At 62.5% G+C, this 57671-nt stretch carries 49 protein-coding genes (2 of these 49 running past the window's edge); 23 read left to right on the forward strand and 26 right to left on the reverse strand.

Annotated features, from left to right (window positions below):
- Positions 1 to 232, reverse strand: partial view of a sulfoacetaldehyde acetyltransferase gene (xsc, locus tag JF545_RS13380; protein WP_242520864.1) — the 5' end (the start) only. 1589 nt of this gene lie to the left of the window's left edge; only the first 232 of its 1821 coding nucleotides appear in the window; the start codon lies at positions 230 to 232; its stop codon lies off the left edge, out of view.
- A gap of 228 nt (positions 233 to 460) precedes the next feature.
- Between xsc and JF545_RS13385 the strand changes: the two genes are divergently transcribed.
- Entirely contained in the window at positions 461 to 1303 is an 843-nt protein-coding gene (locus JF545_RS13385; RefSeq protein WP_206942826.1) for an IclR family transcriptional regulator, read from the forward strand.
- Between the two features lie 84 nt (positions 1304 to 1387).
- Here JF545_RS13385 and JF545_RS13390 read toward each other — a convergent pair whose 3' ends face one another.
- Positions 1388 to 2362, reverse strand: coding sequence for a hypothetical protein (locus JF545_RS13390; RefSeq protein WP_206942828.1), 975 nt, complete (start codon positions 2360 to 2362; stop codon positions 1388 to 1390).
- A gap of 547 nt (positions 2363 to 2909) precedes the next feature.
- On the opposite strand from JF545_RS13390, the gene JF545_RS13395 reads away from it, so the two are divergent.
- A complete protein-coding gene (locus tag JF545_RS13395) occupies positions 2910 to 4037 on the forward strand; it encodes an aminotransferase class V-fold PLP-dependent enzyme (protein ID WP_206942829.1) in 1128 nt (375 codons plus the stop codon).
- 212 nt (positions 4038 to 4249) lie between these two features.
- On the opposite strand, the gene JF545_RS13400 is transcribed toward JF545_RS13395, so the two are convergent.
- From JF545_RS13400 to JF545_RS13430, 7 genes are all read right to left on the reverse strand, one after another.
- Positions 4250 to 4855 carry a Yip1 family protein gene (locus JF545_RS13400; protein WP_206942832.1) on the reverse strand — a complete coding sequence of 202 codons (606 nt, stop codon included), beginning with the start codon at positions 4853 to 4855 and terminating at the stop codon, positions 4250 to 4252.
- Between the two features lie 260 nt (positions 4856 to 5115).
- Entirely contained in the window at positions 5116 to 6075 is a 960-nt protein-coding gene (cyoE, locus tag JF545_RS13405; protein ID WP_206942833.1) for a heme o synthase, read from the reverse strand.
- Entirely contained in the window at positions 6033 to 6359 is a 327-nt protein-coding gene (gene cyoD / locus JF545_RS13410; protein ID WP_206942834.1) for a cytochrome o ubiquinol oxidase subunit IV, read from the reverse strand. Before cyoD ends, cyoE begins: the two co-directional genes overlap by 43 nt.
- Position 6360: 1 nt before the next feature.
- The gene (gene cyoC, locus JF545_RS13415; RefSeq protein ID WP_206942836.1) at positions 6361 to 6990 is read right to left on the reverse strand and encodes a cytochrome o ubiquinol oxidase subunit III; all 630 of its coding nucleotides are present in this window, start codon (positions 6988 to 6990) and stop codon (positions 6361 to 6363) included.
- Positions 6991 to 6992: 2 nt separating this feature from the next.
- Positions 6993 to 8975: a cytochrome o ubiquinol oxidase subunit I gene (cyoB, locus tag JF545_RS13420; protein ID WP_206942838.1), complete on the reverse strand. Its 1983-nt coding sequence runs from the start codon at positions 8973 to 8975 to the stop codon at positions 6993 to 6995.
- A gap of 3 nt (positions 8976 to 8978) precedes the next feature.
- Positions 8979 to 9968 (reverse strand): ubiquinol oxidase subunit II, encoded by a 990-nt coding sequence (gene cyoA, locus JF545_RS13425; protein WP_206942840.1) that lies wholly within the window; start codon positions 9966 to 9968, stop codon positions 8979 to 8981.
- A 916-nt stretch (positions 9969 to 10884) separates the two neighbouring features.
- A complete protein-coding gene (locus tag JF545_RS13430) occupies positions 10885 to 11652 on the reverse strand; it encodes a DeoR/GlpR family DNA-binding transcription regulator (RefSeq protein WP_206942842.1) in 768 nt (255 codons plus the stop codon).
- 443 nt (positions 11653 to 12095) lie between these two features.
- Between JF545_RS13430 and JF545_RS13435 the strand changes: the two genes are divergently transcribed.
- From JF545_RS13435 to cdd, 6 genes are all read left to right on the forward strand, one after another.
- Positions 12096 to 13361, forward strand: a complete 1266-nt coding sequence (locus JF545_RS13435) for a NupC/NupG family nucleoside CNT transporter (RefSeq protein ID WP_206942844.1) — start codon at positions 12096 to 12098, stop codon at positions 13359 to 13361.
- A gap of 78 nt (positions 13362 to 13439) precedes the next feature.
- The gene (gene deoC / locus JF545_RS13440) at positions 13440 to 14228 is read left to right on the forward strand and encodes a deoxyribose-phosphate aldolase (protein WP_206942846.1); all 789 of its coding nucleotides are present in this window, start codon (positions 13440 to 13442) and stop codon (positions 14226 to 14228) included.
- The gene (gene deoA, locus JF545_RS13445) at positions 14228 to 15568 is read left to right on the forward strand and encodes a thymidine phosphorylase (protein ID WP_206942848.1); all 1341 of its coding nucleotides are present in this window, start codon (positions 14228 to 14230) and stop codon (positions 15566 to 15568) included. The genes deoC and deoA overlap by 1 nt, the downstream gene beginning before the upstream one ends.
- Positions 15565 to 16797: a phosphopentomutase gene (locus tag JF545_RS13450; protein ID WP_206942850.1), complete on the forward strand. Its 1233-nt coding sequence runs from the start codon at positions 15565 to 15567 to the stop codon at positions 16795 to 16797. The genes deoA and JF545_RS13450 overlap by 4 nt, the downstream gene beginning before the upstream one ends.
- A 95-nt stretch (positions 16798 to 16892) precedes the next feature.
- Positions 16893 to 17636 carry a purine-nucleoside phosphorylase gene (deoD, locus tag JF545_RS13455; RefSeq protein WP_206942852.1) on the forward strand — a complete coding sequence of 248 codons (744 nt, stop codon included), beginning with the start codon at positions 16893 to 16895 and terminating at the stop codon, positions 17634 to 17636.
- Positions 17633 to 18073, forward strand: coding sequence for a cytidine deaminase (cdd, locus tag JF545_RS13460; RefSeq protein ID WP_206942854.1), 441 nt, complete (start codon positions 17633 to 17635; stop codon positions 18071 to 18073). The genes deoD and cdd overlap by 4 nt, the downstream gene beginning before the upstream one ends.
- 298 nt (positions 18074 to 18371) lie before the next feature.
- Here cdd and JF545_RS13465 read toward each other — a convergent pair whose 3' ends face one another.
- Together JF545_RS13465 and JF545_RS13470 are read right to left on the reverse strand one after the other, a co-directional pair.
- Entirely contained in the window at positions 18372 to 18647 is a 276-nt protein-coding gene (locus JF545_RS13465) for a glutaredoxin family protein (protein ID WP_206942856.1), read from the reverse strand.
- A 367-nt stretch (positions 18648 to 19014) separates the two neighbouring features.
- Entirely contained in the window at positions 19015 to 21381 is a 2367-nt protein-coding gene (locus JF545_RS13470) for a mechanosensitive ion channel domain-containing protein (RefSeq protein WP_206942858.1), read from the reverse strand.
- A 105-nt stretch (positions 21382 to 21486) separates the two neighbouring features.
- Here JF545_RS13470 and JF545_RS13475 point away from each other — a divergent pair, with 105 nt between their 5' ends.
- On the forward strand, positions 21487 to 22476 hold the full coding sequence (locus tag JF545_RS13475; RefSeq protein ID WP_206942860.1) for an amidoligase family protein: 990 nt from the start codon (positions 21487 to 21489) through the stop codon (positions 22474 to 22476).
- Positions 22469 to 23212, forward strand: coding sequence for a gamma-glutamyl-gamma-aminobutyrate hydrolase family protein (locus JF545_RS13480; RefSeq protein WP_206942862.1), 744 nt, complete (start codon positions 22469 to 22471; stop codon positions 23210 to 23212). Before JF545_RS13475 ends, JF545_RS13480 begins: the two co-directional genes overlap by 8 nt.
- A 163-nt stretch (positions 23213 to 23375) precedes the next feature.
- Here JF545_RS13480 and JF545_RS13485 read toward each other — a convergent pair whose 3' ends face one another.
- A complete protein-coding gene (locus tag JF545_RS13485) occupies positions 23376 to 23804 on the reverse strand; it encodes an OsmC family protein (RefSeq protein ID WP_206942863.1) in 429 nt (142 codons plus the stop codon).
- A 281-nt stretch (positions 23805 to 24085) separates the two neighbouring features.
- Here JF545_RS13485 and JF545_RS13490 point away from each other — a divergent pair, with 281 nt between their 5' ends.
- Positions 24086 to 24958, forward strand: coding sequence for an aldo/keto reductase (locus JF545_RS13490; RefSeq protein WP_206942865.1), 873 nt, complete (start codon positions 24086 to 24088; stop codon positions 24956 to 24958).
- Positions 24959 to 25116: 158 nt separating this feature from the next.
- Here the strand turns inward: JF545_RS13490 and JF545_RS13495 are convergent, their stop codons facing one another.
- Both JF545_RS13495 and nfi read right to left on the reverse strand, forming a co-directional pair.
- Positions 25117 to 25677 (reverse strand): DUF1415 domain-containing protein, encoded by a 561-nt coding sequence (locus tag JF545_RS13495; protein ID WP_206942867.1) that lies wholly within the window; start codon positions 25675 to 25677, stop codon positions 25117 to 25119.
- Between the two features lie 34 nt (positions 25678 to 25711).
- On the reverse strand, positions 25712 to 26392 hold the full coding sequence (gene nfi / locus JF545_RS13500) for a deoxyribonuclease V (protein ID WP_206942869.1): 681 nt from the start codon (positions 26390 to 26392) through the stop codon (positions 25712 to 25714).
- 125 nt (positions 26393 to 26517) lie between these two features.
- Between nfi and JF545_RS13505 the strand changes: the two genes are divergently transcribed.
- The 4 genes from JF545_RS13505 (at position 26518) to JF545_RS13520 (ending at position 33134) form a co-directional block, all read left to right on the forward strand.
- Positions 26518 to 27798: an exonuclease SbcCD subunit D C-terminal domain-containing protein gene (locus JF545_RS13505; protein WP_206942871.1), complete on the forward strand. Its 1281-nt coding sequence runs from the start codon at positions 26518 to 26520 to the stop codon at positions 27796 to 27798.
- A complete protein-coding gene (locus JF545_RS13510; RefSeq protein WP_206942874.1) occupies positions 27795 to 31097 on the forward strand; it encodes an AAA family ATPase in 3303 nt (1100 codons plus the stop codon). Before JF545_RS13505 ends, JF545_RS13510 begins: the two co-directional genes overlap by 4 nt.
- Before the next feature lie 118 nt (positions 31098 to 31215).
- Complete coding sequence (argE, locus tag JF545_RS13515; protein ID WP_206942876.1) at positions 31216 to 32388, forward strand: acetylornithine deacetylase; 1173 nt, start codon at positions 31216 to 31218, stop codon at positions 32386 to 32388.
- A complete protein-coding gene (locus JF545_RS13520) occupies positions 32385 to 33134 on the forward strand; it encodes a glutamine amidotransferase (RefSeq protein WP_206942878.1) in 750 nt (249 codons plus the stop codon). The genes argE and JF545_RS13520 overlap by 4 nt, the downstream gene beginning before the upstream one ends.
- A gap of 232 nt (positions 33135 to 33366) precedes the next feature.
- On the opposite strand, the gene JF545_RS13525 is transcribed toward JF545_RS13520, so the two are convergent.
- Positions 33367 to 35118 (reverse strand): DEAD/DEAH box helicase, encoded by a 1752-nt coding sequence (locus JF545_RS13525; RefSeq protein WP_206942880.1) that lies wholly within the window; start codon positions 35116 to 35118, stop codon positions 33367 to 33369.
- A gap of 444 nt (positions 35119 to 35562) precedes the next feature.
- On the opposite strand from JF545_RS13525, the gene JF545_RS13530 reads away from it, so the two are divergent.
- A complete protein-coding gene (locus JF545_RS13530; protein ID WP_206942882.1) occupies positions 35563 to 36018 on the forward strand; it encodes a YaiI/YqxD family protein in 456 nt (151 codons plus the stop codon).
- A gap of 20 nt (positions 36019 to 36038) precedes the next feature.
- Here the strand turns inward: JF545_RS13530 and JF545_RS13535 are convergent, their stop codons facing one another.
- Both JF545_RS13535 and JF545_RS13540 read right to left on the reverse strand, forming a co-directional pair.
- Positions 36039 to 37043, reverse strand: coding sequence for a glutathione S-transferase family protein (locus JF545_RS13535; RefSeq protein ID WP_206943177.1), 1005 nt, complete (start codon positions 37041 to 37043; stop codon positions 36039 to 36041).
- Positions 37044 to 37115: 72 nt separating this feature from the next.
- On the reverse strand, positions 37116 to 38051 hold the full coding sequence (locus JF545_RS13540) for a LysR family transcriptional regulator (RefSeq protein WP_206942884.1): 936 nt from the start codon (positions 38049 to 38051) through the stop codon (positions 37116 to 37118).
- Positions 38052 to 38535: 484 nt separating this feature from the next.
- Between JF545_RS13540 and JF545_RS13545 the strand changes: the two genes are divergently transcribed.
- Positions 38536 to 40302: a peptidoglycan DD-metalloendopeptidase family protein gene (locus tag JF545_RS13545; protein ID WP_206942886.1), complete on the forward strand. Its 1767-nt coding sequence runs from the start codon at positions 38536 to 38538 to the stop codon at positions 40300 to 40302.
- 149 nt (positions 40303 to 40451) lie between these two features.
- Here the strand turns inward: JF545_RS13545 and JF545_RS13550 are convergent, their stop codons facing one another.
- Complete coding sequence (locus JF545_RS13550) at positions 40452 to 41111, reverse strand: MOSC domain-containing protein (RefSeq protein WP_206942888.1); 660 nt, start codon at positions 41109 to 41111, stop codon at positions 40452 to 40454.
- Between the two features lie 97 nt (positions 41112 to 41208).
- Complete coding sequence (locus JF545_RS13555; protein ID WP_206942890.1) at positions 41209 to 41961, reverse strand: GntR family transcriptional regulator; 753 nt, start codon at positions 41959 to 41961, stop codon at positions 41209 to 41211.
- A 286-nt stretch (positions 41962 to 42247) separates the two neighbouring features.
- Here JF545_RS13555 and JF545_RS13560 point away from each other — a divergent pair, with 286 nt between their 5' ends.
- The 6 genes from JF545_RS13560 (at position 42248) to JF545_RS13585 (ending at position 49531) form a co-directional block, all read left to right on the forward strand.
- Positions 42248 to 43540, forward strand: coding sequence for an NAD(P)/FAD-dependent oxidoreductase (locus tag JF545_RS13560; RefSeq protein ID WP_206942892.1), 1293 nt, complete (start codon positions 42248 to 42250; stop codon positions 43538 to 43540).
- 83 nt (positions 43541 to 43623) lie between these two features.
- Positions 43624 to 45000 (forward strand): Na+/H+ antiporter NhaC family protein, encoded by a 1377-nt coding sequence (locus tag JF545_RS13565; protein ID WP_206942894.1) that lies wholly within the window; start codon positions 43624 to 43626, stop codon positions 44998 to 45000.
- Positions 44997 to 46397: an FAD-dependent oxidoreductase gene (locus tag JF545_RS13570; protein ID WP_206942895.1), complete on the forward strand. Its 1401-nt coding sequence runs from the start codon at positions 44997 to 44999 to the stop codon at positions 46395 to 46397. The genes JF545_RS13565 and JF545_RS13570 overlap by 4 nt, the downstream gene beginning before the upstream one ends.
- Before the next feature lie 18 nt (positions 46398 to 46415).
- Positions 46416 to 47447, forward strand: a complete 1032-nt coding sequence (locus tag JF545_RS13575; RefSeq protein WP_206942897.1) for a histone deacetylase family protein — start codon at positions 46416 to 46418, stop codon at positions 47445 to 47447.
- 467 nt (positions 47448 to 47914) lie between these two features.
- Positions 47915 to 49279, forward strand: a complete 1365-nt coding sequence (locus tag JF545_RS13580; RefSeq protein WP_206942899.1) for an APC family permease — start codon at positions 47915 to 47917, stop codon at positions 49277 to 49279.
- Between the two features lie 87 nt (positions 49280 to 49366).
- On the forward strand, positions 49367 to 49531 hold the full coding sequence (locus JF545_RS13585; protein ID WP_206942901.1) for a hypothetical protein: 165 nt from the start codon (positions 49367 to 49369) through the stop codon (positions 49529 to 49531).
- Positions 49532 to 49580: 49 nt separating this feature from the next.
- Here JF545_RS13585 and JF545_RS13590 read toward each other — a convergent pair whose 3' ends face one another.
- From JF545_RS13590 to JF545_RS13620, 7 genes are all read right to left on the reverse strand, one after another.
- Positions 49581 to 50198 (reverse strand): hypothetical protein, encoded by a 618-nt coding sequence (locus JF545_RS13590; RefSeq protein ID WP_206942902.1) that lies wholly within the window; start codon positions 50196 to 50198, stop codon positions 49581 to 49583.
- Positions 50199 to 50515: 317 nt separating this feature from the next.
- The gene (locus tag JF545_RS13595) at positions 50516 to 52855 is read right to left on the reverse strand and encodes a glucose/quinate/shikimate family membrane-bound PQQ-dependent dehydrogenase (protein WP_206942905.1); all 2340 of its coding nucleotides are present in this window, start codon (positions 52853 to 52855) and stop codon (positions 50516 to 50518) included.
- A gap of 237 nt (positions 52856 to 53092) precedes the next feature.
- Positions 53093 to 53446 (reverse strand): metalloregulator ArsR/SmtB family transcription factor, encoded by a 354-nt coding sequence (locus JF545_RS13600; protein WP_206942908.1) that lies wholly within the window; start codon positions 53444 to 53446, stop codon positions 53093 to 53095.
- A gap of 201 nt (positions 53447 to 53647) precedes the next feature.
- The gene (arsJ, locus tag JF545_RS13605) at positions 53648 to 54892 is read right to left on the reverse strand and encodes an organoarsenical effux MFS transporter ArsJ (RefSeq protein WP_206942909.1); all 1245 of its coding nucleotides are present in this window, start codon (positions 54890 to 54892) and stop codon (positions 53648 to 53650) included.
- On the reverse strand, positions 54885 to 55901 hold the full coding sequence (locus JF545_RS13610; protein ID WP_206942911.1) for an ArsJ-associated glyceraldehyde-3-phosphate dehydrogenase: 1017 nt from the start codon (positions 55899 to 55901) through the stop codon (positions 54885 to 54887). The genes arsJ and JF545_RS13610 overlap by 8 nt, the downstream gene beginning before the upstream one ends.
- A gap of 138 nt (positions 55902 to 56039) precedes the next feature.
- Entirely contained in the window at positions 56040 to 56495 is a 456-nt protein-coding gene (locus JF545_RS13615) for an arsenate reductase ArsC (RefSeq protein ID WP_206942913.1), read from the reverse strand.
- Positions 56496 to 56774: 279 nt separating this feature from the next.
- Positions 56775 to 57671: the 3' portion of an ABC transporter ATP-binding protein gene (locus tag JF545_RS13620; RefSeq protein WP_206942916.1), read on the reverse strand. Its footprint extends 564 nt past the window's final position; only the last 897 of its 1461 coding nucleotides appear in the window; its start codon lies off the right edge, out of view; it ends in the stop codon at positions 56775 to 56777.

Below are 57671 nucleotides of genomic sequence, written 5' to 3' on the forward strand. Positions count from 1 at the left end.
CGCGAGCATAGCCGTCAGCCATATGGGCGGCACCCTGCTCGTGCACCACCGGAACCAGACGGATCCCGGCCGGGGCAAAGATATCCATGGCGTCCATGAAGGCCGAGCCCATGATGCCGAACATGTCGGTCACGTCGTTGGCAACGAGGGTTTCGACGAAGGCTTCCGAGGGCGTCATCTTCTGCTTGCCCTTCACAACCTGGCGGTTTTGGGTGTTGTCGTTGTGACTCATGGAGCTCCTCCAGGGAACAGAATGGGTGCTGGCGGCCTTGGCGGCCTGTGTCTTGGCTCGAGGCTCTGGATAGCCAAATCAAGCTTTTCGATACGATAAGTTCCGTTTTCTAGAACTTGAGGCAAAGGTAGCCGCCGAGTGGTGAGGAGTCAACACGAATTTCAAAAAACGGTACGAATTGCGTTCTTTTCAGAAACAGATAAACTTCACGGCATAGGGAGGCCAGCCATGACCACACTCGGCGTCGACACGCGCATCATTGAAGGCGATACCCCGGCTCAGCGCCTGCTGGCACTGCTCGAGGTCATCGCGGAAAAAGACCAGTACTTCACTCTGCAAAGCCTGGTAGATGAAACAGGTCTGCCCAAGCCGACGCTGCATCGCATGCTTCAGCAGCTGGAGAACTCCGGCATGTTGCAGCGGGAGGCAGACAACCGTCACTACAGCAAGGGCTCTCGCCTACGCCGTCTGGCCGAAACGCTGCTGCTGAACGACACGGTCCAGGGGGCTCGCCACGGGGTGCTGGCCGAGCTGGTAAGGGAGGTGGGAGAAAGCTGTAACATCACCGCCTTGTCCGGCAGCGAGGTGCTCTACCTGGATCGCGTCGAGACCTCTGCACCGCTGCGTTTCTACCTGCATCCAGGTTCACGAGTGCCGGCCCACTGCTCTGCCAGCGGCAAGCTGTTTCTGGCCCAGATGGGCGCATCCCAGCGACGGCGTCTGCTGGCCGATGCCACCCTAGAGGCCTTCACCCGTAACACCCTGACGGACATCGATGCCATCGAAGCCGAAATCGAACAGGTCAAGCGTGACGGCTACGCCTTCGATGATGAGGAGTTTCTTCCAGGTCTGCTGTGCATCGCGGTGCTTGCCCCGAACCCGGCCGGGGTCTCCAATGTGGGATTGGCCATTCAGGCCCCGGTCATGCGTATGGACCGCCAGCGTGCTCTGGACTGCCTTCCCGCCCTGGAGCGCGCCGCCGCCGCCATTGCCCGCATCAATCAGGGCGCCTTGCCGGAGTCGGACGCCACCGGCGAGGACACCACAGAGCACCGACAACCGATAGCCTGATGGTGAGCGAAGTCGGCTTTGGACAAGCCCGCCAGCAAGACGCTGGACACCCTAGATGGTGCCCAGCGTTGTGGGGCTAAGGCGTCAGTTGAAGAAGAAACTGACACAGCGAACAAAGCTGCTGCCGCCGCCGGTCACGCAGCGATGGCGAATCCAGCGATCGCGCTTGGACAAGCCTTCGTAACGGGTCCACTGCCAGTACCCTGAAGCAAGATGCCAGGTATGCAAGTGCCTCCAGTTGCCGAAGGCATTCTTGTAATAGTGCAGGGTGGCTGCCGGTCCGTGGCATGCGCTGGTGACGCCGACAGAGTTGCGGCGCTTGTGATTGGAAGTCCAGCGATCCCGGTGATAGTAATGGGCAGCGGGATCGCACCACCACCAGGTATTACTGGGAAACGACACCGTTTCGCAGTTGTGGTTGCGAAACAGGTCATAGCCATCCCCGGGCACGCAGTAGGCCTGCCCGGGGCCGCCCCCCGAGGAGGGGCCGGCCCGGGCGATGTCCGGCGCAATCCCCAGTTCATCCAGGTCCACCTCGATGGCGTCCTCGACCCTCTCCACCGTGCGATGCTTGAACGCCTTGCGCTCTACCGCAGGATTCAGCTCCAGCAGCATGTCGGGTACCGGGGCATCCTTGGGGGCAAGTCGCAGATAAAGTTCCAGGGCCGTCACGTCCCTCTCGGCAGCGAAGGTCGCGCCGGTGGCACGGTCGAGCTGTCCCAGCTCGCGCATGCCTACTTCAGGTTCCTTGCTGTCACCGCGCACCCCGACAAACTCGATGGTGTTGCCGTTACTCAGCTCGACACGAGCCAGCGGCATGACGTCGGGTGATGCGCCGACCAGCGGCGCTCCGTCAGGTCCCAGCCCTGCGGCCGCCAGATCTTCAGGCGGCGTTGCTCCCTGCAGGCCCTGTTCGCCCGACGATGTCTGCTCGCCCATCTTGGCCAGCAGCCTTGTCGCCTGCTCAGGGTTTCGCCGTCCCCACTCCACCCATTGTCGTTCCAGCGCCTCCCACGACGGATCGCCATGGTCACAGGCGCATGTCAGTGTCTCGTTCATGATCGACATCCTCGATCTGATGCGTCCACTTCATCGGCATCGTCATGCTTTTCAGCGGTGCCGACGATCCTGGTCTTGCGCAGGCCAAAGGAGGAATACGCACCAAGCGAAAAGGACGAGCTCTTCGGGCCATCGCCATCGCAATGTGGGTGACGCTTGTGGGGCCGCCGCTGGACTCACGCTCATTCCCGCTCAACCCCGCTCATCCCCCTCCACGGCCTCATTGAGCATGATCAAAGTTTGCTTTGGTCGCCAGCCGCACCCTGCCCAGTGCCCGGCCCCGAACGGCGAAGCAGCTGATAACTGGACGGAAATCCCTGCTAGACCGATAGGCAGAATAAAAAGCACGGGATGGAATAACCGTGCCTGAATCACTGCGCACGGTCGGTCGCCATGGGCCTCTGTGGTGCCTGTGGCCACTGGTCGTCGACCCGCTTTGACCGTATGCTGTGAAGAATAATGAGCACCGGAGCATCGTCGACCGGTGCCGCTACCGCGGGCTCCCTGCGCCCCGGCTTGTTCAACGCCCACTCAAAGGATGTGCCTCATGCCTGGCCTGCTCCCAGACGTCGATCCCGATGGCCTGCTGGAATTTTCCGTGGTCTACACCGACCGCGCCCTGAACCATATGTCGCAGAGTTTTCAAGGCGTGATGCGCGACATCTCGACCACCTTGAAACAGGTATACAACGCGCATAGCGCCGTGATTGTGCCCGGTAGCGGGACCTTCGGCATGGAAGCGGTGGCACGCCAGTTTGCCCAGAACCGCAGCGCTCTGGTGCTCCGCAATGGCTGGTTCAGCTATCGCTGGCATCAGATCCTGGAGATGGGCAACATCCCGGCAGAGCTCAACGTGCAAAAGGCCCGCCGCCTCGACGACAACGACCCTACCTCACCGTTTGCACCGGCCCCGATCGAAGATGTCGAGCAAGCCATCGAGCGGATGCAGCCCGATATCGTCTTCGCACCACACGTGGAAACATCATCAGGCATGATCCTGCCGGATGACTACATTCGACGCGTCGCCGACGCGGTGCACGCCTACGGCGGCCTGATGGTGCTGGACTGCATCGCCTCTGGAACGGTGTGGGTGGATATGGAAGCCACCGGGGTCGACCTGCTCATCAGCGCGCCTCAAAAGGGCTGGAGTGGCTCCCCCTGCTGCGCCATGGTCATGCTCTCTGCCCAGGCGCGGGAAATCATCGAGGAGACCCAGAGCACCAGCTTTGCGGCAGACCTGAAGAAATGGCTGACCATCATGGAGGCCTACGAAAAAGGCGGCCATGCCTACCACGCCACCATGCCGACGGACAGCCTGCGAGGCCTGCGCGAGATCATGCGCGAGACCGACGCCTATGGCTACGACAAGGTCAAGCAAGAACAGTGGGCCCTGGGCAAGAGCGTTCGCGCGCTGCTGGCCGAGTATGGTTTCAAGAGTGTTGCTGCCAACGGCTTCGAGGCTCCCGGCGTCGTCGTCTGCTATCACGATGACCCGGCCCTGGTCAGTAAATTTGCCGGCGCTGGCCTTCAGGTAGCGGCTGGCGTGCCTCTGATGTGCGATGAAGGCGACGACTTCCAGACCTTCCGTATCGGCCTGTTTGGCCTCGACAAGCTGCACCGGCCCGAGCGCAGCATCGCCAGCCTGCGGCAGGCCCTCGACAGCATCAAGGGATAGGGCTTGGCCCACGGGTCAGCCATCGCTCATCTTTTGGCTTTCCCGACAGGACAACGCAAGAGGGCAACGTAATAGGGCAACGCAAGAGGGCAACGTAATAGGGCAACGCAAGAGGGCAACGTAATAGGGCAACGCAAGAGGGCGACGCCGCCGCGTCGCCCTCTTGATGCTGCTCTCTATTGTGCTCACTGCGGTCTTGCACGGGTCGACTCTCAGCCGATCAACGACAGGATGATGCGCTCGCCGTAGCCCCACAGCAGTACTGTCATGCCAAGCAGCGCTTCCAGCACCAGCACACCGACGGCGAGGGTGGTGCTCGAGACCACGAAGCCTTCCTTCCGGCTGATGTCGAGAAAGGAGGGAATCCCCAGATACAGCAGATAGGCGGTGTAACACAGGCCAATCACCCCGGCCAACAGACACAGCCAGATGATCGGATAGACCGCGACGATACCGCTCAGGAACATCGGTGTCGCCACATAGCCGGCAAAGATGATGCACTGGCTTTGGCTTGGGGTCTTGGGAAAGCGCTTGGCCGAGTAGCGTATCGTCTTGCCGACGATGTACACCGCCGCCAGTATCACGATGTAGAACGCGATACCCGCCCCCAACGCATCCAGGTAACTGAGCTTGATGGTGGTCCCACCTCCAAGACTCCAACCCACCTGCGTCGTACCAATGTACGAACAGATCACCGGTATGGCGGCCAGCAACAGGACGTGATGCGCATACAGATGCGTTATCGTCTCCCTCTCTTCTTTGATCTGTCTCCATTCGCGATTCGGATGGGCCATCAATCCCCAGACATGTGTCAGCATACTGACTCCCCCCTGCTACCGCTGAAATGAGCCCCGGCATCGGTGCTCGATCCACGGGTCTCCGTTGTCCATAACTTGCAGTATAGAACCGAATTTTCGGTTCGCTACCCGATCAACGGTACATCCTGTACACATACTGTACAAGTTGTGGCTAATATTTTTCTTCTTCCATCAACGACAATGCCCCGCATCACTGATGTGATGCGGGGCATTGAGACGTACATAAGGACCGGTGTCAGCCCTTGGCTCAGAGGATCGCTCTAGCCAGCCAGCGAGGTCCACATGGGCGTGCTGGGCATCAGCGTGGCGTCCAGTGACATCATCAGACTCAGCGCCGTGATGGTCAGGATCGAGATGCCGAACACCTGCCTGGCCCAGCGCACGTTGTCGTCCGTGCGGTAGCCCTTGGCCGCGATATACAGCCAATAGACCCCCAGCACCAGTGCCACGATGAAGTAGCCAGGCCCGGCATAGCCGGCAAGACTCAACGACAGCGCCGCGCCGATGAACGCCAGGATATAGCCAAGAATGTGGTGCTTGGCTGTGCCGATACCGCGAACTACCGGCAGTACCGGAATATTGGCCGCCTTGTAGTCTTCCATGCGGAAGATCGCAATCGCATAGGAATGCGGCATCTGCCACAGGCTGAAGATCACCAGCAGCGTCAGGGCGCCGGTATCGAAGCTACCGGTCACCGCGCAGTAGCCCACGACCGGTGGTACGGCCCCGGACAGGCTGCCGACCAGGGTGCCGAATTCCGAATTACGCTTCATGTAGAGGCTGTACGCTCCTACATAGATAACGAAGCCGAAAGCGGCAAGACCGACCGTCAGCGCATTGGTCCCCAACGCCAGCAGGCCGAACCCGGCCAGACCCAGCAAGGTGGCAAAACGCAGCGTGGCCGCCTCGCTCACCCGCCCCTGAACCAGGGGTCGGGTGCGGGTGCGCTCCATCAAGGCGTCGATGTCCTTGTCGATAACGTTGTTGTAGGCACAGCCCGAGGCAATGACCAGGGCCAGGCCCAGCAACGCTGACAGAAACACCACCACATCGAACTGGCCCTGGGCGGCCAGGAAGTAGCCGCCCAGTACCGAGATCACGTTGCCGCCGATAATGCCCGGCTTGGTGATCGTGAGGTAGTCCTTAAGAGTGTCCCTGAACATCATGGGTGTCGGCGTCAGCCGATCATCATGTTGTGATGCAGGTGGTACATGATCCATAGGGAACCTCCGATGACCAGAACCAGGATCGCCACGGTGAAGACGAAGGACATGAAGTTCCAGCCTTCATCGGCCTTGGTGTTCATGTGCATGAACAGCACGAGCTGCACCAGCACCTGAGCCACCGCGGTACCGACGATCAGGATCAGGGTCGCCCCGGTGTCGAAAGCACCGGTCATCACCGCCCCGAAGGGGATGATAGTCAGCACGATGGACAGGATCAGGCCAATCACATAGGACTTGACGCTGCCATGGCTGTGATGGTCGTTGGCGTGTCCGCTCATATCACAGGACTCCCATCAGGTAGACGAAGGAGAAGACGCAGATCCAGACGATATCCAGGAAGTGCCAGAACAGGCTCAAGCACATGATGCGCGGGCGCACCATATCGTCGAGACCGCGCTGCTTCACCTGAATCAGCATCACCAGAATCCAGATCAGACCAAAGGTCACGTGCAGACCGTGGGTACCGACCAGGGTGAAGAAGGCGGACAGGAAGCCCGACCGATCAGGACCGTAGCCGATATGGATCAGGTGAGCGAACTCGTAGATCTCCATGCCTACGAAGGCCGCGCCCAGCAGGAAGGTGATCCCCAGCCACTTCAGCACTTTCTGGGTCTGGTTGGCGTTCATGGCCAGTACGGCCATGCCGTACGTGAAGCTCGAGAACAGCAGCAGGAAGGTTTCGACCAGAATGAACGGGAGTTCGAAGATCTCGCCCGGCGTCGGACCATCCGCCGTGCCCCGAAGGAGCACGGCATAAGTGGCGAACAGTGATCCGAAGATCACCAGGTCGCTCATCAGGTAGACCCAGAAACCGAAGACCTTGGTGCCCGCGGCATCGTGATGATCGTGGTCGTGATCATGGTCATGCCCGGAGGCATGACCTTGCTGATTGAGTGTATCGGTAGCCATGGTTATGCCTGCATCTCCACACGGTTCTGGTGTTCGCGCTCAATACGCTCGACTTCCGCAGCGGGCACGTAATAGTCGACGTCAGTGTTGAAGACACGCGCGATGAAGGTAGCGAACATGCCCAGTGCGGCCACGATGGCCAGCCACCAGATATGCCACACCAGAGCGAAGCCGAAGACCGCGGAAATCAGACCGATCACCGGACCTTCCCAGGTGTACTTGGGCATGTGAATGTCCTTGTACGGCCCTTTGGACACGCCAGCCTTGCCACCGTTGGCCTGCTTCTGGTTCCAGAAGTCATCGATGTCCTTGATCTCCGGCAGATGCGCGAAGTTGTAGAACGGCGCCGGAGAGGAAGTTGCCCACTCCAGGGTACGCGCGTCCCAAGGATCCCCGGTGACGTCCTGGTTCTTCTTGCGATCACGGATGCTGACGTAGAACTGGATCACGGTGCAGGCAATGCCACACAGGATCAGCACGGCGCCGACCCAGGCGATGATCATCCAGGGCTGCCAGGCACCATTGTCATAGGACTGCATGCGACGCACGGCGCCGAAGAAGCTCAGCACGTACAGCGGCATGAAGGCGACATAGAAGCCGGTAATCCAGAACCAGAAGGAGCGCTTGCCCCACTTCTCGTCGAGCATGAAGCCGAAGGCCTTCGGGAACCAGTAGGTCAGACCCGCCAGCATACCGAACACCACGCCACCGATGATGACGTTGTGGAAGTGCGCGATAACGAAAAGGCTGTTGTGCAGCACAAAGTTGGCCGCAGGCACCGACAGCATCACACCGGTCATGCCACCCAGGGTAAAGGTGATGATGAAGCCGATGGTCCACAGCACCGGGGAGGTGAACTCCAGGCGACCGCGGTACATGGTGAACAGCCAGTTGAACACCTTCACCCCTGTGGGGATGGCGATGATCATCGTCATGATGCCAAAGAAGGCGTTGACGTTGGCCCCTGCTCCCATGGTGAAGAAGTGGTGCAGCCAAACGATGAACGACAGGAAGGTGATGGCGATGGTTGCCCACACCATGGTGCCGTATCCAAACAGACGCTTGCGCGCAAAGGTCGCGATCACCTCGGAGAACACACCGAAGGCCGGCAGGATAAGGATGTACACCTCAGGATGGCCCCAGGCCCAGATGAGGTTGACGTACATCATCATGTTGCCGCCAAAGTCGTTCGTGAAGAAGTGCGTCCCCAGGTAACGATCCAGCGTCAGCATCGCGATGGTGGCGGTCAGAATCGGGAAAGACGCGATGATCAGCACGTTGGCGCACAGCGACGTCCAGGTGAAGATGGGCATACGGAACAGGGTCATGCCCTTGGTACGCATCTTCAGGATGGTGACGAAGAAGTTGATGCCCGTCAGGGTCGTGCCGATCCCGGATATCTGCAATGCCCATATCCAGTAATCCACGCCGACGCTTGGACTGTACTCTATCCCCGATAATGGCGCGTAGGCCAACCACCCGGTCGCGGCAAACTCACCCACCACCAGCGATACGTTGACCAGAATGACGCCGGCAACGAACAGCCAGAAGCTGAGGTTGTTCAGGAACGGGAAGGCCACGTCGCGAGCACCGATCTGCAGCGGCACCACCAGGTTCATCAGGCCGATGACCATGGGCATGGCGACGAAGAAGATCATGATCACACCATGCGCGGTGAAGATCTGATCATAGTGGTCAGGCGGTAGATACCCCTCGGCCCCGGCAGATGCCATGGCCAGCTGGGTCCGCATCATGATGGCGTCGGCGAAGCCGCGAATCAGCATCACCAGGGCCACCAGGAAATACATGATGCCCAGTTTCTTGTGGTCGACGGAGGTGATCCATTCGCGCCACAGATAGCCCCACTTCTTGAAGTAGGTCAGACCGCCCACGACGGCAATGCCGCCCAGAGCAATACCGATCGCCACCACCATGATGATGGGTTCCTGGATCGGAATCGAATCTAACGTCAGTTTTCCAAACATGATTTACTCCGCTGCCTCCGCGCTGCTGGACTCACCATGCGACTCGCCATGGGACTCGTCCTCATCGCCGTGACCACCTGCGCCATGACCATGAACAACGCCGCCGTAGGTCTCGACGAACTCGGCGTGCTTGCCGCCCGCCAGGAAGCTCTTGATGATGCGCTCGTAGAGCGCCGGGGTGATCTCGGAGAAGTACTCGACCTCGTTGTCCTCGCTGGGCGTGGCCAGGTCGTAGTATTCCTCTGGGAAGGTCAGCGTCTGAGAGGATGAACGTACCTTCTCGACCCACTCCTCGAAGTCTGCTTCAGAGCCCACGTGGGCATCGAAGGTCATCCCGGAGAAACCTGCACCACTGTAGTTGGTGGAGCGGCCGGGGTAGACGCCCTGCTCTTCGGCGATCAGGTGGACATCGTTATCCATACCCGCCATGGCATAGATCTGACTGCCCAGGCGCGGAATGAAGAAGGCATTCATCACCGAACCCGACGTCACCCGGAAGCGCACGGGGGTATCTTCGGGGAAGGCCAGCTCATTGACCGTGGCAATGCCCTGCTCCGGATAGATGAACAGCCATTTCCAGTCCAGCGATACTGCCTGGATTTCCATGGGTTCATTCTGACCTTCCTTGGCCTCAAGGGTCTTGTGCGGGTCGAGGCTATGGGAGGTGTACCAGGTCAGCAGCGCCAGGAAGACGATGATGACGCAGGGAATAAACCAGACGATGGCCTCAATCTTGGTGGAATGAGCCCAGTCCGGTGAATAGGTGGCATCGGTGTTGCCACGGCGGTAACGCCAGGCAAACCAAAGAGTGAGTACGATGACCGGAATCACCACGATCTGCATCAGACCGAAGGCGGTGAGGATCAAGGTACGCTGTTCACGGCCGATCTCCCCTTTCGGGTCGAGCAGCGCCGACTCACAGCCCGCCAACAGCAGGGGCAGCGCCAGCAACAGCACTAGGCCGAGCACGCGCAGGTACGACTTTCTTCTCATGTAGCAACCTCGTCAGGGCGGCGGAAGACCATAGGTAGCGAGCCCAGGCTCGCAGGACATGCAGGCCCGACGAGGAGAGACATTGCATGCATCTTTCACAAAAGCTGCATGAAATGTGCCGATCCGCAATCGAAACCCGCAGAAACTCGCGCTCCCCACTCATCCGAGTACCACGACACGAGATCGTTACGAGGACAAAAAAGGAGATGGAACGCGACCGGTGCGTATTGTCGACAGCAGAGCCCGACTTGAGAAGCGACGATTTGCCGCAGGGTGTCGCACCTTTCCTTGATGCAGTTCAGGGTCATGTCTCGAGGCCACGGCCTTCGGGCCATAGCTTTGACGAAGATCACAGAGGATGCGACCTCACGTCACAGGCCTCAAGGTGCCCGCGTAGGAAGGCGAGGGAAAACGCGCGCAAGCAGGCGAGAGAGAAGGCGAGTGAGAAGCCGAGAGCCAAGGCCAGCGAGGGCGAGAGAGAAAGGCTGCCACGAAGACCAACGCGCGTGACCGCAAGGTGCCGTGCAAGTGACAGCGGAAAGGCGTTAATGGTTCCACCACGGCGGACAGCTGTCATCAGGGAGGCCATCTGACGGGACCCGCTGTCCGATGCCCTTTGGCCCTGACTCTTACCTCTGCCTTTAACCCTACCTTTCCCCCTACCCTTACCCTCACTCTTGCACTCGCACTCGCACTCGCACTCGCACTCGTAGTCGCACTCGTACTGGGTACTGGGTACTGGGTACTGGGTACTGGGTACTGGGTACTGGGTACTGGGTACTGGGTACTGGGTACTGGGTACTTGCCGAGTGCCACCTGCGGCACACTAAGCCGGCAACTACCAGTCCCAAGACTGGCGGCAGCGGGTGCCGTTGGCTGACAAAGCCGTCGACGCTGCGTGGTGGAGCATGGAGGATCAGCGCGGGCTGTCGACTCGCGCCGCGATCTCCGGGGATGCCGACGCTGCGGCAGCAGCTTCCCCGTGGGTGACGATGATATCGGCATCGGACAACGTCCCGAAGAAAGCCGGGCGCAGAACGCCCCACTTGCTGTCATCGAACACTAGAATGCGCTGGGCCGCCGTCTCGATGGCCGCCTGCTTGGGAATGATTTCATGAAAGTGAAAGCAGCTGAGCCCCCGCTCGAGGTGCACGCCGGCGGCCGACAGAAAGGCGCGATTGATGCCTAGGCTGCGTATCTGGCGGGCCACATCCTCACCATCGAAGGATTGCGAGACGCCCTGATAGAGCCCTCCCAGCAGAATCAGCCTGACGCTGTCGAGGTGGCTGACCGCGTTGGCCACGTTCAAGGCATAGGTGACCACGGTCAGATGGCGGCGTTGCCCCAGCTCGGCCACCATAGGTACCAAGGTGGTGCCACAGTCAATAAACAGGGTATCGCCATCCTGGACGTAGCTGCTGGCACGCTGGCACAGCCGGGTCTTGATATCGACACCGCGATCCCGCTGGGTCTCCAGGTCGTATACGGGAGAGAAGTGCGGATCGTCACGACGCACCAGATGCCCGCCCATCAACATCAAGGGGCTGCCCTTGGAGGAGACGTCTCGACGCAACGTCATTTCCGAAACGCCACACAGCATGGCCGCATCGGCCAAGCGAAGGCTTCCACCGCCAGCCAGCGCCTGCAGCAAGCGCTCCTGCCGTTGCACACTTCGTTGATTCATTACGTTTGCCCCCGCGCGGACCGTCATCGTGCCCTTCTGTTATGGTTTTTCAATAAGCATGCACTGAACTACAGGGTTCAGCCAGCGATCGGCGTTGAAGAAAACGCCACTGCACAAATGTTAATTTTCTCACATTAAATGTTAACATGATCCCATTGACAGCCAGATCGCTGCAGCGGCGCCTGGCCAATCCATCATCATGCATCGCGAACTTCTGGACTCAGGTGCGGCAAGCGGTGACCCAGGTCATTTCTTCGCCGCCATGGCAATGGCATGCCAGGGCCCTTCAGGGTACTCATGACCTGCATCTGTCTCAGCGGCAAACCCACGCCCGTGACGGCCGGTGCGATGATCTACTCTCTATGGAAGGCTCGAGAGTTAGGACAACGACCGCTCCTTTCCATCGCGCTGTCCAAGTCACATTTTCCAAGGCGTAAACACCTATGACATTGCTCATGAGCCTGGTCGGCATGGTCACGCTGATTGCCATCGCCATTGCGTTCTCCCACAACCGTCGTGCCATCCGGCTGAGAACCGTCGGTGGCGCTTTCCTTATCCAGGCAGGCCTCGGTGCCTTCGTGCTGTATGTCCCTGTGGGTCAGAAGGTGCTGAAGACGGTATCCGACGCCGTTAGCCAGGTGGTGTTGTACGCCAATGACGGCATCGCCTTCCTGTTCGGCGGGCTCGCCAACGTGGACAGCGTGGGCTTCGTGTTCGCGGTCAAGGTGCTGCCGGTCATCATCTTCTTCTCGTCATTGACCGCGGTTCTCTACTATCTCGGCATCATGCAGTGGGTCGTCCGGCTACTGGGCGGTGCGCTGCAGAAGCTCTTGGGCACCTCACGCACTGAGTCGCTGTCCGCTACCGCCAATATCTTTGTCGGCCAGACGGAAGCGCCGCTGGTGGTCCGCCCCTTCATTGCCCACATGACAACGTCTCAGCTGTTTGCCGTCATGTGCGGTGGACTGGCCTCGGTCGCGGGCTCCGTGCTCGCCGGCTATGCCGCGCTTGGCATTCCAATGGAATACCTGGTGGCCGCCTCCTTCATGGCCGCCCCAGGCGGCCTGCTGTTTGCCAAGCTGATCATGCCCGAGACAGATCCCAATGCGGACAAGGCGGACAGCGTGTCCGACGTCATCGAAGAAGACGACAAGCCCGCCAACGTGCTTGACGCTGCTGCCGGTGGTGCCTCGTCCGGCTTGCAGCTGGCCGCCAACGTGGGGGCCATGCTGCTGGCCTTCATCGGCTTGATTGCCCTGCTCAACGGCATCCTGGGTGGTGTCGGTGGCTGGTTCGGGATGAGCAGTCTGAGCCTCGAGATGATCCTTGGCTGGCTGTTCTCTCCGCTGGCCTTCCTGCTGGGAATTCCCTGGGAGGAAGCGACGCTGGCAGGCTCCTTCATCGGCCAGAAGCTGGTGGTCAACGAGTTCGTTGCCTTCATCAACCTCGCGCCATACATCGACGGCGAGCAAATGGTCGCTGCCACCGGCGAGGCCATGAGTGCCCACACGGCGGCGGTACTGTCCTTCGCGTTGTGCGGTTTCGCCAACCTGTCCTCCATCGCCATTCTGCTAGGGGGCCTGGGCAGCATCGCGCCCAGTCGGCGGCACGATATCGCCCGCCTGGGCCTGAAGGCCGTCCTCGCCGGCACCCTCTCCAACCTGATGTCGGCCTGCATCGCCGGCTTCTTCATGACGTTGGGCGCCTGACGCCTGACGGATCCTCTCCCTTCATTCATGCCCCGACCGCCGCGATGGCGGTCCTGGTGGCTTCAGGAGCACGTTTTCATGTCCACCCCGACCTTCAATCCCCATCTTGTTGCCCGTCAAGCCCTTTCCCTGATGGACCTGACCAGCCTGAATGATGACGATACCGATGCCGTCGTCGAAGCCCTGTGCCAGCGTGCCAAGACGCCACTGGGCAATGTGGCAGCGGTCTGCGTCTACCCCCAGTTCGTGGTGCCGGCACGCCGCGCCCTGACTGCCCACAACCTCAGCGGGCAGGTCAAGATTGCTACCGTGACCAACTTTCCTCATGGCGGTGACGACATCATGGCGGCTGCACGCGCCACACGCGAAGCCGTCGCCTCAGGCGCTGACGAAGTGGACGTGGTCTTTCCCTACCGCGCGCTGTTGGCCGGCGACGACGCGATCGGCCAGGAACTGGTGGAAATGTGCAAGGCGGCCGCCAGTGACCGCACCCTCAAGGTCATCCTCGAGACCGGTGAACTGAAGGACCCGGCCCTGATTCGCCGAGCCAGCGAGCAGGCCATCGCCGGCGGAGCCGACTTCCTCAAGACATCGACGGGCAAGGTCACCGTGAACGCTACGCCTGAAGCTGCCAAGGTCATGCTTGAAGCGATCCGTAGCGCCGACCGCCCGGTAGGCTTCAAGGCCGCTGGCGGTGTACGCACCGTAGAAGACGCCGCCGTCTACCTGGACCTCGCCGCGGACATCATGGGCCCGGGTTGGGCGACCCCGCAGACCTTCCGCTTCGGCGCATCAGGCCTGCTCGACAACCTGATGATGACCGCCGGGGTTGGCGTCGATGACGGAGGCCAGGCTGGGGGCTACTGATGCTGCTACAAGACATCATCGCGGCCAAGCGAGATGGACAGACTCTGTCGCGGGAGGCGATCCGGCACTTCGTGATGGCGATCGCTGACGACAGCGCCGGCAACGAGCAGATTGGCGCCTTCGCCATGGCGACCTACCTCAACGGCATGTCACTGGACGAAACCGTTGCCCTCACCGAAGCGACCCGTGACTCGGGGAGTCGTCTCGATTACCGCAGCCTGGACCTTCCGGGCCCGGTACTCGACAAGCACTCCACTGGCGGCGTCGGGGATCCCGTGTCGCTGATTCTCGGGCCCTGGCTGGCCGCCTGTGGCGCCCACGTGCCGATGATCTCCGGCCGAGGTCTGGGCCACACCGGCGGCACCCTGGACAAGCTGGAGGCCATTGGCGGCTATAACGTCACGCCTGAGCGAGCGACCTTCGAGCGCCTGCTGAAGGACGTTGGCGTCGTCATTGTCGGCCAGAGCGGAGACCTGGCGCCCGCCGACAAGCGCCTGTATGCCGTGCGCGACGTGACCGCCACCGTCTCTTCGCTGCCGCTGATCGTCGCCTCGATCCTCGGCAAGAAGCTCGCCGAGAACCTTGACGGCCTGGTCATGGACGTCAAGATCGGCAACGGGGCCTTTCTGGAGAGCGATGCACACACCCGGCAACTCGCCAGTACCATCACGGACGTCGCTCGCCAGGCAGGGACGCCGACCACCGCGCTGCTGACCGACATGAATCAGACCCTCGCCGAGAGCGCAGGCAACGCCATCGAAGTGCACGAATGCCTGGCGATCCTGCGTGGCGAACGTCGCGACTCGCGCCTGCTTCAGCTGACGCGCAGGCTGGCGGTAGAAACCCTGTTGGTGGGCGGCATCGCCAAGGACCGGGAAACCGCCGCGGCACGCTTGGATGCCTGTCTGGCCAACGGCCAGGTGGCTGAGCGCTTCGAGCGCATGGTGGCGGGCCTTGGCGGCCCATCAGACCTGCTCTCGCAGGCGCCAGCGCATCTTGTTGGTGCCCCCGTGGTGCGTGACGTCTTTGCCCAGCAACCGGGCGTGGTCAGCGCCCAGGACGTCAAGGCGATTGGCATGGCCGTCGTTGCGCTGGGGGGTGGCCGTCGCCGAGCAGGCGATGCCATCGACCACCGCGTCGGTATTGACCAGATCGCCGGCATCGGCCAGGCCGTCGATGATCAACGCCCGGTGGCCAGAATCCACGCCGCCAGTGATGATGATGCACAGCGGGTGGCCGCGCAGCTGCGTGACGCCTTTACCGTCGCCGACCAGGCCCCCGCGTTGCCACTGGTCCATGACACCTTGCCCGACCCTTCCCTGGCAGGAGACCTCCGATGACACGCGCTATCGTGCTGGTAATGGATTCCTTCGGTATCGGTGCGGCGCCCGACGCCGATCGTTTTGGCGATGCAGGCGCCGATACCCTGGGCCACATCGCCAGGGCTTGCGCCAGAGGCGAGGCCGACGACAGGGGGCGCACCGGCCCGCTCGTGCTTCCCCACCTGGCTCGCCTGGGGCTGTTCCATGCGCATCAGGAAGCCACCAGCGAGGTTGCCGAGGGGATCACGCTGGGAGACGTCGATGGTGCCTACGCCCACGCCGCAGAGGTCTCCTCCGGCAAGGACACTCCCTCCGGCCACTGGGAAATTGCGGGAGTACCGGTGCGCTTCGACTGGGGTTACTTTCCTGACCATAGCAACAGCTTTCCCGAGGACTTGCTTGACGCCTTGATCAGCGAGGCCGGCCTTCCCGGTGTGCTCGGCAACTGTCACGCGTCAGGCACCGAGATCATTGCCCGGCTGGGGGAGCAACACTGCGAGAGCGGCAAACCCATCGTTTACACCTCCGCCGACAGCGTGTTTCAGATTGCCGCCCACGAGCATCACTTTGGCCTGGAGCGCTTGCTTGAGCTGTGTGAAACGGCGAGGCGTCTACTCGAGCCGTACAACATCGGCCGGGTGATCGCGCGGCCTTTCGTCGGCCAGGATGCAGCCAGTTTCCAGCGCACCGGCAATCGCCGCGACTACAGCGTCGAGCCCCCCTCTCCCACCGTGTTGTCAAAGCTTCACGACAGCGGCGGGGAGGTCGTCGCCATCGGCAAGATCGCCGACATCTACGCCCACTGTGGCATCAGCCGTCTGGTCAAGGCCTCGGGACATGACGCCTTGATGGCCGCCACCCTGGCGGCCATGGATGAGCCCACCAGCGCCGACGATCGACGGCTGATCATGACCAACTTTGTCGACTTCGACATGGTCTATGGCCACCGCCGCGATGTATCCGGCTATGCTGCTGCCCTGGAAGCCTTCGACCGTCAGTTGCCGGAGCTGCTCTCCCGATTGACGGAGGATGACCTGCTGGTGATCACTGCCGACCATGGCTGCGACCCGAGCTGGCATGGCACGGATCACACTCGCGAGTACATCCCGGTGCTGAGCCGCGGCGCGGGCCTGAGGTCGGGTTCGCTGGGGCGTCGTCACAGCTTTGCCGACATTGGTCAAAGCCTGGCCGACCATTTTGGTCTGGCTCCCATGGACGACGGTGACAGCTTTTTGCCAAACCGCTAGCGCCGCGGTCCAACTGACCAGCGCCGCCAGCTCGACTCCGCCCCAGCGGGCGCCATCCCGCTGGCGACGTCGCTTCGACAGTACAAGGAATCCTGATGGCTACTCCCCATATCAAGGCCGAACCCGGTGATTTCGCCGACACCGTATTGATGCCTGGCGATCCGCTGCGCGCACGCTACATCGCCGAGACCTATCTGGAAGACATCCGCCTGGTCAACGATGTGCGCAACATGTACGGCTACACCGGACGCTACCAGGGCCGCGACATCTCTGTCATGGGCCACGGCATGGGCATCCCGTCGGTATCGATCTATGCCAAGGAGCTGATCACCGAGTTCGGTGCCAAACGCCTGATCAGGGTCGGCTCCTGCGGAGCCGTTCGCGATGACGTCAAGGTCAGGGACCTGATCATTGGCCTGGGCGGCAGTACCGACTCCGGCGTCAACCGCTCGCGCTTTCGCGGGCTGGACTTTGCCGCCATTGCGGACTTCGAGCTGACTCGCGCTGCGGTCGACACGGCCGCACGTCACGGGGTGCCAGTGAAGGTCGGTAACATCTTTTCAGCGGATCTGTTCTACCACCCCGATCCGGCGCTGATCGACTGCCTGCGTAACTTCGGCATCGTCGGTGTCGAGATGGAGGCCGCCGGTCTTTACGGCGTCGCCGCCGAATTCGGCGCCCGAGCCATGACGATCTGCACCGTTTCCGATCACATCGTCAATGGTGACAGCCTGTCCAGCGACGAGCGGGCCACCAGCTTCGATGACATGATGCGCATTGCCCTGGACGCCGTGCTCGAGGACGATCGCCGCCACGCCCCTCAGGAGACACACTCATGACGGATCACGCCCCTGAAGCCGCCGTCCCCGCCGACATAGTCGCGGCACTTATCGAGGTGCGGGGACGCGCCTACGTCCCGTATTCCGACCATCCGGTGGGTGCCCTGCTGATCACTCAAGCCGGCAATCGCTATGTCGGCGCCAACGTCGAAGTGGCCCACTACAAGGGACTCTGCGCCGAAGCATCCGCTATTGCCGCCATGATCTCCGCAGGCGAAACGCGACTGCAGGAGGTCTATGTCATTGGACCTGGGTCACACCTGTGCACGCCCTGCGGCGACTGCCGCCAGCGGCTGCGGGAATTTGCCTCTCCCCAGACTGTCATCCGCGTGGTGGATGCCGATGGTCAGCTGCTCAAGCGCTATACCATGGATGAGCTGCTGCCCGACTCCTTCGGCCCGGAAAATCTCGGCAAGGGCTCCGCTTACGGGAGCTGACAACCGCCGCCATTGGGCTCTGCATCAGCCACTCGAACGGATATCCAGACCAAAAAAAGGGCCACTCCAGGTGGCCCCAATCACTAGCTTGCTGAAAGTCACGTCAGGCTTGATGCAGTAGCTTCACCTCTCTTGCACTTCACGTCTCTTGAACTTCACCTGTCTTGAGCTTCATCTCTCCTGCAATGCAGTTTTCTGCCCAATCCGGTAACACCATCGTAGTTTCCAGGGGCGCACTGGGCGGTCGACCTGCACGCCACCCACGCTACGCCTGAGCCACACCTACACCACACCTAAACTACGCCACCTTCTCCTTGCCGAAGCGCTTTTTCAGATACGCCACGATGTCCATGGACTCGTAAAGCCAGGTTTCGCTGCCATCATCACCGGTGATCAGCAGGCACGGCACCTGAACCTTGCCGCCGCCTTCCTTCAGCGCCTTGCGATGGGTGGGATCCGCCCCCGCATCCCGGATATCAACCTGGACGCCAAGCTTGTCGAGTTCACGCCGTACAAAGGCGCAAAACGGGCAATGGGCAAAGTGGTAGAGCGCGAGATCCTTGGCAATCGTCATGTCTTATCCCTCTGGTGGTGCGCTAGGCACACTGTTATCACCGGACGACCTCCCCGTGTGGCGACGTATCGTCAACCGGTCAGGAAGCCATCAGTATCAAGTGGTGCAGGCGACGCCGCGTCCCTGTTGCTGGACCTTGCCGCCGCCCGACTTGTTACCTTAGTGTCACCGACTGACGCATCCTGACAGCCACTTTATGCCCCTGGATGGGGATGCACGCCACGGCACACTGGGAGACCCCGCGAGTCGTCGGCGCAGGCATTCATGCAGTGCTTCCCAAGAAGTGAGCACAGCCATGTCGAGTGCAACACACCAAAAAGGGGCGAGGGCTATTGCCCTTCGCCCCCCTTGTCGTCTAGCCCAGGTCTTACGCGGGGTCCGGCGACGCCCCCGTGGCACTGGTCTGATGCTGCGGATCGGCCACTCCGGCTTGGCCCGGACGACGACCGCTGGCATCACTCTGGGTGCCTGAGGTAGCGCCTTGATAGTCCGCCTCGCCCTCTCGGGTAGAACCATCCAGACGACCGCCCCCGCGACCTTCCATGCTGACGCTGATGCGTGGCGCACCAAGCTCGATGCCTACCTGCTCCATGCGACGCTTCAGCAGCATGTTGAAAGCACGCGCCACATCCCACTGCATCTCCGGGGAGGTCCGAAAACGCATCCGCAGGATCGCACAGCCATCCTCAAAGCGGTCGATACCCTGCATTTCCAGAGGTGACCAGATGTGGTGACGCATGATCGGATCCTGACGCAGGTCCCGCGCCGTTTCCTGCATCATGGTAGTGGCATCGTCGATCTTCATGTCGAAGGGAATGCGGATCTTCATCAACGCCACGCCAAACTGGCGTGACATGTTATGGATCGACTCGATCTTCGAGAAGGTGAGGATATGAACAATACCGTCTAGATCGCGCAGACGAACGGTGCGCAGGGTCAGCCCCTCCACCGTGCCCATATGACCATTGATGCGAACAAAGTCGTCTACCGCCAGGGAGTCCTCCACCAGAATGAAGATGCCGGTAATCAGATCCTGGACCAGGGTCTGGGCACCAAAACCCAGCGCCAGGCCGATGACCCCGGCACCCGCCAGCAACGGTGTGACGTTGACCCCCAGGTTGGCCAGTCCAACGATGGAGGCAATCACCACGATCGTCGCGAAGACGACATTGCGAATCATCGGCGTAATGGTCTGAGCCCTCGCCTGGTTGACCCGACGTCCTCGCGACCGTGCCGATGACATCAGCGACCGCTGAATCGCAGTATCGGCGAATATCCACGCCAGCCAGGCCAGCAATACGGTGAAGGCAATCGCCAGGATGGCCTGACCGATGCGCACGCTGGCCACCCCCTCGCGACCGATGCCCACCAGGGAGCCGCCCCAGACCTGCAGCGACAGCTCGGCAAACACCAGCCAGGCCAACACGTGTCCCAGGGTATAGGCAAAACGTTCCAGCCGGCGCCGGTACTCACTGTGGTGGCGGTGGCGTCCGCGGGAGTGGTCGTGTCGTTCGTTCTGCCGTCGCAGCAGCGCCGTCACCACCAGCGTCAGTACCAGCAAGGCGGCGTTGATGATCGATCGCGCCAGCGCCGTTCCCACGTCTCCCACGGTCACGAAAATCGCTACCAGCGACGCGCCGACAAGCAGCAAGGCCGGGATATGCCACAGTCGACCGATGACCCGCGTCACCTCGGTGTGGCTGTTGCAGTCCTTGCGAATGCTGTAACTGCGGTTGCGAATAAGGTGCTTGATCGGGCGCTTGAAACGCACGATGAAGCGGAAGGTCAATGCGGTGGCCAGAATGTTGGCCAGCACCGAGGCCAACGATGCCAGATCGAAGCCCAGCAACTCCACCAGGCGTTCAGACTTGAAGGCATCACCAAGGGCGATCAGGGCGCCAATCACAAACAGCGGACGCAGCGCGTGCTGCTGCAGCAGGCGCACCGCAGGATAGCGATGGCCGCTGGTAAACACCGACACCACAATTTCTACCACCACCGATAGAATGCGCCCACACAGGGCCGCATAGGCCACCACCGATACGCCCGTGGCTGCCGCACTTTCCGGGACGAGCTGCAGCACCCCCAGAATCGACAGGAACCCCAGCGCCCAGGGCAACATGCGTCGCAGAAAGTGCGCTGCCAGCAGCCACGCCTTGGGGTCTCGAGGGAGGTCCATGGGCCACCCGCGACGACGACCGACCAACCGACCCAACGCCACCAGGATGATGACGATGCCCCCCCAGGTGGCCATCAACACACTGAACTCGACCGCAAAGCGCGCCAGGTCACTGTGCTCGGTGCCGCTGACCAGGCCGTCGATATCCTGCCAGCCCTCGAAGAACTTGGCGCGCCACTGGACCATGGGCGACCTGGCGCTTTCGGCCTCTTCCCCCAGCTCATTGAAGGTATCGGCCAGCGCTCCCAACAGCCCCTGCGAGTTGCCCTGCGCCTCTACCTCTGCCTGACCTGCCTGCCGCAAGGAGCGCAGGCTGTCGACCAGCTGCTGGCGGCTCTGATCGCTCTCCAGCGTCTGGATCAAGGTATCGAGAGAGCGCTGCAGCTCCTCGGGAGAGGCTTCCTGGGCGGCACCACCATTACCGCTATTGCCGGCCAAGGCCGTCAGTCCGACACCTTGCGCCGACGCCTGAATAGGCACAAAACAGAGTAATAGAAGCGCGAGGAAGCTAACCCCTTGAAACACGTACCACCTCTTTTGCCTGAACCGAACCATTCGTGCTCCTCGCCACGTACGAATCGATGCCTTCGCGGATGAACCTTGACCGCCTGTGGTAGTCTGCGAAGAAATGCACCGTTGATGCCTCAATAGGATGCCGACATGAAAGCCCAAGCGCCACCCGAGCCCACCACCTCGGACGGAGCAACCCGCAAGGTGGGGGTCGAAATCGAATTCGCTGGCCTGGACGCCATGGCCACGACGAAGCTGGTCCAGTCGCTGTTCGAAGGACGCATCGACGTCCAGAGTGCACATCGCATGAAGGTCTGCGACACCCGCTGGGGCGACTTCAAGATCGAGCTTGATTCACACTACGTGCATCCTGACGCCGCCCAGGAGTCCGCCCAGCAGGATGACTGGGAGCGCATGCGCCGTGATATCGATCGCCGGTCGCGGGAGCTGCTGGGCGATATGGTGACCGGTGTGGTGCCGACGGAAATCGTCTGCCCCCCGGTGCCATGGGACGAGCTGGACACCCTCGACGCCCTGTTCGACGCCCTGCGTCAACATGGCGCAAAGGGCACCGAGGCCAGCTTGCTCTACGGCTTCGGACTGCACCTCAACCCTGAACTGCCGAGTCTCGAGGCGGCAGATATCCTGCGCTATCTGCGTGCCTATCTGCTCTCGGCCAACTGGCTCAGGGAACAGATTCGGGTCGACATCACCCGCGAGGTGTTGCCCCACGCCAATCCCTTTCACAAGCGCTACTGCCTCAAACTGTTCGACCCGGACTACGCTCCCGACATCGACACCTTGATCGATGACTACCTGGCCGACAACCCGACCCGCAATCGTGATCTGGACATGCTGCCGCTGTTTGCGCACCTGCGGCCAGAACACCCCCACGAGCTGTTTCGCAAGGAGCTCGTCCAGCCGCGCCCGACCTTTCACTACCGCCTGCCCAACGCACAACTCTCCGAGCCAGACTGGGGAGCCGTCACCGAGTGGAATCGCTGGCTGGAAGTCGAGCGTCTCGCCTGCGCACCGGACACCTTGAGTGAGCGTATGGCGGAGTACCGGGCCCGTCACCTCGACCGCTCGTTATGGCAAAAGGTAAAGAACACGCTGACAGGAGATGCCAAGGATGGCTGAGCGTCCACTGATCGGCATATCCACCTCCGACCACAAGAGCCTGCTGGCCTGGTGGTTCGACTGGTTCGCGGTCTGGCGGCATGGCGGCCGGCCACTGCGACTGTCTCCGTCACGGCCCAGGCCAGAGCATCTGGATGGGCTGATCGTGGGCGGTGGTGATGACATCCAGGCACATCTCTACGGAGGAGAGATGCAGCTCGACGTGCGCGTCGATCCCCAGCGAGACGAGCTCGAACTGGAACTGCTGGCCCGGGAAATTCCGCGGAACACGCCAGTACTGGGCATCTGCCGTGGCTCCCAGTTGATCAACGTTCACCTCGGCGGGACCCTGGACAGCGATATCTACACCACCCACGAAGGGTTGAAGCGCCGTCGCACCGTGCTGCCGCGCAAGACCGTGGACATCGTCGAGGGCAGTCGCCTGCACCAATTGCTGAGGGTCAGCTGGTGCCGCATCAACAGCCTTCATCACCAGGCCGTCGAGCAGGCAGGGCGCGGCATCGACATCGTCGCCAGGGACCGGGATGGCCTGGTCCAGGGAATCGAATCGCGGGACCATGACTTCCTGCTCGGGGTGCAATGGCACCCGGAGTTTCTGGTGTTCAACCGCCCCCAGCAGCGGCTGATCAAGGCCTTGGTGAAAGCCTCATGCAAGCCTCATTGCGAACGTCGCCCGCCCGCCAAGGCCAGTCGGAATGCCGGTCAACGCGCGGCAGCGGCCGAACATCCGCTGTAGTCACTCATGGCGTCTGGCCATGGCCTGCGTCATGAACGTCACACCAGAGGCAACGCCAGTGCACAAAAAAGCCTGCCAGCGGCAGGCTTTTACTGATGCGGCAAGCTCTATCCAGCTAGCCGGCAGGGAGCGCCATCGCCCAGACGATGACGCTCCCTGACGATCACACCAGTTTGGCATCGAGGCTGATCTCGGCGTTCAGCAGCTTCGAGATCGGGCAGCCCGCCTTGGCTTTCTCGGCGGCCTCATTGAACACGCTTTCCTCGGCACCAGGAATGCTGGCACGCACGGTCAGATGCACCTTGGTCACTGCAAAACCGCCGTCCACTTCTTCCAGGGTGACGTCAGCACTGGTGTCAATGCTGTCAGCTTCCAGGCTGGACCCCTCCAGAATCATCGACAGGGCCATGGAGTAGCAGCTGGCATGGGCGGCACCGATCAATTCCTCTGGATTGGTACCGGCCTGACCTTCAAAACGCTGCTTGAAGTCATAAGGCACGTCGTTGAGCGCATCGCTGTTGGTCGATACTACGCCCTTGCCTTGCTTGAGATTGCCTTTCCACTGCGCTGATGCGGTATTGGTAATGCTCATATCGACTCCTTTCCATTGACAGACTGAGACTTCGATCGAGTTCGACGATCACCTCTGCGCCTTTCCCTGTGGCGCACGCTGAACACCCCTTGGCAACAATGTGAACCAGCGGCGGCGTCAGCGGGCAGTCTTCGTGGCACGCCACCAAGACTGATGTCACCACAGTGCATCTTCCATCAAGCAGTGTCCAGCCTTGTGCCCCCTGTTGCGTTGGCGACGGCGGACTCGGCTACGATAGTCCTGTTGAGTGTCCACGAAAGCCACAAGGAGTCCGCTTTCTCATGAGTCTCGCTACCGTTTCCCTCGGCCCCCATGATGCCGACACCCTCACCGCGATTGGCCAAGGAAGCTGGTTCATGGGTGAAGGGCGCGCACCGCGATCACGTGAAATCGCCGCCCTGCAGCGAGGGCTCGAACGCGGTCTGAGACTGATAGACACCGCCGAGATGTATGCCGACGGCGAGGCCGAAAGCGTCGTGGGCGAGGCCCTGGCAGGGCGGCGCGACCAGGCCTATGTGGTGTCCAAGGTGTATCCCTGGAATGCCAGCAGCAGCGGCGCCATCGCTGCCTGCGAAGCAAGCCTCAAGCGCTTGAACACAGACTACCTGGACCTGTACCTACTGCACTGGCCCGGCAACGTTCCACTGGAAGAGACCCTGGAGGCCTTCGAGCGCCTGACAAACGCCGGCAAGATCCGCCACTTTGGCGTCTCGAACTTTGATGTGGAGGACATGCAGGCGCTGTCGAGCGTCCCCGGTAGCAGCCATTGCGCGGTCAATCAGGTGCTCTACCACCTGGCTTCCCGCGGCGTCGAGGTGGCCTTGCGGCCATGGCAGCGACAGCATCGCATCCCGATGATGGCCTACTGTCCACTGGCGCAAGCCGGTGGCGTCGGGCCAGATCCACTGCGGGACCCTGAGCTCCAGGCCCTGGCGGCAGAGCATCAACTGAGTCCCGCTCAGTTGATGCTGGCCTGGGCCATTCGCCCCATCGACGGCAGTCGCGACGTCATCGCCATTCCCAAGGCCGCCTCTCCCGACCACGTCGATGACAATGCGAAGGCACTGGAGGTAACGCTGGATGAGGCTACGCTTGCGCGCCTGGACGAGCTGTATCCGGCGCCGAGCACACACGTACCCCTGGATATCGTCTAGGAAAGCACTGCATAAATGGCTGCGCTCGACATTTCGGCTTGCTGGCGGTACTCAAGATCCTCATTTACCCACACGTAAACTCCGGTCTCTCCGTTCCGGCAGTAGCCGACCTGCCATCGCTCGCTACATTTACTCAGCACTTTCCTAATGTATATGGCTCAGCAGAAGCGCTGGCGCAGCTCCTCGAGCTGCCACGCCAGCGCCGCGCTGCCGATCTCCCTGAGCTTTTCGATATTGCGCTCAGGAATCGCCTCGGGGTCGGGATAGTGGGCCAGCGCCCGCTCCAGCCCCTCTTCTCGCAGCAGGTGCCACACGGGCCACGGCGAGCGATTGGTGAAGTTGGCCGGGTCATCGTCCTCGACCCCGTCAAACACGTAGTCCGGGTGAAAGCTCGCCAGCTGGAAGACCCCTTCGTAGCCCTGATCGACCAGCAGCGCCTCGGCCATGGCCAGGGCGTCCAGGTAGTCATCGAAGTCGGCAAGCCCGTGGCTGAACACCAGCAGGCTGGTCTCCACCTCTGGCGCCACCTCCAGCTGGTGGCAGGCGTCCATCAGGGCCATCAGCGCCGGCTCGAGGGCGCGCCCGTCCACCTCGACATAGCGAATGGTGTCCCGCGCGAGCTCGCGACCGGCGAACGGGCAGACGTTCAGTCGGACCACGAATTCCTCGACCCAGGTCGCGGTAGCGGCAAGGCTTGGTGACAGAGCAGTGTCGGACATGGGCGGTTCTCGCAGGTTCAGTAGCAAGGCCGGTTCAGCGCCTTGACGCTAGCCTGTCGGCTAGCCGGGTCGGCTCAGGAAGCTTGTAGCGGCCAAGGCAGGCCACCGCCCAGGCAGCGGCGGTATCTACCGTCAGCCGATGCCCAGGGGATACGAACACCGGCTTGACGCCGGCGCGAGAGCGTAGCACGACACCGATGCGCTCGTCCCCGTCAAGCAGGTCACAGGACCCACCTCGAGCCTCGGGCACATCACCATGACGTCCTGTCAGGCGCTTCTTCGCCACCCCCAGTGTCGGCAGGTCCAGCCACAGACCGAGGTGAGCGGCAACGCCCAAGCGCCTCGGATGGGCGATACCGTGTCCATCCACCATCACCAGGTCGACACGATGCTGTACCTTGTCGAAGGCCGCCAGCGCTGCCGGAATCTCGCGGAAGGACAACAGCCCCGGAATGTAAGGCATGCGCGTCGGCTCCCTGGCGACGACTTGCTCGACCACCTCAAGCGATGGCCAGGCCAGCACGACCACCGCGGCGCGGGTCGTCGTTTGCCCCTCTTCGAAGCCAATGTCGACGCCGGCAATATGCTCGACGTCAGCGATCCGGTCCTCACGCTCGAGCCGCTGGGCCAACGAACGTTGCAGCGCGATGGCTTCCCTCGGTGCCAGTGCCCAGTCGTGCAGCGCCGGGCGGGGCGCGCAATGCAGCTTGGTCATAGCGCCTCCTTGTCGATGACCATGGGTGGCTGATGTCGCCATCTGCTCGCGGTAGACTATGCCTCCGCCACGGGCAACGACAAGCCGCGGGACTGGTCGGCCCAACGATCCATCAGGGAGGACGGATGCGCATCATCCACACTGCGGACTGGCATCTAGGCCAGAGCTTCCACGGCCAGGAGCGCCATGAAGAACACAAGGCGTTCCTCGACTGGCTGATTCAGGTCGCCGAGGATCACGCTGCCGATGCCCTACTGGTGGCCGGCGATGTCTTCGATGTCGTCAACCCCTCATTGCGTGCCCAGGAGATGCTGTACGACTTCATCGTCGAACTTCATCAGCGTTGCCCAGCGCTCACCCTGGTGCTGATCGCCGGCAATCATGACAGCGGTAGCCGTATCGAGCTGCCAGCGCCGTTGATGCGCCACCTGCGGACCTACGCGCTGGGACGGGTCGAGTTCATCGACGACGGCCACATTGATAGCGAGCGCTTGCTGGTGCCGTTGACCGATGCCCGTGGTGAGGTGGGCGCCTGGTGCCTCGCCCTGCCCTTCCTCAGGCCGGCGGAAATCACCGGTCGCCGACGCACCAGCGACCACCACAGCGATCGCCACGATGACTACGTCAGCAGCGTCGAGCGGGTTCACCGAGAGCTGATCGAGGCGGCCCGCCACAAGCGCACCGACGGTCAGGCGCTGATCGCCATGAGTCACGCCCACCTGCGCGGCGCCGCCGTCTCGGAGGCCAGCGAGAGGCCTATCGTGATCGGCGGAGAGGAGTCCTTGTCTGCATCGCTGTTTCCCGATGATATCGACTACGTTGCTCTCGGCCATCTTCACCGCGCCCAGCGTGTGGGCGAGGAGCGCATACGCTACAGCGGCAGCCCGCTGCCACTGGACTTCAGTGAGGTCGACTACCCCCACCAGGTGCTCTTGCTGAGCCTGGACAACGGCACGCTTGCCAAGGTCGAGCCCCTGGCCGTGCCACGCGCCGTGACCATGCGACGGCTTGGACCGGCGCCCCTGGATGAGCTGTTGCAGGCCATCGACGATCTGCCCGAGCGCCAAGGGTCCGGTCCCACCGAGCGCTGGGACTGGCTGGAGATCAATGTGCGTCTCGAGGCGCCAATGCCGGAGCTACGCTCGCGCGTCGAGCAGGCACTGGCGACCAAGGCCGTGCGCCTGCTGCGTCTCAAGCGCGAGCTGCCCAGCAGCGCCGAGCAAGCCCCCCAACGCGGCGAGCGACTGGAGGACATCGGGCCGCGGGAGCTGTTCACGCGCACCTGGCGCGAGGCCTGGGGAGAAGAGCCGGAGCAGGACGTCCTGGCGGACTTCGACGGACTATGTCAGCAGGTTCAGGATGACGATGCGTCCGAAAGCGCCAGCCGCCAAGGAGCATCAACGTGAAGATTCTTGCCCTGCGACTCGCCCAGCTGGCCTCACTGCCGGGCCCGCTAGAGCTGGATTTCAGCCAGCCCCCGCTGGCCGAGGCCGGCCTGTTCGCCATCACCGGCCCGACCGGCTCCGGCAAGAGCACCCTGCTGGATGCACTGTGCCTGGCCTTGTTCGGCAATACGCCACGCCTGCGCGGTGCGCCGAGCCGAGACTCCCACCTGGATGACCAGGACGGCTCACGCATTCTGACCTCGGACCCTCGCAGCCTGCTGCGCCGCGGTGCCGCCAGCGGCTACGCCGAAGTCGATTTCATTGGCCGCGACGGTCGCCGCTACCGGGCTCGCTGGGCCGTCCGCCGCGCCCGGGACAAGGCCACCGGCAAGCTCCAGGCCGTCGAGCAGTCGCTGCAGGACCTGGAGGACGAGCGTCTTTTGACCGCCCAGAAGCGCGAGTTTGCAGAGTTGCTGCCAGACCGGCTCGGGCTGAACTTTGATCAGTTCACTCGTGCGGTGCTGCTGGCCCAGAGCGAGTTTGCGGCCTTCCTCAAGGCCGATGACAACGCCCGCTCGGACCTGCTGGAAAAGCTGACCGACACCGCTGAATACTCGCTGATCTCGATGGCGGCCTACCAGCGTGCCAAGGAAGCGCGGGACGCCGTGGCGCGGCAGCAAGCGCTGCTGGATGAGGACACTCCCAGCGACAGCGATCAGCGCCAGGCCATGGAGGCCGAGTTGAGCTCGGCCGAAGCCGCGCTCGCCGAGCAGCTGCAGGCACTGCGCCAGCTCGAGCAGGAAGCCAGCTGGTTGACCGAAGACGTCCAGTATCGAGAACGCCACGCTGAAGCCCGCCAGGCTCTGGACCAGGCAGAGCAGTCCTGGGCTGAGCTGGATGCACAGCGCCGCGAGCTTGAGTGGCTCGAGCGTCTGGCCCCGCAGCGCAGCCAGTTCCAGCGTCAACACCAGCTGGCTCGGCAGCTGCCCGATGCCCGCCACACCCTCGAACAGCTCGAGCACAGCCTGGCGACCACCCTCGACGATCAGCAGCAGCACGAACAACAGCAGGCGGCCGCCAAGTCTTCGCTGTCCACTGCCGAACGGGAGCGCGACGCAGCGCGTCCTCGCATCCAGCAGGCGCACCAGATTGCCAGCGAACTTCACGGCCACCAGCGAGAGCATGAGGCCCTCGAGCAGGAGCTGAGGCGTCGTCGTCAACAGCACGCCGAGCTTCGTCAGCAACGTGAGGCAGCCGACAGCGCGCTGCAGCAGCAGCGCCAGCAACGGGACAGCGCCACCGAAACCCTGGCGCACTACCTGGGCCCCGACCAACGGGTGGCCGACGCCAGAACCGAGGCCCAGCAGAGCCTTGAGGATGCGGGGCAACGCCTGCTGGATCTCGGAGAGCTGCGCCAACGCTGGCAAAGGGCCAAGCAACTCGATGATCAGCAGCGCCAAGTGACTGCCGAACATGAGCAGGCCAGACGACAGCGCGACCAATTGCTGGAAGAGGGCAAGGCCGCACGGCAAGACCTGGATGCCGCCACCCAGGCTCACGAGTCGCTCAGCCGCAGCATCGAAAGGCTGCGTGCCGTACGCAGCGACAGAGTGGATGCACTGCGCGCCACCCTGGCGCCGGATCATCCCTGCCCGGTCTGTGGCAGTCTTCAACATCCATGGCGTGACTCCCCCCCGGCCAGTGCCGAGGGCGCCCAGCTCGAAGCCACCATCGCCGAAGAGAATCGCCAGCTGGCGGCATCGGAAGTGCAGCTGAGCGACTGTCGCCAGCGACGCGATACGCTGCTCGGAAGCTACCGGACCCTCGACGAGCGGGTGTCACAACTGGAGACCCAACTGGCGGAGCTGGCCCCGCATGGCGACCAGGCATCGACCCAGCTTGAGGCCCACCCGCTGTTCGACGCGAGCCTGCACGCACTGCAGCACTCCGCCAAGGACGTGGAGGACTGGCTGACGCAGCAAACCCAGCGCCAGCAGCAGCGTCATCAAGCAGCCAAGACACGTCTTGCGGCTGTTGAACAGGCCGAGCGCACGCTGGCCCCCCTGGCGGAGACCATCGCCAGAACAGAAACCGACCTCAGGACAGTGGCAGCGCGGATGGCCGACGTTGCCGAAGAGATCCAGCGACTCGATGAACGTCGCCCAACACTCAGTCAGGCGGTTGAGCGCCATCAGGCGGAGCTGTCGACCCTATTGGGCGATGACACCAGCGTCGACGCCTGGCAGCAACGCCTCGAGGCACACGTCCAGCGAAGCCGCGAACACTACGAGCAGGCTCGCCAGGCGGTGGAGGAGCGGCAACGCAAGGTCATCAGCCTCAATCAGCAGCTCACCCATCAGCGCCACACCCTTCGCCAGCTCGAGGATGACAAGGCGGCACTGGATCAGCACCTCGCCAGCTGGCGTAGCCAGCAGCCGGAGCTGAACGACGAGCGGCTGGCGCAACTCCTCGAGCGCAGCGACGCCGACATCGAAGGGCTGCGCCGCCGGATCGACAGCGCGCGCGATGCGCTGCAGACCGCCCGCACCAGCCTTGAGGAGCGACGCCGAGCTTGGCGCGGCTGGCGCCAGCGTCATCTGCCTGACCAGGATCCGGACACCCTGCTCGACACCGACACCGAGCACCGCCTGGCGCAACGCCGCGAGGATCTGGCGTCCCGTCAACACGAATGCCAGCCGCGAGTCGCCAACGCCCAGCAGACCCGGGACGCCGCCCTGCACCGCCTGCATGACGATGATCGCCGCCGCCAGCGTCAGCGCGATGGACTGGAAGCGCTCGAGGCCGCCCGCACCGAACTCCACCGCTGGGGCCGGATCAGCGAGCTGATCGGCGCCGCCGACGGCAAGACCTTTCGCCGCATCGCCCAGGCCTGGAACCTGGAGCGTCTGATCGACGAGGCCAACGCACACCTGGCCGGCCTCAGCCGTCGCTACCGACTGGTGCGAGGAGGCAGCCCGCTGGGGCTGCTGGTCATCGATCGCGACGTGGCGGACGAGCGACGCTCGGTGCACTCGCTGTCCGGTGGGGAAACCTTCCTGGTCTCGCTGGCCATGGCTCTTGGGCTGGCTTCCCTGGCCTCGGGGGAGCTTGCCATCGAGTCACTGTTCATCGATGAAGGCTTCGGCAGCCTCGACCCGCAGTCCCTGGCCCTGGCCATGGACGCCCTCGACGGGCTGCAGGCTCAGGGCCGTCGAGTGGGTGTCATCTCCCACGTCCAGGAGATGCATGAACGCATTCCCGTGCAGATCCAGGTGATGCCTGGCGGCAATGGGGAAAGTCGCGTTGTGCTCACCGACTAGCTCCCTATGCTGCCGGGAGCCGAGACATCCACCACGACAGGAAGGCGTCCGCATGCTGGGGCCAGCACACCGCCCATGATACATTGGCGCCTTCACCACACCCGCCCCTGGAGCCCCCATGACCGCTTACGACCTGCTCAAGACCCTGGTCGGCTTTGCCACCGTGTCTCGACAGTCCAACCTCGAACTGATCACCTTCGTCGAGCAATGGCTCGACCAGCACGGGGTGGAGCACTGGCGGGTCTCAAGCGACGACGGCTCCCGCGCCAACCTGCTGGCACGCATCGGTCCAGCCGTCCCTGGCGGGGTCGTGCTGTCGGGCCATACCGACGTGGTGCCGGTCACCGGCCAGCCCTGGTCTACCGACCCCTTCACCCTGACCGCGGGTGAAGGCGCCAACAGCGAGCGCCTGTATGGTCGCGGCACCTGCGACATGAAGGCCTTCATTGCCTGCGCATTGGCCGAAGTACCGCGCTGGAGCCAGCTCGAACTTGAGGTGCCGATCTGGCTGGCCCTGTCCTACGACGAAGAAGTCGGCTGCGTTGGCGCCCCGCGCATGATCGAAAGACTGATGGCCGAACACCCCCGCCCCGCTGCGGTCGTGGTGGGTGAGCCGACGCTGATGTCACCGGTGGTGGCACACAAGGGAGCCACCAACTTCCGCACGACCGTGATCGGACGCGAGGCTCACTCCAGCCAGGTGTATCAAGGCGTTTCGGCCATTCACGTGGCCGCTCGTCTGGTCACGCGCATCGAAGACGTGATGGCAGAGCTGAAGGAAGAAGGACGTGTGGATGAAGCGTTCAGCGTGATCCACTCCAGCCTGCACGTCGGCAAGATTGAGGGTGGTACCGCCATCAACATCATGGCCCGCCGCTGCACCTTCGAGTGGGAAATACGCCACCTGCCCACCGACGACGCGGAGGAACTGCTGGCCCGTGTCGAGGCCACCGCCCGCACCCTGGAGAGCGCCATGCAGGCACGCGCTCCCGAGGCGTCCATCACCACCGAGCGCCTCAATACGACCGTGCCTGCCCTGGCCGACCGCGACAATCGCGAGGCCCTGACCCTATGCCGCGAACTGCTGGGCGACAGCCCTGACGGCGCCGCCGTGGCCTACGCCACCGAGGCCGGTCAATTTCAGCTGGCCGGACTGCCCACCGTCATTTGCGGCCCCGGCAGCATCAGCCAGGCCCATCAGCCGGACGAGTACATTGAACGCTCCCAGCTGGAGGCTGGCAGCGACTTCATGAGCGCTCTCGGCGAACGCCTGAGGAAGCGCCAGCCATGAGCCAGACATCGCGCTCAGGGCCGGCTCGTCTTGCCATCTTCAAGACCGGGGACAGCTTTAGTGACGTGGTCCAGCACCACGGTGATTTCGAGGACCTGTTCATCGCTCGCCTGCAAGGCTTTCGCCAACAGGGCGGCATCATCGAGGTCATCGACGTGCGCCACGCCTCGCTGCCGGCGGTCTCTGACCAGGACGGTGTTATCGTGACCGGGTCCCACGCCATGGTCTCCGACCAGGCACCTTGGAGCGAGGCGCTCAAACCCTGGCTACGTCGTGCTTGGCAGGCGAACCTGCCGCTGTTCGGGGTCTGCTACGGCCATCAGCTGATGGCAGATGCCTTTGGCGGCGTGGCCGGCTATCACCCGTCTGGTCGTGAATGCGGCACCCGGCTGCTGACGCTGACCGACGAGGGACGCAAGGATCCGCTGTTCGCCAGCCTGCCCGAGCGTTTCAACGCCCAGCTGACCCATGCTCAGAGCGCCCTGACGCGGCCGCCGCAGTCCATGATACTGGCCGCCAACGACCACGACCCCTATCAAGCCCTGCGTCATGGTCCGCGCCAGTACAGCGTGCAATTTCACCCGGAGTTCACCCCCGCCGTGACCGCCGCTTACCTGGCCCACCAACGAGAGGTGCTCGCCGACCAGGGGGAAGATCCTGACGCCTTGCACCAGGGGCTGCGCGATACACCAGAGGCCAGCAGCCTGCTGGACGCCTTTGCGCTGAAGATGGTGATCAGCGACTAGCCGCCGATGTGACCCCCAGCCGTCGCCCCGTGGGCCCTGCCAGGGTCGCGAGCCGAATGCACTGCGACAACATCGTCTGCGAACGCAAGAAGGCCGGTGGATATCCACCGGCCTTCTTGCGTTGTCGACATGACTTCTGTCTAGATCGCGTCAGATGGCTGTCGCTGCGGCATCAGCCGAGCACTGACGTTGCGACCGCTACCTGCGGCCACCTGGCGGTGGCCGCAGGTGCTCAGGCGCGGGACTGACGGCGTACCGGCGCATCGTCATCGCGACGACGACGCGGGGCGCGGTCACCGCTGCGCTCTCCAGTACGGTCTCCATTACGGTCTCCACCACGATCACCACCGCGATCTTCACTGATTTCCAGCGGGCGACCGGCGACGCGAGCACGCGCCATCTTGGCCAGGATGCTGGCCGGCAGGCCGTTGGGCAGCTCAACCGTGGAGAAGCCGTTGCGAATATCGATGCGACCGATGCGGGCACCTTCGATACCGCCTTCGTTGGCCAGGGCTCCGACCAGCTGACCCGGCTTGACGCCGTCCTTGTGACCGACGGACACGCGGTAGCGGGTCATGCCTTCGCTGGGTCCGCGGCTCTCGCGGCGACGCGGCGGCTTGCCATCGCGTGGGGCGCGATCATTGCGCTCCTTGCGCGGAGCCTGCAGGCGACCGATCGGTGCCTCATCAGCACGGGCCAGAGCCGAGAAGGCACAAGCCAGATCGATCGGGTCATAGCCTTCCTCGACCAGACGCTCGACCAGCGCACGCTGCTCTTCGGCACCCTTGGTGACGGCGGCAATCACGCGCTGGTGGAAGACGTTGTCACGATGGGCGCGGATAGCGGCCTCGTCGGGCAGCTCCATGGCCAGCATCTTCTGGCCGGTGGCCTGCTCCAGCCAGCCCACCTTGCGGCCTTCACGGAAGCCGGCAAAGGTGATGGCGACACCGTCACGACCCGCACGGCCAGTACGACCGATACGGTGCGTGTAGGCTTCGGCATCCTGGGGCAGATCGTAGTTGATGACGTGGGTGATACGCGGCACGTCGAGACCACGCGCGGCCACGTCGGTGGCGATCAGCACGTCGACCTTGGCACGCTTGAGGCGCGTGATGGTGCGCTCGCGCAGGCTCTGATCGAGGTCGCCGGACAGGCTGGCCACGTTGACGCCACGGGCAGACAGCTGCTCCATCAGAGTGGTACAGGCGGCACGGGTACGCACAAACACAATAGCGGCGTCGACCGGCTCGACCTCGAGGATACGCGACAGTGCTTCCAGCTTGGCGCCGCCATCGACACGCACCAGGCGCTGCTCGATGCTTTCCGCGGTGGTGGTACGCGCTTCGATGGTGACCTTGACCGGATCCACCAGGTAGCGGTTGACGATGCGCTCGATCTCGTTGGGCAGGGTCGCCGAGAAGAACACGCGCTGGGCATCTTCAGGGGTGTCGGCAACGACACGCTTGACGTCGTCGATGAAGCCCATGCGCAGCATTTCGTCGGCTTCGTCCAGCACCAGGGCGCTGAGACCAGACAGCTTGAGGCTGCCACGGTCCAGGTGGTCAATCACACGGCCAGGCGTGCCGACGACGACCTGAGCACCACGGCGCAATGCGCTGAGCTGCTCGCGATATTCCTGACCGCCACACAGCGTTGCCACTTCCAGTCCCTTCAGGTTCTGGCCGTACTTGCTGAACGACACCGCTACCTGCTGGGCCAGCTCGCGGGTTGGCGCCAGTACCAGTACCTGAGGCTCACGACGATCCATCTCGAGGCGCGAGAGCAAGGGAAGAGCGAAGGCAGCGGTCTTGCCGGTGCCGGTCTGGGCCTGGCCCAGCATGTCGCGGCCTTCCAGCAGGGCTGGAATGGTCTGCGCCTGAATGGGCGAGGGAGTCTCATAGCCCAGGGTCTCGATGGCGGAGAGAACGGCAGGCAGCAGGGCCAGATCACCGAAAGACGGTGAAGCGACAGTCGTCGAGGTCATGAATCACACCTTGGTAGGCCGGGGTTACCGGCAAAAAAACGTGGTTGGCGTCCCTGACACGCCCAATTTCGGGGCGAACAGAACGACGTCGCTCTACGCAACGCAGAGCAAGGTCAACATGTCAGTTGTCAGCATTCGGAGTCTGGGACGCCGGTCGCACCTGGCATCGGCTCAAGCAACGGACACGTCGTCCGTTCAAGAACCATCGTGGCGACCGTTTGCACCGCGGCCGTCGGAATCGACGTCGAGTGCTCCATCTTCACAATTCGAACGCGCTTGGCGCGTTGCAGCATCTGTGTGCTCGCGATATCCGTGGATATCGGAGGTCGCTGCGTCATGATGGTGGGGTCAACACATGCGAGGAGCGCGCATGCTACCATCGGCGAATGGTTCTTGCCACATCTTTTGTGAGCCATTCACCTAATTCCCGTTTCGGAGACATCGATGCCCCACCTATGGGTCGACGCCGACGCCTGCCCCAGAGTCGCTCGCGACATCATCGTGCGCGCGGCCGAACGCACGGCTACCCAGGCCTGGTTCGTGGCCAACCACCAGATCCCGCTACCGCCCTCCAAGTGGGTCAAGGCCATGGCGGTCAGCCACGGCTTCGATGCGGCCGACAACGAAATTGTCAGCCGCATTGCGCCAGGCGATCTGTTGATCACGGCGGATCTTCCCCTGGCCCTGGAGGCGCTCGACAAGGGTGCCATGGTCATGACCAACCGTGGTGAGACGCTGGATCGCAATAACATCAAGGCAAGGGTCCAGATGCGGGACTTCATGGAAACCCTGCGCGCCAGTGGCGAGCACACCGGAGGCCCCAAAGGTTACTCGGACACCGACCGGCGCGAATTCGCCAACGCGCTGGACCGCTGGCTGGCACGTCACGCCAGGCCCTAGCAGGCGGCGCTTGAGCAGGACTATCCGCGCTGGTAGATGCCTTCGCCCTTTAGCCGTGCCCTGTCATGCTGGCGATCCAGCGTCAGGGCCGGTCCCTTCGGCACGATGCGATTGGGATTGATGGTGACGTGGCTCATATAGTAGTGGCGCTGAATGTGCTCCATGTTGACCGTGTCGGCGATGCCCGGCCACTGGTAGAGCTCACGCAGGTAGTGACTCAGGTTCGGATAGTCCTCGATGCGATAGAGATTGCATTTGAAGTGGCCATGGTAGACCGCGTCAAACCGAACCAGGGTGGTAAACAGGCGAATATCGGCCTCGGTCAACCAGGCGCCCGCCAGGTAGCGATGATTGGCCAAGCGTGATTCCAGCCGGTCCAGGCAGGCAAACAGTGCCGAGACCTGGCGTTCGTAGACCGCTTGATCGGTGGCAAATCCCGCCTTGTAGACGCCATTGTTGACGTTTTCATAGACGTCGGCGTTGATCTCGTCGATGGTGTCGCGCAAGAACTCTGGGTAGAGATCGTTGCGGTTGCCGGTCAGCGCATCAAAGGCGCCGTTGAACATCCGCACCAGCTCTGCCGACTCATTGTTGATGATTCTGCCCTGCTGCTTGTCCCACAATGCAGGCACGGTCACTCGACCGGTGTAGTGTGGGTCGGTCAGGGTGTAAAGCTGATGGTGAAAGCTCACGCCATTGACCGAGTCACCGCTGGATCCCTCCGCCTCGTTGTAGCTCCAGCCATTCTCGAGCATCAGCGGGCTGGTGAACGACACACCAATGAGTGACCTCAACCCCTTGAGTTGTCGCATGATCAAGGTACGGTGCGCCCAAGGACAGGCCAGCGAAACGTACAGGTGGTATCGATCCGACTCAGCCGGTACCCCCGTGACGCCCTGTGGACCCTGGCTACCATCGGCGGTCACCCAGTCCCGCAACTTGGCCGACTCCCGCACAAACTCGCCCCCGGTGCTGTCGGTGTCATACCACTGATCCCGCCACACGCCATTGACCAGCAAGCCCATCGCCATCTCTCCTCGATATGGTGTCACATGGCAGCAGCTTACGACGCACTGCGTCGACGACAAGCGCAGCTTTTACGGCGAATCGTCCGATTTTTTCGAATGACCGTGCGTATCGGAGGCCCCATCACAGCGGCGAACCGCCCGCCGTAGATGCTCTGCCATGGCTCTGGTGGCAGGTCCTGCACGATCCGCATCTCGATGGAACAGCTGAATGGGAACATCTCGCACGCCCCCCGCCTGCAGCGGCAGGGCCTTTAGCCTGCCGCTATCCAACTGCCGGCGAATACGAGTCTCGGGCAACCAGGCGAAGCCCAAGCCGTGTTCGAGCATCTCCAGAGACGTGGCGATGTGACTCACGGTCCACCGCTGCTCGGCCTTGAGCCAGCCCGAATCTCGCGCGGCACGCTGGGAGGAGTCCCGCACGACCACCTGACGGTGATGTTCCAGATCGCGCAGGTCCAGCAACCTGTCCAGCCCATGCAAGGGATGGTCGGGGTGGGCCACCGCGATGAACGGCACGCTGACCAGCGGCTCCCCCAGGTAGCCGGGTGCAGGCAGGCCAGAGACCAGCAGATCGGCACGTCCATCCTGCAACATCTCGACGCCGCCGTTGAGCACCGACTCATGCAACTGCAGCCTGACCTGAGGAAAGGCGTCGGAAAACGCCTCCATGGCGCGCGCCAGTGCCTCTGGGGGATAGATCTGATCGATGCTCAGGACCACTTCCGCTTCGAGTCCCTCCCGCAGTCGCGCTGCTATGTCGGCCAAGGCATCCGATCCCTCCAGCAGCTGCCGGGCGCGGCGTAGCAGCAGCGCGCCCTCCTCGGTCAGTCTGACTTGCCTCCCCACCGGTTCGAGCACCTTCACACCGAGCTGTTCTTCCAGTTTGTGTACGGCGTGGTTCAGCGTTGATGGGCTCTTGTGAATGGCGTCAGCTGCGCGCGCAAAACCGCCGTGGTCAACAACGGCGGCGAGCATCTGCCATTGAGCAAGCGTCACACGGGACATCCTGGCACCTTATGTTTCGTCGTTGGTACAAAGCATGCCAGCCGCCATGACTTTTTGACATGGATCACCAACATTCGCTTTCTCGGTCGCCAGCGAAACCCTCCTGCAACTCAGTCAACTTTGGACACCCGACATTGGCCGCCAGTATGGCAACGGCTGGTACCATCAAGCGCTCTTCTCCGCCGTTTTGATGGCTTGAGGTATGAAGAAGACCATCACGCCCGGCACGGCATAAAGAACTACGACTTTACGGGGGGTTGCAAAGTTTCTGTAGCAAGGGTCCAATAGACAGCAGTTAATAAACAGCGTTCGAGAAAAATGCGGCCGCTGCTTTTCCTCCTATAAGCGCTTCTGGGCACAGTAAGTCCCAGCCTAAGCGCCCTTCCTGTATGGCCATACAGTCTAGCGATACCGCCTTCCATGGGGTATGGTGCGATAGCCTATATATATTTACCTTCATCACTTTTTTTATGGCCTTTTACCCATGATGCGAATCCTTCATTCGCTGCCCCGCACGCACAAGCTGCTGCTTTTACCCGTTGCCACCATGGTCACAGTGCTGGGCGCCCACAAGATCGTCACCACCTACGAAGATGTCCAGCGCGACAACCAGTCGCTGGAGTCTGTCCTGGTTCCCCTCGACAGCAGCGCCACCCCAGGGCTGCCGTCTCTGGACTTCGAGCGAACACCTGTCGCCGAAGCCATCGACCTCGCACTCGACGCCACCAGCCAGCACATCCCGATTTCACAGCTCAAGGCGACAGAAATCGTCGACATCGACTTCGTCGATACTGCCCACGCTGACGTCAAGTTTGAAAACGCCATGCGTTCATCGTCGGGGCTACCGCCGCTGTCCTTACAGTCCACCCGCTCGCTCTCTGGCGCCGCAGCTTCATCAACCGCGGCGCCAGTTGCTTTGGAAGGCCCCGAGCAGGCACCGGCCTTCAAGCTCGACGAAGGCTCACTGCATATCGCGGTGGTGCTGGGCACCGTCGCCAGCGGGATGCTGGAACAGCAGTCACTCGATGTCGCCAGCGACGCCACCTCTTACGAAGACGTGAGCGAAGACGAGCTGGAGCTGTTCGATGAAGGCCCGATCGTGCTGGAAGAGGAAATCGCGGCCAACGAACCCTTCGTGCCGACCTGGCAGACCTACCGCGTGCGCCAGGGCGATACCTTTGCAGAAATGGCTGAAAAGACGCTGGGCCTGGGCTACAGCGAGGTCATGGCGCTGCTGGAAGACCTGCCCGACCAGAATGTCCTGACCCGCTGGCGGGTTGGCAATACCTTTGAATACCAGCTCGATGAAGATGGTCGCCTGCAGGCTCTGCGCATCATGAAGAACGTGCGCGACGGCTACCTGATTGAGCGCGAGGCTGAAGGGTTTGACGTTGCCACGATCGAGCGCGCGGGAGAGTCCTCCCAGCGCCTCTACGCGGGCACCGTCAGCGGCAGCTTTGCACGCTCTGCCGAAGCCGCCGGCCTCAGCCGCGCCGAAGTCGCCGAAATGGCACGGGTACTCGAGAAGAAGCTCGACTTTCGCCGCGACACGCGTCGTGGGGATGGCTTCAGGGTGCTGGTGGAATCCGACATCATCGATGGGCAGCGCCTCGACCCCCGCGTCCTGGCGGTTTCCTACTCCGGCGAGCGCATGGATCTGACCCTGGTGCGCAACCCCGAAGACAACAATTTCTATACGCCTGAGGGCCAGAGCCTCGATCCGGCCTTCAATCGCTACCCCTTCTCGGGCAGCTATCGCATCAGCTCCAACTTCAACCTGCGTCGCCACCACCCGGTGACAGGGCGCATCAGCCCGCACAAGGGCACCGACTTCGCGATGCCGATCGGCACCAGCGTCGAAGCTCCCGCCAATGGTCGCGTCGAAAAGGTCGGTAACCACCCCGCCGCTGGTCGCTACATCGTGATTCGTCACGACAATGGCTACAAGACGCGCTACCTGCACCTGTCGCGCCCGCTGGTCAGCACCGGCCAGCGCGTCACCATGGGCGAGCGCATTGCGCTGTCCGGCAACACCGGACGCAGCACCGGCCCTCACCTGCACTATGAAGTGATGGTCAGCAACAACCAGGTTGACGCCATGCGCGTGGCGCTGCCGGAGAACCAGAGCCTGTCCGGGCAGGCCCTGGCCGCCTTCCAGCAGGAAACCGGCCCCACCCTGGCAGCCCTCGAGACCGCCAAGCCAGGCTCGGAGGTCGCCCTGGCAGAAGAGCTGAGCGACAACGACAGCTAAGGAAATGCTCTGAATACGACAAGGCCCTGCCTCCTAGGCAGGGCCTTGTCGTTGGGACGTATCGAACATCACCGCACCAACCCTAGCGACGTGCCATGCATCAACAGGCATCGGTCGTCACGACAGCAATGACCCTAGCAGCATTGCCCCTAGCCACGCCCGCGCCAGTAATCCATTCGCCGCGTCAGCTGATCTTTCCAGTGCTGTGCCAGCGCCTCTACCTGGCGTAGTTCAGCCATCACCTCCAGCGCCGCTCGACGGTCTTCCAGCACGCGCCAGCAGGACGCCACTGTCCACGCCTGCGGTCCCCGCTCGACCACATGGATCTGTGGCTGGGCCGGCACCCAGCCTTCTTCCAGCACTCGATACAGCCATCCCATACGGGCATCCCGCATGAACGCTCGTGCCAAGCCAGGCTGACCGGTGCGAGCATCCACCTTGGCACATGGTTGGCGCGGCTGTGACACCTGAACCAGGGCTTCCCCGATGCGATAGACATCGCCAATTCTGACCTGTCTCTCGTCGGCGCCTTGGCTTGAGATGTTTTCACCAAGCACCCCTGGCCGGAACATCTCACGGGCCGCGGGAAATCGCTCGCACCAGTGCTGGTGGTGATCGGCGGCGTAGTGGCAAAGCGCGCGATCCTCTCCACCATGATCCACCTGGTTGGCCTGGCTATCGTCTGTCAGACCAGACCGTCCAAGCCACTGGGGACTGGCCGCCAATACCTTGAAAATGCCGCTCTTCTCGCCAAAGCCTGGCAACATCTGGGGCTCACTGACGTAGGGCCCCTGAACATCACTGAACATGGTCTTGCTCCCCTGCTGCGGGTCATTGGGAGTTGCCGCGCCGCCGGCGCGGGACGGGCACATGGCGTCCTGCCTGGCGCCAGCGTCCCGTGTCGTTCTATCCGCTCAAGCCCACGGACGGTGGGGGCTGGCTGAACGCATCATCATCCAGCAGCTGCATGCCTTGCTCGATATCCGCCGTCAGCGCCTGGCAGAATGCCTCGCTATCACCCTCGCGCAGGGCCTGCGTCATCTCGCGATGGTGGTCATCGGCGATACCCGAGCCGCCCCAGCGGGTACAGATGAAGCCCATGCTCGGTCCGTACTGCTGCCATAGCTGCTCGACCAACGGCAGCAGCACCGCAGATCCACTGAGCCGATAGATCAAGAAGTGAAAGGCGTGGTTACCCCGCATGTAGCGCCGCAGATCACCCGCCTCAATGGCGCGATTGATGCTGTCATCCAGCGCTTCCAGCGCCTCCATGTGGCAGCTATCGATAGACGGAAACGCCTGGCGGGCAAGCTCGCTCTCAAGACTGCGGCGAGCGAACAGCACTTCAACAAAGCGCTCACGACTGAGGTAGGGAACGATGATCTTGCGACTGTCGACGAATTGCAGCGCACCTTCGCTGACCAACCAGCGCACGGCCTCACGGGCGGGCATGGCACTGGTGTCATAGCAGGCCGCAACCCCACGTATCGACAGGACATCGCCGGGACCGAACTCCCCCTCGCACAGTCGACGACGCAAATCCTGATGGATGCGCATCGAGGCCGTGTCCGGCTGAAACGCAGGCGCCGACGCGCCCACAGGGCTGGGCCCAGTAACGATGTCTGCCGTTGTCGGTGTTGCAGGCCGAGCCTGATTCATGGCGCTCCTCGGTCGTGATGGCGGCGAAGTGGCGGCCGCACAGCTATCGTCGTCCAGCCTAGCCTAACCGAGCGCGCCCGCCTACCACCGCTTGGCCCAGGAGGACGAGCCACCACCAACGTTAGGCCGCGCAGAGATCTGGCGAAGCGTCATTAGCCAGTAGCAACAGAGGAGAAGGAAGGCGTGATGCACACGCCTCTTGCTTGTGCGCTGTGGAGCTTGCTGCTAGTGTGATCACACCATGTGATCACACTAACAATGACACCGTGACGTCCCCGGAGGCCCCATGGCACAACCGCGCTGCGCATCCTACTACTCGGCAACCCTCCATCAGGAAACCCACTACCCTGTCGTGGAGGGGGAGCATAGCGTTGATGTAGCGATCATCGGCGGCGGCTTTACCGGCATCAACACGGCATTGGAACTGGCGGAGCGCGGCTACCGGGTGGCAGTGATCGAAGCCAACAAGATCGGCTGGGGCGCCACCGGTCGCAACGGCGGCCAGGTCACTGGCAGTCTCTCCGGCCAGGACGCCATGCTCAAGCAACTCAGCGGCCCCCTTGGGCGTGAGCAGGCCGAAAACTTCGTGTGGGATCTACGCTGGCGCGGTCATCGCATCCTGCGCCAACGCGTCGAACGCTATGGCATTGATTGCGACCTTAAATTCGGCCACCTGCATGCGGCCTATCAGCCAAGCCATCTGGACGAGCTGAAGCGTGACGTGGACGCTTCACAGGGCCACGACATTGCCCAGCACCTGTCGCTGCTGGATGCACAGCAGACACGTCAGCTCGTTGGTACGACGCTCTATCACGGCGCCGTGCGCAACGACTACAACATGCACCTGCATCCTCTCAACCTGTGCCTGGGCGAGGCGCGGGCCATCGAATCCCTGGGTGGGCTGCTGTTCGAGGGCTCCCAGGTGACCGACATTGTGCACGGCGATACCCCTTGCGTGATCACCGATCGCGGACGTGTCCATGCCGCCAGCGTGGTGCTCGCCGGCAATGCCTACCACCGCCTCGAGCGCAAAGCGCTCAAGGGCAAGCTGTTTCCCGCGTCGCTGGGCATCGTCACAACGGCGCCGCTTAGCGCCGAACAGCGCCAGGCCATCAATCCTCAGGACCTGGCCGTCTATGACACCCGCTTTGTGCTCGACTATTACCGCCTGACCGCCGACGGCCGTCTACTGTTCGGCGGCGGTGCCAACTATTCCGGCAAGGCAAGCCAGGACATCGGGGCAGAGTTACGGCCGCGCCTCGAACACACCTTCCCGCAGCTCGCCGGGGTAGCACTCGACTACCAGTGGCAAGGCCAGGCCGGCATCGTCATCAACCGCATTCCCCAGCTGGGAAGACTGTCTCCCAATGTGTTCTATGCCCAAGGCTACTCTGGCCACGGCATCGCCACCTCGCACATCGTCGGCAACATCATGGCAGCAGCGGTCAGCGGCCAGCTCGAAGAATTCGATCTGTTTGCCAATATGCGCCACTGGCGTATTCCGGTCAGCGAGCGTATCGGCAATGGCCTGCTGGCGGCCGGCATGTGGTACTACCAGCTCCGCGAGAGACTTCGCTAAGACCTAAGACCTACCCCACAAAACAACGATGCCATGACGCCACGCTCCTGAACCAACAACAATGAATGCCCAGGAGGCTCCCCATGCAAGATCTGTTTCCCGCTGACGGCTGGCTAGTCCTGCTGCCCACCGTCGTTGTTCTGCTGCTCGCGCTATGGAGTCGGCGGGCCCTGGAACCGCTGGTGGCAGGCGCCTTCGTCGGCGCTCTGCTGATTCAGCCGACCGGTGCACTATCCACCCTGGCAGACAGCCTGTTGACGGTACTTACCGACGAGGACGTGGCCTGGGTCATCGCGGTGTGCGGCCTGATGGGGTCGATCATCGCGCTGCTGCTGAAGTCCGGGGCCTCCCGCTCCTTCGCCCATAGCCTGCTGCGTTTCATCACCAACAAGCCGAGGGCGCTGCTGGGCTGCTGGTTCATGGGTATCGTGCTGTTCGTTGACGACTACCTCAACTCCCTGGCCGTCGGTACCTCAATGCGTCAGGTGACGGACCGCTTCAAGACATCTCGCGAAATGCTGGCCTATGTCATCGACTCCACCGCCGCCCCGGTCAGCGTGCTGATCCCCATCTCGACCTGGGCAGTGTTCTTTGGTGCGTTGATCGAGAAGAACGGCCTGGCCCCGGACGGACAGGGCGTGTGGGAGTACATCCAAGCGATTCCCTTCATGTTCTATCCGTGGATTGCCGTGGCCATGGTGCCGCTGGTCGCCTATGGCAAGATCCCCCTGTTTGGCCCGATGAAGAAAGCCGAGCTGCGCGCCCAGAATGAGGGCCTGTGCGTACCGCCTGGGGCTGAGCACATCGATGACGAGATCGGGCACCTGGAGGCCAAGCACCAGACTCGCAGCAGCATCTGGATGTTCCTGCTGCCGATGGCTTCCCTGGCGTTCTTTACCTGGTACTTCGACCTCGACTTCCTGATGGGCATCTTCGTCACCCTGGCCGGCATGATTGTCGCCTTCATCGGCCTCAAGAAGCTGTCACCGGGGGAAACCTTCGACAATATCCTGGAGGGCTTCAAGTCGATGCTGGATGCTCTGGCGGTGCTGGTTGCCGCCTTCATGTTCAATGACGTCAACACCACGCTTGGCTTGAATGAATACATCATCACCACGGTCGAGCCACTGATCAACGCCCAGATTCTGCCCTTTGTCATCTTTGCGCTGATGGGTTTCGTGTCGTTTGCCACGGGGTCCAACTGGGGGGTGTTCGTCATCATCCTGCCCATCGTCACGACGCTCGGGCATAACCTAGGCGCTGACATGACGCTGGTGATCGGGGCCACCCTGTCAGCCAGTACCTTCGGCAGCCACGCCTGCTTCTACTCGGATGCCACGGTACTGACCGCTCAGGCGAGTGGCTGCACGCCCTTCCAGCATGCCTTCACCCAGTTGCCCTACGCCGCACTGGCGGGCATGCTGGCCGGCCTTCTCTATCTGGCACTGGGGTTCATGTGACGACACCATCTCCCACCAGTTTCTGGTCCGGCGCTCTTGAGGGGGCGCCACATCACCCACCGCTCGAGACCCATGCCAAGGCCGACGTAGTGATCATCGGGGGAGGCTTCAGCGGGCTATGGACGGCCTACTACCTCAAGACGCTGTCCCCGGACATGGATATTCGCGTGCTGGAAGCGCGCCATGTGGGGCACGGAGCCTCGGGCCGCAATGGCGGCTGGGCCATCGGCAGCCTGGCCGGACTGGGACGCCATCTGACGGGACACTCCACCGAGCAGAGACAGGCCCTGTGCGACCTGCTGGCCGACAATGTCGATGCCATCGGCGCGACCCTCACCCAGGAAGGGATAGATGCCGACTTCCACAAGGGCGGCGCGCTCTATGTGGCTGCCCGTTACCCCGCTCAGGAGGCGCTGCAACGGGACTACCGCGAGCACATGCTGGCACTCGGCCATCGGGCCGAGGACTGTCAGTGGCTGACGGCGGAGGAACTCGAGACCAAGGCGCGCTTCCAGCGGCCCTTTGGCGCCCTCTTTCACCGCCAGGTCGCCAGCCTTCACCCCGGCAAGCTGCTGCGTGGACTGGCACAGCGCCTGACCGACATGGGCGTGACGCTGCACGAGCACAGCCCGGTGGACCAGATTGACGGTGGCCGTGTGACCACATCCCGCGGCAGCGTGACCGCGGCGATGACGGTAGTGGCCACCGAAGGCTACAACACACTGCCACAGCTGCGCCCCCACCTGGTGCCGGTGTCCAGCCTGGTGATTGCCACCGAGCCGCTCAGCGCGGCCCAGTGGGAAGCCATCGGACTGCATGATCGCCCCACCTTCGCCGACGCCAGCCGCCTGATCAACTACGGTCACCGCAGCCGCGACGGCCGACTGATCTTCGGCGCCCGGGGGCACTATCCCTACAAGGCACTGCCACGCCATCAGACCGCCATCAGCAGCGCTGACATTGCCATGCGCAAGGCACTGCTGCAGTCGCTGTTTCCTGATCTTGGCGAGGTGACCATCAGCCACGGCTGGGGGGGAACCCTCGGCCTCTCGCGCAGTTTTCGCCCCCACGCCATCATGGATCGTCGCGAGGGCATCGCCACCCTGGGGGGCTATGCCGGCGAAGGCGTGGCCGCCAGCCACCTGATGGCCCGCTCGCTGGCGGAGCGGATACTCACGCTGGATACGCCACGTACCAGGGCACCGTGGGTTTGTGACGGCGCATTAACCTCGCTGCTCAAGCGCTGGGAGCCAGAGCCGCTGCGCTGGCTCGGCGCCAAAGGCATTACTCTGACCTACGCCGCCGAGGAGGCATTGCTGGCCAGACAGCGCCATCTTCCCTTGGTAAGCCCCGCTCTCGCTCGACTCAACGATACCTTTGCCTCGTTGATCGAGTAGTTCCGACAGGAGAACCCCATGCTGATCATCCACAGTGACGCTACTCGCCACCGTCGCACCAGGACGGAGCTGTTTGCCGGGCAGCTCGTTGCCCCCTTCGAGTGTCCTGAACGAGTGGACTACATCATCGACCGGGCCAGGGCCGAACAGCTGGGCGAGATCAGGCCGCCAGACAGCCATGGGCTCGAGCCGGTACTGGCCATTCATGACAAGGGATACATCGACTTCCTGGAAGTCGCCTGGCGCGATTGGCAGGCGGCCGGCTACGAAGGAGAAGCCATCCCCAACATATGGCCCACTCGGCGAATGCCAGGCGGCCCCATTCCTCGCCATATCGAAGGGCGCCTGGGCTACTATGCGCTGGCCGGCGAGACCTCGTTGACCGCGGAGACCTTCGAAGCGGCACTGCTGAGCAAGGACATTGCCCTGACCGCACTGGACCATGTGCTTGCCCACGGCGAGCCAGCCTTCGCGCTGTGTCGTCCTCCCGGTCACCATGCCGCCCGCGACCAGTACGGTGGCTACTGCTTTATCAATAACGTGGCGGTTGCCGCGCAGCAGGCTCGCCATCGCGGATGTGAGCGCGTGGCCATTCTCGATATCGACTTTCACCATGGCAACGGCACGCAGGACATCTTCTATGAGCGCAGCGACGTGCTGACGCTGTCGCTGCATGGGGATCCCATGGACGAGTTCCCCTATTTCCTCGGCTTTGCCAACGAAACGGGGCGCGGCGAAGGCACCGGCTTCAACGTCAATTACCCGCTGCCTAGCGGCACCGACTTCCCCAGCTGGCTGCAGGCGCTGGAGGATGCCTCCGGCAAGGTGCGCCACTTTTCCCCGGAGCTGTTGATCATCGCCCTTGGCGTGGACACCTTCGAAAACGACCCGATCAGCTCCTTTACCCTCAAAAGCGAGGATTATCTGGAGATCGGTGCGCGAATCAAGCGCCTGGGCCTGCCGACCCTGTTCGTCATGGAAGGCGGCTATGCCGTGGAGGAAATTGGCATCAACGCGGTGAACGTACTGAAAGGCTTCGATGCCGCATAGCGCGACAGCCCAAGGCAGAGACGTAAGGAAGCCTTCAGGAAAGAGGACGCGGAGGACATTCAACCCTGTCCTGTACGCCGGGGCGCAACGCTAACGACTTTCGCGCGCCTCCGGCGGCGCCTCACAAAGCATTCTGCATACTATGTGAATGATGACAAAACAGTGACATGCACCGTCAGTCGGTTGCCACTGACAACGCCAGCCTCCACACGGACCGGTGTCGCCAGAACACCCAAGGATGCCCTCACCTACGCGCCAAACCGCGCCGACCTCAATCGCTCTGGTTCTATGCGCTCTAGTCCCAAATGACCCCGGCCAACGGCACTGCGAGTGTGCGGCCAGGACCGGCGACTCGGCCTGCTGCGCCTCTACTCCGGAACATCGACACCGTCACGATCACACTCCCAAGCAACAACACACGTAGAAGCCCAAGCCCCCACAACAGCAATGACAACAGGATCCGGCTTATGACACAGCAACGCTCCTCCAGCCTTCCCGAAGCCCATGACGGCCAGGACAGTGGGCTCAAGCGCATTCTTGGCCTGCCCGCCCTGGTCTTCTTCGGCCTGGCCTACATGGTCCCGCTGACGGTCTTTACGACCTACGGCGTGGTCACCGACATGACCGCGGGCCATGTCCCCATGGCCTATATCGTCACCCTGGCAGCCATGTTCTTCACCGCCTATAGCTACGGCAAGATGGTCGAGCACTATCCTACCGCTGGCTCTGCCTATACCTACACGCGCCGCTCCTTCGGCGGACGCGTCGGCTTCATGGTCGGCTGGGCACTGCTGCTCGACTACATCTTCCTGCCGATGATCAATTACCTGGTCATCGGCATCTACATGAAGGAATACTTCCCGGCGGTCGACCAGCATGTCTGGGTGCTGGGCGCCATCGTGGCCGTCACAGCACTGAATATCCTCGGCATCAAGCTGGTGGCCAAGATGAACCTGATCATCATCGCCTTCCAGTTCGTGTTTCTGGCGACCTTCATCGCCATATCGCTGAAGGTGATCGGCAGCGGCGAGACACCCTCGCTGCTGGCCCCCTTCCACAGCGAAAGCCTCCAGTGGGCCAGCGTGATTGGCGGCGCTGCCATCCTGTGCCTGTCCTTCCTCGGCTTCGATGCGGTATCGACACTGTGTGAAGAAACTCGTGAGCCCAAGCGCGATATTCCGCGCGCCATCATGCTGTGCACGCTGATCGGTGGCGGCCTGTTCATCCTCGCCTCCTATGTGGGCCACCTGGTCTTCCCGGACTACCAGAGCTTCGGCAGTGTCGACTCGGCCGCCGTCGACGTGATGCGCCGCGCCGGCGGCAGCTTCCTGGTGACCTTCTTCACCGCCGCCTATGTCGCTGGCTGCTTTGCCTCGGCCATGGCGGCCCAGGCCAGCGTCTCGCGCATCCTGTTCGCCATGGGACGAGACAAGGTGCTGCCCAAGGTATTTGGCAAGGTCAGCCAGCGCTACGGTACGCCGCTGGGCTCTACCCTGATCGTCGGTGGAATCTCGATGATGGCGCTGGTCATCAGCCTTGAACTCGCCGCCACCATGATCAGCTTCGGTGCGCTGGTGGCGTTCTCCTTCGTCAACCTGTCGGTGATCAAGCACTACCTGGTCGACGAGCACCTGCTGCAACCCAAGAACCTGCTGCGTTACGGCGTGATGCCCAGCGTCGGCTTCCTGTTGACCATCTGGCTGTGGTCGAGCCTCTCAGGGCATACCTTCCAGGTGGGCTTGACCTGGGTGGCGGTGGGCTTTGCCTACCTGCTTTACCTGACCCGCATGTTCAAGCACGACGTGCCGGACCTGGAGCTGAAGGAGAACTGAGAGGTTGTTGAGAGGTTTTGAGAGAGGGCTGAGAAAGCGCTGGGGCGAACCGAGAAGGAGGATGGCGAGCTCCTGTTCTTCTCCGACATGGCATTGAATCCTGCCGGAGACTCACTCTACCAACTGGTGGGCAATACCGGAGAGGTGCTGGCTTTCGACGTTGCCGAAAATGGCAGCCTGTCCCTGCGTGACCGCTCAGGCGGACTGCCGACCCTCGGAACTTACGGCTTGGTGGTACTGGAAGACGACTGATCCATGAGTCAGGCGCTGCTGGCCCGCGAGGGCCAGCAGCGCATGTCGCTTACTGGAAGTGCAAGTTCAAGCGACCGATCTGGTAGAGATCGTGCAGGTAGACATCGAGCTTGTAGACCAGATGAGTCGCGACGATCAGTCCGGCGATCAGCGCCAGCAGCACCGCCGGCTCGTTGGCCCAGGCCAGAGAGGGTGATGCCAGCTGGTAACCCACGGTGTAGATCGCCAGGCCCCCAAGTGCCAGCACTGACAGGCACAGCACGGTAATCACCAGGATCATCAGCCCGCGAATATCCCGCGCAGGAGGCGTTGTCTTCCAGCGGGCAAGATGGCGCACCATGATGCTGCCATTGGTCACAATCTGCCGACGCCGCCGCAGCAACTGCGCCGCATTGACCGGCTCTCCTTCCCGAGCAAAGGCAGCGAGCACGACCCGGGGGTCGAGTCGATCCCCCAGGCGCGAGCGCACCGCCGCCTCGAATGCTGTGCGGTCCCCGCCTTCCCTTACCTGACGAGCCAGCCCCGATAACTCCGCCAGCCCCTCTTCATCCAACCCCGGACGCTTCTCGAAGTCGGCGAAGTGCTGTTCGTAGTAGATGTAATACACCTGGTAGATCGACAGCAGAACGGCGAGATAGATCGCCACGTACAGGGCAATGGAAGACATCGGGATTCCTCAGTGGATGGCAGACCCGGCCAAGACAGCCTCGCGATGGGCCATGATGGTCCAAAGATTCACATTATGAGAATCAATCCAGCCAGGCGGAATTGGCTATTTTGCCGCACCTAGACTTGGCAACAGACACCTGGCACCCAGACCTAGCATCTAGACCAAGCACCTCGCACCCAGCAACCGCTCGTTCGACATCCCACCAGAGAGCGGCACGGCGCCCTTTACGCAAAAGCCCCCGCCGGCAGACCGACGGGGGCTATCGCAACTCTGCGAGCGGTGCGAGCGCGCTACAGCGCTCGCCCAGGCGCTCTTCACTCGGGCAGCTTGTAGGCCATCACATAGTCACCGATGGTAGTACCGATGGAGCCGTGGCCACCTGCGACCAACACGACCATCTGCTCCCCCTTGCTGTTGAGATAGGTCATCGGCGTGGCCTGGCCACCGGCCGGCAGACGCGACTCCCACAGCTGCTCTCCCGTCGTCAGATCGTAAGCGCGGAAGTAGTCGTCCACGGCCGCAGCCAGAAACGCCACGCCGCCATCGGTGATCACCGGGCCACCGATGCCAGGAACCCCCATCTTGAAGGGCAGCGGCAACGCGGTCATATCCTCGATGGTGCCATTCTTGTGCTGCCAGGCCACCTCGCCGGTGCGCAGGTCGGTGCCCGCCACATAGCCCCAGGGAGGCTGCTGACAAGGCACACCCAGCGGCGACAGGAACGGCTTCATTTCTACCGCGTAGTCCGCTCCGGCATTTTCATTAAGGCCTTGCTCGCCCTGGTTGGTCTCGCCAAGGTCGGCACCTTCCTTCGGCACCAGGGTGCTGGTGAAGGCGAGATACAGCGGCATGCCGAACATGACCTGACGCTTCGGATCCACCGCGACGCTGCCCCAGTTGAAGACACCGAAGTTACCGGGGAACACGATGGTGCCCTGCTCTGACGGAGGCGTGTACTGCCCTTCATAGCGCAGCGAACGGAACTGGATGCGACAGATCATCTGGTCGACCAGTGTACCGCCCCACATGTCTGCCTCGCGCAGCGTCGGCGGACGGAAGTTGAGCGCCGACTTGGGCTGGGTCGGGGCCGCAAAGTCACCCTCAATGGTGCCCTGAGGGGCCGGCTCTTCGGTGATCGGGAAGATCGGTTCGCCCGTAGCACGGTTCAATACATACACATCACCTTGCTTGGTCGGTACCACCAGGGCCGGTTGCATGCCCTCGTCGGTGTCCAGATCGACCAGGCTCGGCTGCGCCGGCGTGTCCATATCCCACAGATCGTGGTGGACGAACTGCTGCACCCACTCGACCTCACCGCTGTCGAGACGCAGTGCCACCACGGAGGTGGCGTACGTCTCTTCCGCCTCGCTGCGGAACTGGCCCAGCTGATCGGGCGTGCGGTTACCCATGGGGAAGTAGATCAGGCCCAGCTCTTCATCGGCACTGGCCACCGACCAGCTGTTGGGCGAGCTGGTGGCGTAGGTCTCATCTTCGGCGATCGGCGCGGTCTCCTGTGGATTACCGGAATCCCAGTTCCAACGCAGTTCACCGGTCCTGGCATCGTAGGCACGGATGACACCGGAGGGTGAGTTGACCGCATAGTTGTCGTTGACCGCGCCGGCGACCACCACCAGGCCATTGGCCACTACGGGGGGTGAGGTGGAGTAATAGAAGCCAGACTGCTTGAACGGCATATTGTGCATCAGGTCCAGCTCACCGTTATCGGCGAAGTTCTCGCACAGTGCACCGGTCGCCGGATCCACCGCCAGCAGGCGAGCATCAGAGGTCGGCATGAACAGTTGAGCGTCGCACTGAATTGGCTCAAGGGACTCGGAAGGAGCGTCCATCACCGCCACATCCAGAGCGTCTTCATCTCCGCTGGCTGGCGGCAGATAGGAAACGCCACGACAGGTCTGGTGTTGACGCGAACTTTCCGCCGGAACCTTGGCGTCGTACTGCCACAGCTTCTCACCGCTATCGGCATCGAGTGCTACCAGCCAGTTATGAGGCGTGCACAGGAAAAGGCCATTGCCAATCTTCAGCGGCGTGGCTTCGTAGGTGGTCTCTCCAACATCGTCAGGGCCCTTGAGGTCTCCCGTCTGATATTGCCAGGCCAGCTCCAGATCTCCCACGTTCTCGGGAGTGATCTGGTTCAGCGGCGAATAACGCTGACCAAGATTGTTACGCCCGTAGGCATGCCAGCTGGCCTCGGGAGAGTCGCCCAGGTCAGGAGACTGCACGACCTCGTCTTCATTGAGACGACCGTCGATGCGGTGAGCATCCACCGCGATGCTGCCCAGAAGGCCGACACCCAGAATGGCCCATACCGGCAGCAGCACCGCCGTACCAACACGCTTGCCGGCACGAGAGGGCCACAGCAGCGGAATGGCCAGCAGCATCAGCAGGCCCATGCGCGTCGCGAGGGGCCACCAGTCATAGCCCGACTCCCACAGCGCCCACACGGCAGTCGCCACCAGCAGACCGGCAAACAACAGCTGAGCCTGTACTCTACGGCGACGCAGCATGACGCCAACCGCCAGCAGGACGGCACCTGAGAGAGCGTAATACCAGCTTCCGCCCAGGGTGATCAGCCAGGCGCCGCCCCCCAGGAGCGATAGCCCCACCAAGGCGAAGATGAGGGAAACAATGATCATGATCCAAGGTCCTTGCGCTGAATCGTGTAAGTGGGCGGCATGTTAATTGATTAGCGTGAAAATTAACATGCCAGGTCCACTACACAGTGTAGGCACGGACGCTGACAAAGGAGTCAGTCAATGACGTCTTTTCTGTCATACCTGACGGCTAGCTCGCATCTCCGGTCGTCCACATGGCCCCGTCATCCTGCATTGACATCCGCTGTCATCCACCGTCATCACCTCTCACCCCCCCCATCAACACCAGCTGTCGCGCCGCTGGGGCCTGTCTCCCATGGATGCCAGCCTTGCCCCGAGGGCGTTCATCGCTGGCTGCCGCCCTTCATACCCGGCCCTCAGGCAGGTCATGGCCCACTTGGGCAGGTCATCGCTCAACCGATAGTAAACCCACTGCCCGTCGCGACGATCGGCCAGCAAACCACAGCGACGCAATTCGGCCAGGTGCCGGGACACCTTGGGCTGGGAGAGCTGGAGGACCGCGGTCATTTCGCAGACACACAGCTCGCCCTCAGCAAGCAGCAGCAACATCACCGACAGACGGGTTTCCTCCGACAGACATTTGTAGAGGCTAAGGGGATCAAGCGGCGTCATCCTTTCTCCTGATGGCTAATGCGGTCCAGAACACGCTCCTTTCAGGCGCTGATGTCGGTGATAAGTGCATGACGGTCAGCGATGTGCCGTGCCCATCGCTGCCATGGGGCTACGCTTGCTCCGAGAGCACAGTTTGATTCAAGCGCTACGCTCGCTCCAGGAGCTACGCTTTGCCCCTGAAGCGCGCCCCGCCACGCCCGATCATGCCGCGGCCACGCCTGCCGTGTTGCCTCTGTCAGGCAGCGCCAAGGCCATCAAGGCGCTGGCCAGTACCAGTGCCGCCGCTACCCACAGGCAGGCCGAAAGCCCCTGCACCTGGTACAGCCAACCCGACAACAGCGTACCCAGCAGACGGCCCATGGCGTTAGCCATGTAGTAGAAACCCACGTCCATGGAGGCGCCGTCGGCCCGGGCGTAATGCACGATGAGATAACTGTGCCAACTTGAGTTGATGGCGAACAACACACCGAACAGCAGCAATCCAGCGACCAGCCAACCCACCTGGGCCAGCGGCAGCAGCGCCAGCACAACCGTCAAAGCTGCCAGCACCAGGGCCCACAGCACCGTTGTCCAGCGCTGCCCAAGGGCCACCATCCTCGTCAACCGGGGTGCCTGGGTCTGCACCCCGCCATAACCCATCACCCAGATGGCCAGCAAGCCCCCTACGGTCCAGTGACTCCAGCCATGCTGATCGTACAAAAACACTGGCAAGGCGACCACGAACCACACATCACGAGCGGCAAACAGACAGAGACGCGCCGCCGACAGCACGTTGATGGCGCGGGAAGCAGAGAACATCTCGGTGAACTTTGGCTTGCGCGTCGAGCGCCCCAGGTCGGCCTTTAGCCTGAGCAGCGACAGCCCCAGCACGGCAAGCAGCATCACTGCCATGGTGATCACCGCGCCGCGAAAACCGATGAGCGTCAACAGCACTCCACCCAGGAAGAAGCCTGCCCCCTTCAACGCGTTCTTGGACCCGGTCAGCAGCGCCACCCAGCGATACAGGGCGGAGTCGCTGCCCCCCTGGCCTGCCGGCACCAGCACCTTGACCGCACTCTTGGCACTCATCTTGTTGAGGTCCTTGGCGATGCCTGACAGTGCCTGAGCCGCCATCACCCAGGCAACGGTCAAGGCGCTTGAAGGCACCATCAACATGGCCAACGCCACGATCTGGAGCCCCAGACCAATATTCATCGTGCGATTGAGCCCAAGGCGAGCGCCCAGCCAGCCCCCCACCAGATTGGTCACCACGCCGAAGGCCTCGTAAAACAAGAACAGCAGGGCGACTTCCAGGGGCGAATATCCGAGCTGGTGAAAGTGCAGCACCACCAGCATGCGCAAGGCGCCGTCGGTCACGGTAAAGGCCCAGTAGTTGCCGGTGATCAGCAGATACTGGCGAACCTCGAACGGCAGCGCTCTCAGCCGAGACAGCAGCGAATCAGCCACGTCCCACCTTCAGGGCAAGCTCCGCGGTGCGGTTGGCGTATCCCCACTCGTTGTCGTACCAGGCGTAGAGCTTCAGCTGGGTGCCGTTGACCACCATGGTCGACAGCGCATCAATGATCGAGCTGCGCGGGTCGGTGCGATAGTCGATGGACACCAGAGGCTTCTCTTCATACCCCAGGATGCCTTTCAGCTGCCCCTCGGCCGCTTCCCTGAGTGCGCCGTTGACCTCCTCGACGGTCACCTCTCGCTCCAGCTCAAACACCATGTCCGTCAGCGAGGCATTGGCCAGCGGCACGCGAATGGCGTGCCCATTGAGCTTTCCTTCCAGCTCGGGAAAGATCGCGGTGATGGCCTTGGCCGAGCCCGTCGTGGTGGGGATCAGGCTCATGCCGCAGGCACGCGCTCGGCGCAGATCCTTATGAGGAGCGTCCAGAATCGTCTGGGTATTGGTAATGTCATGCACGGTGGTCATGCTGCCATGGCGAATGCCAAATCGCTCGAGCACCACCTTGACTACTGGCGCCAGGCAATTGGTGGTGCAGCTTGCCGCCGTCACAATGCGATGACTGTCCGCCTGGTACAGGTGATCATTGACGCCCATGACAACGTTGAGAACGCCCTGCTCCTTGACCGGCGCACTGACGACCACCCGCGCGACGCCCTGGGCGAGATAGGCGTCGAGCGTATCCCGCGTCTTGTGTTTGCCCGAGCACTCTACCACCACCTCGCAACCGGACCAGTCGGCTTGCTGGGGTGTCGGCGCGCGGCTGAAGGCCACCGGCCGTCCATCGAGGCGCAATTCGTCTTCCTGCCCCAGGACCCCCGTGCCCGGCGAGAAATGTCCATGTACCGAGTCAAATTCCAGTAGATGGGCAAAGGTCTCCGCATCCCCACCCGGGTCATTGACCCTCACCAGGGTCACCTCGCCGCTGACAATTCGCGGCCACAGGCTGCGCACTACCAGCCGGCCAATACGGCCGAAGCCATTGATACCAATACGTAAAGTCATAAGAGACTCGCTATCTTGTGAAGCGTTAAAAAGTACCGCTGCTAAACGTTGCTACAGAGCGGATTTTGGAAGACTCGACAGACCTGACGGCGGTCCGTCATTTCCGGCGCCTGCGTATTCCAAGGCTTCCTGCTAGCCTCAGCGGTGGGCTGCTTGGCCAGAACGATCACGCTCCTTGAGCTGCAGCCAGAGCATCAAGCGCACTCGTATCTCCTGCAGCGCCTGCGCGTAGGCATTGTCACGCTCGATAGTCCTGGGATCACGGATATCCCAATACAGGTGCTCGTCCCGGCGGCCCTGCCAGTCTCGACAGCTTTCCTGTGCCTTGTCGCACAATACGATGACAGTATCGAAGTGCTGACCTGCAAAACTGCTGAGCGACTGGCTCGCCAACCCCTCGGTCGCAATGCCTTGCTCTCTCAACGCTTCCATTGCCTTGCGGTGTGGCTCGTCAGGCTCGGTTCCGGCGCTGAACGCCTCGAAATGTTCACCGGCAAGATGCCGCAGCAACGCCTCACCCATTAACGACCGAGCAGAATTCTGGTGGCAAAGAAACAGCACACGCTGCTTACCTGACGTAGATGACAATGACATGGAGGCGCCTCCTCATATATGAAATTTCATATATACGAGACAAAGATGTCAATCCCATGAACGTTGTGCGTACCGTCGAGATGACGGTGGCGCTTTCACGCTGGGGATAGGAGTGTGGAGATCAAGGCACCGAGAGGACCGAGAGGTCTGAGAGCCAAGAAGGCCGAGAGAAAAGGTGCGGGACAAGCATGAGCCAGGCTGCCCGAAAGCCTCCATCCGGAAGGCCTTCGGGCGTGCGGCCGGGTGTGACGGTCAGACCGCCCTGGACGTGACAGTCGGCTAAAGACTGACGATACGGTCACAGCTCTTGGTCACCAGGGCCTCGTCGTGGCTGACCAGCAGCAGGGCGCAATCACGCTCCTTGGCCAGCTCGACCAACAGCGCCACCGTCTCGCGCTGGGTCACCGGGTCAAGACGCGACGTCGGCTCGTCGGCAAACAGGAAGACGGGATCCAGCAACAGGGCACGCAGGATGGAAAAACGCTGGAGCTCTCCTCCCGACATTTCCCCTGGCCTGCGATCGAGCAACGCCGGCGCCAGCCCCAGTCGTTCAAGCATCGGAGCAATTCTTGCGCTGTCGAGGCGGTGCAGTCGGCACACGTCGTCGATCAGCGTGCCCATTGTCCAGTACGGTGCAAAGGCTGCAGGAGGATCCTGGTACAGCTTGAGAAAACGGCTCGGCTGCACCGAGGGATCACGCCAAAGCTCGCCCTCATCCGGTGCCACCAGCCCCAGCAGTACATCCCCCAGGCTGCTCTTGCCGCTACCGCTCGGGCCGCTCACTCCGACGATGTCGCCTCGGCGAAACGCCAGATTCAGGTCCTTGAACAGCACGCGCCCCCCTCTGGACTTGCCAAGGGCACTGGCACTGAGGACGGCCCCCGGCGGCGGCGTGCACGAGAGCGTTGGAGCTGAGCGCTCGATGGCAGCCTGCTTGCGCTGCGGGTCGGTTGGCGCGGCTGTCGCTTCCGGCCAGCGTTCCGGCTGCGCCTCCATCAACTCGCGGCCATAGCCGCTGGTGGGTTGGCTCAGCACGCTATCGGCATCTCCTTGCTCCAGGCAGCGCCCCTTGCGCAGGATCATGACCTTGCCCCCGAGCTGACGTGCCACCTCGAAGTCGTGGGTAATCGTCAGCAACGCCCCATGGCTGCCCAACGCCTCCCGCAACAACGCCAC

Origin of the sequence: Halomonas litopenaei (genome assembly GCF_017303055.1) — a bacterium.
In the GTDB taxonomy this organism is placed as follows: Bacteria; Pseudomonadota; Gammaproteobacteria; order Pseudomonadales; family Halomonadaceae; genus Halomonas; species Halomonas litopenaei_A.

What these genes read in the sequence shown, in the direction of transcription:
- JF545_RS13385 (WP_206942826.1), top strand. Translation starts at nt 461, where the DNA reads ATGACCACACTCGGCGTCGACACGCGCATCATTGAAGGCGATACCCCG.
- JF545_RS13390 (WP_206942828.1), bottom strand. Translation starts at nt 2,362, where the DNA reads ATGAACGAGACACTGACATGCGCCTGTGACCATGGCGATCCGTCGTGG.
- JF545_RS13395 (WP_206942829.1), top strand. Translation starts at nt 2,910, where the DNA reads ATGCCTGGCCTGCTCCCAGACGTCGATCCCGATGGCCTGCTGGAATTT.
- JF545_RS13400 (WP_206942832.1), bottom strand. Translation starts at nt 4,855, where the DNA reads ATGCTGACACATGTCTGGGGATTGATGGCCCATCCGAATCGCGAATGG.
- cyoE (WP_206942833.1), bottom strand. Translation starts at nt 6,075, where the DNA reads ATGGATCATGTACCACCTGCATCACAACATGATGATCGGCTGACGCCG.
- cyoD (WP_206942834.1), bottom strand. Translation starts at nt 6,359, where the DNA reads ATGAGCGGACACGCCAACGACCATCACAGCCATGGCAGCGTCAAGTCC.
- cyoC (WP_206942836.1), bottom strand. Translation starts at nt 6,990, where the DNA reads ATGGCTACCGATACACTCAATCAGCAAGGTCATGCCTCCGGGCATGAC.
- cyoB (WP_206942838.1), bottom strand. Translation starts at nt 8,975, where the DNA reads ATGTTTGGAAAACTGACGTTAGATTCGATTCCGATCCAGGAACCCATC.
- cyoA (WP_206942840.1), bottom strand. Translation starts at nt 9,968, where the DNA reads ATGAGAAGAAAGTCGTACCTGCGCGTGCTCGGCCTAGTGCTGTTGCTG.
- JF545_RS13430 (WP_206942842.1), bottom strand. Translation starts at nt 11,652, where the DNA reads ATGAATCAACGAAGTGTGCAACGGCAGGAGCGCTTGCTGCAGGCGCTG.
- JF545_RS13435 (WP_206942844.1), top strand. Translation starts at nt 12,096, where the DNA reads ATGACATTGCTCATGAGCCTGGTCGGCATGGTCACGCTGATTGCCATC.
- deoC (WP_206942846.1), top strand. Translation starts at nt 13,440, where the DNA reads ATGTCCACCCCGACCTTCAATCCCCATCTTGTTGCCCGTCAAGCCCTT.
- deoA (WP_206942848.1), top strand. Translation starts at nt 14,228, where the DNA reads ATGCTGCTACAAGACATCATCGCGGCCAAGCGAGATGGACAGACTCTG.
- JF545_RS13450 (WP_206942850.1), top strand. Translation starts at nt 15,565, where the DNA reads ATGACACGCGCTATCGTGCTGGTAATGGATTCCTTCGGTATCGGTGCG.
- deoD (WP_206942852.1), top strand. Translation starts at nt 16,893, where the DNA reads ATGGCTACTCCCCATATCAAGGCCGAACCCGGTGATTTCGCCGACACC.
- cdd (WP_206942854.1), top strand. Translation starts at nt 17,633, where the DNA reads ATGACGGATCACGCCCCTGAAGCCGCCGTCCCCGCCGACATAGTCGCG.
- JF545_RS13465 (WP_206942856.1), bottom strand. Translation starts at nt 18,647, where the DNA reads ATGACGATTGCCAAGGATCTCGCGCTCTACCACTTTGCCCATTGCCCG.
- JF545_RS13470 (WP_206942858.1), bottom strand. Translation starts at nt 21,381, where the DNA reads ATGGTTCGGTTCAGGCAAAAGAGGTGGTACGTGTTTCAAGGGGTTAGC.
- JF545_RS13475 (WP_206942860.1), top strand. Translation starts at nt 21,487, where the DNA reads ATGAAAGCCCAAGCGCCACCCGAGCCCACCACCTCGGACGGAGCAACC.
- JF545_RS13480 (WP_206942862.1), top strand. Translation starts at nt 22,469, where the DNA reads ATGGCTGAGCGTCCACTGATCGGCATATCCACCTCCGACCACAAGAGC.
- JF545_RS13485 (WP_206942863.1), bottom strand. Translation starts at nt 23,804, where the DNA reads ATGAGCATTACCAATACCGCATCAGCGCAGTGGAAAGGCAATCTCAAG.
- JF545_RS13490 (WP_206942865.1), top strand. Translation starts at nt 24,086, where the DNA reads ATGAGTCTCGCTACCGTTTCCCTCGGCCCCCATGATGCCGACACCCTC.
- JF545_RS13495 (WP_206942867.1), bottom strand. Translation starts at nt 25,677, where the DNA reads ATGTCCGACACTGCTCTGTCACCAAGCCTTGCCGCTACCGCGACCTGG.
- nfi (WP_206942869.1), bottom strand. Translation starts at nt 26,392, where the DNA reads ATGACCAAGCTGCATTGCGCGCCCCGCCCGGCGCTGCACGACTGGGCA.
- JF545_RS13505 (WP_206942871.1), top strand. Translation starts at nt 26,518, where the DNA reads ATGCGCATCATCCACACTGCGGACTGGCATCTAGGCCAGAGCTTCCAC.
- argE (WP_206942876.1), top strand. Translation starts at nt 31,216, where the DNA reads ATGACCGCTTACGACCTGCTCAAGACCCTGGTCGGCTTTGCCACCGTG.
- JF545_RS13520 (WP_206942878.1), top strand. Translation starts at nt 32,385, where the DNA reads ATGAGCCAGACATCGCGCTCAGGGCCGGCTCGTCTTGCCATCTTCAAG.
- JF545_RS13525 (WP_206942880.1), bottom strand. Translation starts at nt 35,118, where the DNA reads ATGACCTCGACGACTGTCGCTTCACCGTCTTTCGGTGATCTGGCCCTG.
- JF545_RS13530 (WP_206942882.1), top strand. Translation starts at nt 35,563, where the DNA reads ATGCCCCACCTATGGGTCGACGCCGACGCCTGCCCCAGAGTCGCTCGC.
- JF545_RS13535 (WP_206943177.1), bottom strand. Translation starts at nt 37,043, where the DNA reads ATGGGCTTGCTGGTCAATGGCGTGTGGCGGGATCAGTGGTATGACACC.
- JF545_RS13540 (WP_206942884.1), bottom strand. Translation starts at nt 38,051, where the DNA reads ATGTCCCGTGTGACGCTTGCTCAATGGCAGATGCTCGCCGCCGTTGTT.
- JF545_RS13545 (WP_206942886.1), top strand. Translation starts at nt 38,536, where the DNA reads ATGATGCGAATCCTTCATTCGCTGCCCCGCACGCACAAGCTGCTGCTT.
- JF545_RS13550 (WP_206942888.1), bottom strand. Translation starts at nt 41,111, where the DNA reads ATGTTCAGTGATGTTCAGGGGCCCTACGTCAGTGAGCCCCAGATGTTG.
- JF545_RS13555 (WP_206942890.1), bottom strand. Translation starts at nt 41,961, where the DNA reads ATGAATCAGGCTCGGCCTGCAACACCGACAACGGCAGACATCGTTACT.
- JF545_RS13560 (WP_206942892.1), top strand. Translation starts at nt 42,248, where the DNA reads ATGGCACAACCGCGCTGCGCATCCTACTACTCGGCAACCCTCCATCAG.
- JF545_RS13565 (WP_206942894.1), top strand. Translation starts at nt 43,624, where the DNA reads ATGCAAGATCTGTTTCCCGCTGACGGCTGGCTAGTCCTGCTGCCCACC.
- JF545_RS13575 (WP_206942897.1), top strand. Translation starts at nt 46,416, where the DNA reads ATGCTGATCATCCACAGTGACGCTACTCGCCACCGTCGCACCAGGACG.
- JF545_RS13580 (WP_206942899.1), top strand. Translation starts at nt 47,915, where the DNA reads ATGACACAGCAACGCTCCTCCAGCCTTCCCGAAGCCCATGACGGCCAG.
- JF545_RS13585 (WP_206942901.1), top strand. Translation starts at nt 49,367, where the DNA reads ATGGCATTGAATCCTGCCGGAGACTCACTCTACCAACTGGTGGGCAAT.
- JF545_RS13590 (WP_206942902.1), bottom strand. Translation starts at nt 50,198, where the DNA reads ATGTCTTCCATTGCCCTGTACGTGGCGATCTATCTCGCCGTTCTGCTG.
- JF545_RS13595 (WP_206942905.1), bottom strand. Translation starts at nt 52,855, where the DNA reads ATGATCATTGTTTCCCTCATCTTCGCCTTGGTGGGGCTATCGCTCCTG.
- JF545_RS13600 (WP_206942908.1), bottom strand. Translation starts at nt 53,446, where the DNA reads ATGACGCCGCTTGATCCCCTTAGCCTCTACAAATGTCTGTCGGAGGAA.
- JF545_RS13610 (WP_206942911.1), bottom strand. Translation starts at nt 55,901, where the DNA reads ATGACTTTACGTATTGGTATCAATGGCTTCGGCCGTATTGGCCGGCTG.
- JF545_RS13615 (WP_206942913.1), bottom strand. Translation starts at nt 56,495, where the DNA reads ATGTCATTGTCATCTACGTCAGGTAAGCAGCGTGTGCTGTTTCTTTGC.